Here is a 48,693-nt window from a genome sequence, read left to right as displayed (position 1 = left end):
CGGCCACCACTCCGAAACCGGCGCAAGCTCGGAAGCTGCCCGGCCGGCCATGTCGCCGCTTCCGAGCGCCCGAAGGTCAGCTTCGATGATGTGGTGTTCAATGCCCAAGGCTTCGCACACCGCGCCGGCCGCACGTACTTCCGCCTGCGCGGCACATTGACCATATGCAATCGTGATGGCGACTTCGGGCTTCTTCCAGTACGCGATGGCTATCGAATCCATCCCACCGGATAACAGCAAGGCGGTTCTCATGTTTTCCATGATGTGTGATGCAACGCGGTGACGAAGTCGAAGAAGACTTTGCAGTTCGAACCCTCGACCATTTTCAGGTCTTCCTCAGTTACGGACTGGGCAAGGACGTAAACCGGGAGATTTTTCGCTCTGGCATACCCAACCTCGAAGACAGTGCCCGCATCGAGGCCATCCAGTATCGCGAAGACCCGGTCGCACGAATCAAGCGCAGCCAAGTCCGCAGGGCCTACCACCTCTGCGGGACCAGCGCCGATGTCGTGCACTGGAGAAAACACAGTCAACCCCAGCTCCGTCAGGTAGCGGCGAGCTTCGTCAACGAGCCAGCGCTGCCCAAGGTTGAAGAAGGGGCTTGCCAGGTACACCTTGCCCGGCACCGTTGACGCCGACACGCGCTGAACCCGCGACAACTCGGCAGCTGATGCGGATGACAGTCCCATTGTTTCCGCATACGACGCAACAGCGCGCGAAGCCATTTCTGCTGCATCCTCGGGGCGCTCACGATGTACAGCCCATCGTGCGGCAAACACAGCCGCAAAGACGTCCCCAGAGCCGATGGTCCACACCATCTCGCTACGGTACGCGGGAATCAGCACCGGTTTGGCAGTCCTAGTGTGGACATATGCACCTATCGGGCCTGATTTGACGACCACGACCTCAGCGCCGCTCTGAATCAGCTTGGCGGCTGCTCTCGCGGGGTCGGGCTCATCAGCCATCGCTTCAATTTCACTGCGGTTGCCCACGATGGCAAGATGGTCGGCCTTACTGCCGTTTTCCCAGAACGGGGCTGGGTCAAATGCCGATTGCGGGTCGTAGACACACCACTTGGCATCAACTTTTGCCGACCCCTCCAACATGCCGAACCGCAACACCGCGTCGGCTTGCACTTCGATTGGTTCGAGCATCGGGAGAGACGACAGCGCCGGCCGCAACACGGGCGTCGACATGCAATGCACGTATTCGAACGAAATTCCGGTCTCTGTTGGTGTGGTCACCAGGTCGAAGTTGAAGACCTGCGCTGCCACACGAAACTCGACCTCGGTTTCCTTGCGCGCGTACGTGTACAGCGTCACCTTGTCGACGTGACCGACTATCGCCGTCGCCGCTCGACCACCGGAACCCCAAATCTGGTCCCACGTCGGCCAGAGGCACTGCTCGTGATATACGCCGCCGACTACGGATATCGCCTTCCGCGTCATTTCAGCCTCACCTTGATAGTGCACGTTCCGCCGTGAACACCAAGGACCTCCGCGACATACTGCCGTCCGCCCTGAATGCACTGGATGAACTGCAACATCGAACGCGACGTGATGGAGCCTACGATATTCCCCGTAGCGTCCTGCGCAACAAGGCGAGACGGGTTAGGAATAAAGGCCACATCCAGCACGATTCCCGGTCGAACGCCACGGAGCGCGGCTGGATTAACCGAATTCAGACTAGTGACTTCTTCAATGACGCAAGGGTCGACGCCCCCGCCAACTCCGCCCCCGGCTCCACCCGGGTCCGGCGTTGTTACAGGCGCCTTCGGTTCAGGCCGCCAATCTCCACCACCACCGCCGCCTCCAGACATACAACACCCTCACGATTATGTGTATTAGGGCGTCCAACTGAACAGTTGACACAAAAAGCTCCGACGCCATGTTGGATTCGCTCGAATCCAAGGCGTTAAGTGCGTGTTCGTCAGATGAAAACCCGCTAATGATTCTAATTATTACCGGCCGGTAGTCAACGAAAGTTTCTTTGTGAACATAATGAAAGACAATGCAGACTGTTCGATAATCCGATAGCCGCAGGAAAGCCTCCCGGTTTTATCCGCAGCACCGAATTAACAAAATGTGTAGCGCTGCATTGCAGCATCGCCAGATGCTGATGCACGACGTCAGTGGGCGCTCACGCGGATGTATTCGACAGATTGGACCTTCGCCGAAATCGGTAGCAAGCTGTGGAAGCCGTGACGCGAAGTGCATGACGTATGGCTTGACGGAAGTCGGGAGCAGCTTCGGTCGCGACTATTTGGTTGAGGGAGTGGTGAACGGCGCACGTGCAGCATGCGCCGTGACACGCATGATGGCACGAGGTTGCCTGCGCGAAAAGCCGGAATTCGAAGGGGCACTCGCAAAAAAAGGGGCGCTGGAAAATGCTCCACCACCCGTAGTTCAATAGTTTCTTGTACGCCTTATGCAGCAAGGGTTTGCCGGCGTGAGCAAAGCGTATAAAAAATCGAGTTGGCGGTCGCGTATAAAAATTAATGCATCTCAACAAACACCCCGCCCCAGCCGCTCACTCACTCCATCGCCACCGAATTCGCCAGAATCCACGTTTTTGCGGGCGTCGGATAGGAGCGCATAAACGGCCACCGCCGCCTGAGTTTTTCAGAGGCGGTGAGCGCCGTGCGTCTATCTACAAGGAGCGCATTCGCCAGAGCAGTAAACCGGGTCATCCCCTGCGACGCTTTGGCTACCAATGGAGGCGCTGTGCGTGAGCTGGGCGATGCTGTCGCAGGCTGAATCGCTTTCAGTCCATTGGGCTGAAGCACAGACGAGAACCGCCGACCAGCGAAGGCAGCAAAAGTCCGGCTGAAGAGGCACCTCCTGATTGTTGCCGAGACTGAGAAAACGGAAGCCACCCCAACACTGTGGCCTTCGTTCCGCGGCTGTGACGTTAATCTGGTGCCGTCATATGAGCTATCGGAGCGCATCCATCAATAAATGTCTCAATGGATGCTTCCCAAAATCTCAGCTTATGGCTCCCGCTACAAACATTGTCAAACGTCAATATTCCCTGCCCTCAACGCATTCGACTCGATGAAGGCCCTACGCGGCTCCACATCATCCCCCATGAGCGTTGTGAAAATGCCATCAGCCGCAATAGCATCCTCAATCTGCACACGAAGAAGGCGACGCACGGTCGGATCCATCGTAGTCTCCCAAAGCTGCCCAGGATTCATCTCGCCCAGGCCCTTATAGCGCTGCTTCGAAATATTCCGCTCAGCATCAGCAAGCAACCACTTCATAGCGCTCTTGAAGTCGTTAACAGCCATACTCCGCTCACCACGCTTGATCACTGCCCCACTGCCAATCAACCCTGCAAACGTATTAGCGGTATTAATAAGCTGTTGATAGTCAGCAGTAAGCTGGAAATCCTGATCCAACACAGAGATCTTCTGATTCCCGTGATGAGTGCGAGCAACACGCAGCGAGCGCAGTTCACGCACCGTGTCATACATCGTCGTAACCTTAACCTCAGGCTTCAACGGATCATCGCGCAACTTAGCCTCAAGAGCACGAGCCGAACCCTCAGCCGCCTCTTCCGAGGACAGATCAACAACAACCCCATCCATCACGGCCTCAAGCGCCCCAGCGTCATACAACCGGCTCAGACGATTCACCACAGCCTGCGCCAACAAATAAGCCCGAGCCAACTCCCCAAGCGCATCGCCAGTAATCGGCGTAGCGCCTTCAGAAGCCAACAATTCCGACCCCTGCAACGCCAGCTTCAGGATGTGAGCATTAACCTCAGCCTCATCCTTCAGATACCGCTCGTCCTTGCCAGCCTTAATCTTGAACAACGGCGGCTGCGCGATATAGATATACCCACGCTCGATCATGTCCGGCATCTGACGATAGAAGAACGTCAGCAACAGAGTCCGAATGTGCGCACCATCAACGTCCGCATCGGTCATGATAATAATGCGGTGATACCGCAGCTTATCGAGGTTGTAATCCTCTTTCCCAATGCCACAGCCGAGAGCAGTAATCAGCGTAACAATCTGCTCCGAAGAAAGCAGCTTGTCATACCGTGCCTTCTCGACATTCAGCACCTTGCCGCGCAGCGGCAAAATCGCCTGAAACTTCCGATCACGCCCTTGCTTCGCCGACCCACCTGCCGAGTCACCCTCGACGATATAAATCTCTGACTTCGCCGGATCCTTCTCCTGGCAATCCGCCAACTTCCCAGGCAGACCCACCCCATCCAGCACACCCTTCCGCCGCGTCATCTCCCGCGCCTTCCGAGCCGCATCGCGCGCACGCGCAGCATCGACAATCTTGCTGCAAATAATCTTCGCGTCATTCGGCGTCTCGAGCAGAAACTCTTCAAGCGCCTTGGCCACCACATCTTCAACAGGCGCACGCACTTCCGACGACACCAGCTTGTCCTTCGTCTGCGCGCTGAACTTCGGCTCCGGCACCTTCACCGACAACACGCACGACAACCCTTCGCGCATGTCATCACCCGAAGTCTCGACCTTCGCCTTCTTCGCGACTTCATGATCGTTGATGTACTTGTTCAGCACGCGCGTCATCGCCGCGCGCAACCCGGTCAAGTGCGTGCCGCCATCGCGCTGCGGAATATTGTTCGTGAAGCACAGCACGTTTTCGTTGTAGCTGTCGTTCCACTGCATCGCCACTTCCACGCCGACGCCGTCCTTCTCGCCGCTGATGTGGAAAATATTCGGATGCAGCACGGCCTTGTTCTTGTTGATGTACTCGACAAAGCCCTTCACGCCGCCCACGAACGCGAAATCTTCTTCCTTGCCGGTGCGCTGATCGGTCAGCTTGATCCGCACGCCGTTATTCAGGAACGACAGTTCGCGAATCCGCTTGGCCAGAATGTCGTAGTGATATTCGACATTGCCGAAGATCGTCTCGTCAGCCAGGAAGTGCACTTCGGTGCCGCGGTTTTCGGTGTCGCCAATCAGTTGAATCGGCGAGACAGCCACGCCGTCGATCTCTTCGATCACGCGGTTCTGCGGCACGCCACGATGAAACTCCATGAAGTGCTTCTTGCCGTCGCGGCGAATCGTCAGGCGCAGCCACGCCGACAACGCATTCACGCACGACACACCCACGCCGTGCAAACCGCCGGAAACCTTATAGCTGTTCTGGTCGAACTTGCCGCCGGCATGCAACTCGGTCATCACGATCTCAGCGGCGCTGCGCTTCGGATCGTGCTTGTCGTCCATCTTCAGACCGGTCGGCACGCCGCGGCCGTTGTCGGTGATCGAAATGGAGTTGTCCGCGTGGATGATCACCTGAATGTCGTTGCAATGCCCCGCCAACGCTTCGTCGATGGAGTTGTCCAGCACTTCGAATACGAGGTGATGCAGACCGGTCCCGTCCGATGTATCCCCGATGTACATCCCGGGCCGCTTGCGCACCGCCTCCAGACCTTCGAGGATCTGAATCGAGGATGCGCCGTAGCTGTTGTCGGGTTGCGAATTGTTCGTTTCAGTCATGGATTTTTTCCGGTTCTGCGTTGCTGCAAGGTTGCTGCTCGGGACTTTTCAAAACACCATAAAAACGCCAAAGGGGCGCTGCGCCCCTTGGTGTGTTCTTTGGTTTCTGGACGCGTTAGATGCGCATCGGCATCACGACGTATTTGAATTCGTCGTTCTCGGGAATCGTGATCAACGCGCTGGAGCTGGCGTCGCCCAGGCTCACTTGCAACATGTCGACCTTCAGATTCGCAAGCACGTCGAGCAGATACGTGACGTTGAACCCGATATCGACGCTGTCGCCGTCGTACGCGATTTCCAGTTCTTCCTGCGCCTCTTCCTGATCGGCGTTGGTGGACATGATCTTCAACTGGCCCGGCTCGATGATGCAGCGCACGCCCTTGAATTTGTCCGACGTCAGAATCGCGGCGCGTTGCAGCGAGCGCTGCAACTCTTCACGGCCGATCAAAAACTGATTCTTGTGCGACTTCGGAATCACGCGCTGGAAGTCGGGGAATTTGCCTTCCACCAGCTTCGACACCAGTTCGACCTGGCCGAACGTGAACTTGACCTGCGTGGGCGCGATGTCGATCTTCAGCGTGTCGTCGATGTCTTCCAGCAAACGCTGCAATTCCAGAATCGTCTTGCGCGGAATGATCACTTCCTGACGCGGGAACGAGCCCTCGATCTTCATCGACGAAAACGCGAGGCGGTGGCCGTCCGTTGCGACCGCCATCAGCTGGTCGCCGTCCACCACCAGCAGCATGCCGTTCAGGTAGTAGCGAATGTCTTGCTGGGCCATCGAAAAATGGACCATGCCGAGCAACTGGCGGAACGTTTTCTGGGGAACCACCAGGTTCGCGCCGAAGTCTTTAGCTTGAGCGACGGTCGGGAACTCGTCGGCCGCCAGCGTTTGCAGCGCAAAGCGGCTCTTGCCGGATTGCACGGTCAGGCGCTTGTCGTTCAACGTGAGCGTGACCTGGCCGTCGGGCATCGCGCGCAGGATGTCGAGCAGCTTTCTCGCCGCCACCGTGGTCGCGACCGAATCGCCGCCCACGCCGAAATCGGCGCGCGTGGTGATCTGCAACTCGAGGTCGGTCGACAGGAACGACACGTCCGGGCCGTTCTTGGTAATCAGCAAATTGGCGAGGATCGGCAACGTATGGCGGCGTTCGACGATGCCGCTCACGGTTTGCAGCGGCCTGAGGAGGTTATCGCGTTCGGTCTTGACCAGTTGCATAGAGTTCCTTCGTTGAAATGACGGCCTGCGCGCCTTGCCAGACAGCTTTCTCGCGCGCAGCCGCGACTCCCCGCCGGCGCCACGCAGCGCCTGTCACGGCGTGAATTCCGCCCGCGGCCGCCGGACGGTTAAACCTGTATTGTGCCTGAAAACGGCAGCGCCCCACTAAAATGGGGGCGAGTTCCGAAATAAACAGGTCGATTTTGCCTCTCGCCCTGCTTAACCCTTCAGCGTTTGCTCCAGCACGTGCAGCTCGTGGTTCAGTTGCGCATCCGTGCCGCGCTCGGCGGCGATCTTGCGCACCGCATGCAGCACGGTGGTGTGGTCGCGTCCGCCGAACAACTCGCCGATTTCCGGCAAACTTTTCTGCGTCAGCTCCTTCGCCAGATACATCGCGATCTGCCGCGGCCGCGCGATGTTCGCCGGACGCTTCTTCGAATACATATCCGCCACTTTGATGCTGTAGAAATCGGCGACGGTCTTCTGGATGTTTTCCACCGAAATCTGCCGGTTCTGCACGGTCAGCAGGTCTTTCAGCGCTTCTTTCGTCAGTTCGATCGTGATTTCGCGACCGTGGAACTTCGAGTACGCGAGGATCTTGCGCAGCGCGCCTTCGAGTTCGCGCACGTTCGAACGCAGATGTTTCGCGACGAAAAACGCGACGTCTTCGTTCAGGCTCACGAACTCGGATTGCGCCTTGCGCATCAGAATCGCGACGCGCATTTCCAGCTCGGGCGGCTCGATCGCGACCGTCAGGCCGGAGTCGAAGCGCGAGATCAGGCGATCGTCGATGCCGGAGATTTCCTTCGGATACGTGTCGCTGGTGATGATCACCTGCGCCTTGTTCGCGACCAGCGCCTCGAACGCGTAGAAGAACTCTTCCTGCGTGCGGGATTTGCCGGAGAAGAACTGAATATCGTCGATCAGCAGCAGGTCGAGCGAGTGGTAGTAGCGTTTGAAGTCGTCGAACGCCTTGCGCTGGTAGGCCTTCACCACGTCGGACACGTACTGTTCCGCGTGGATGTAGCGGATCCGCGCGCCGGCCTTGTCCATCAGAAGCTGATTGCCGATTGCGTGGATCAGGTGAGTCTTGCCGAGGCCGACGCCGCCATACAGAAACAGCGGGTTGTACGAGATGCCGGGATTGTCCGCGACCTGGATCGCCGCGGCGCGCGCCAACTGGTTGGCCTTACCGGTCACGAAATTGTCGAAGGTCAGCACCGGGTTCAGCTTCGAACGCTCGTACATCGAGTCGTTTTCTCCGCTGTTCGCGCTCGAACCCGCGCTCTGGCCCGGACGCCACGTGCGACGGGCCGCGGCGGCTTCGTTCGCGTCGAGGCTGGGGAGATCGAGGTCGGCGGAATCGTCCGCGGCGGCCGCCGCCGCGCGGGCGTTCGCGTGGTTTTCCGCGGCCGCGCGCGCATTCGCGTTCAGGTTCGCCATCGCGCCGTTCGCGCTGTTGACGCCGTTCGTGCGCGCGGACTGCGCCGCCTGCACGGCGCCGACAGCCGCGTCCACTGCGGCACCGCCGCCGTGAGAAGCAGCCGGCGAAGAAGACGGCCGCGCCGCAGACGGCGCCGGCGACGCTGCCGCCGGCGCACGCATCCCCGCTTTCGGGTCCAGCACGAATTGCACGTCGACGGGCGCCTGCCAGAAATCGCGGGCCATATCGGCGATGCGCCCGGAGAACTGGCTCTTGACCCAGTCGAGCTTGAAGCGGTTCGGCGCAGCAATGGAAAGCGTGTTCGCAGCGGCGTCGAAGGCGACCGGGGCCAACGGTTTGATCCACGTCACGTACTGCTGCGGCGTAAGCTCACGCTCCAGCAATGCGGAACAGTGTTGCCAGAAATCGTTCATCGAGTTGCTGTCGTTATGATGTGCACGGCGGTTCGCCGCTGCCCCTGTCGCGGATACGCAACAAGGCCCTGAGCAGTCGGGCCGAACCAGGCGCAAAGGCTCCAGGCGCTTGTGCCACAAGGGTTTGCGGGGCAAGCGAGCCGGAGCGGCGTGCAGGATTTTTGGGAAGTAAGGCGAGATTCTAACGCCAAAACGATGCCGAAAGGGAGTTATCCACAGGGACGGATCAACTCGCGAAGTCCGCGCGGATCGCCGCCAAACCTGGCTAAACTATTGACGGCCAAAAGAAAACCGGTTTAAATAGCGGGTTCCGCGAAAACCAATTCTGTAAACCTCCGGCCATTGCCGCTTCAGCGATGATCGTGCGGTTAATTTTCGATCAGTCGATCAAGTGAGAGCAACATGAAACGTACTTACCAACCTTCCGTTACCCGTCGCAAGCGCACCCACGGCTTTCGCGTTCGCATGAAGACCGCAGGTGGCCGCAAGGTCATCAACGCACGTCGCGCGAAGGGCCGCAAGCGCCTCGCCATCTAAGGTTGGCGAGCGGATTGCGCGCTCTGTCTGTGCCAACAGGCGAGACCCGCGGCGAAGCGGGAGCGGCAGGGGCGCCGCAACAGGGCTCGGTTCCGTTGCGAGCGCAAGCCGCCTTCCCCAAAGCCGCAAGGCTACTGAAAACGGATGAATTTTCATCCGTTTTTCGTTTGCGCCCGTGGCGCCGCACCGCGCACTTCGTGGTGTACGGCCGGCCCACCGGCAACGACGCTCGCCTCGGTCTCGTGATCGGCAAGAAATATGCGCCGCGCGCGGCCACGCGTAATCTGGTACGTCGAATCGCACGCGAAGCTTTCCGGCTGCGTCGCGCGGAATTCGGCGGTTGGGATGTGCTGCTGCGTCTGCACACGCGCTTCGACAAGAAAGCTTTGCCGAGCGCGTCGTCGCCCCCGTTGAGGGCGCTGTGCCGCAGCGAGATTGAGGCGCTGCTCGATAAGGCAGCGCGCGAAATTGTCCGTCGCGAGGCGCCGCCCGCGGAAGCGCCCAAGACGGAATGACGCTCAAGTGAGCGCCCGCCATGCAGCCGCCCGGTTCACCGGCGCGGCTTCAGCAGCCCGGCTGCGCGGGTCTCACCCGGTACTCCACGTTGCGCGGCGCCGTCCGGCCGCACCAGCCATGCAAACGGTACTCATCGCTTTATTGCGTTTCTACAAGGTTGCCGTCAGCCCCATGCTCGGCAACCGGTGCCGTTTTTACCCTTCCTGCTCTGATTACGCGCGCGAAGCAATCCAGTATCATGGCGCCGCGCGCGGGACTTATCTCGCCGCCAGGCGTATTTGCCGCTGCCACCCGTTTTCCGCGGGCGGCATCGATCTCGTCCCGCCTCCCACTTCTGAAAAGCGCTGACGCGCCGTTCCATCGACACTGAGACAACGCATGGATATCAAACGCACCGTCCTATGGGTCATCTTTTTCATGTCAGCGGTCATGCTGTTCGACAACTGGCAACGCGACCACGGACGCCCGTCGATGTTCTTCCCGAGCGCCAACCCGACCAAGACCGTCGGTAGCGCCGAACCGGGAACCACGACGCCGGGAACCCAACCCGCCGATTTGCCGGCCACCAACGCAGCAGCGCCGGCCAATGCGCCGGCGGCAGCGCAATCGCAACTGATCAAGTTCAGCACCGACGTTTACAGCGGCGAGATCGACACCCGCGGCGGCACGCTGTCGAAGCTGTCGCTCGTGAAGCAGGGCGACGGCAAGCAGCCGGACCTCGTGATCACGCTGTTCGACCGCACCGCGAACCATACGTATCTGGCGCGCACGGGCCTGCTCGGCGGCGATTTCCCGAACCACAACGACATCTACACGCCGCTGCCTAACCAGCCGCACGATCTGACGGGCGACGAGAAGTCGTACCAGATCAGCTTCGAGTCGCCGGTAAAGGGTGGCGTGAAGGTCATCAAGACCTACACGTTCACACGCGGCAGCTACGTGATCGGTGTGGATACGAAGATCCAGAACGTCGGCACGGCGCCGGTGAGCCCGTCGGTCTACATGGAACTGGTGCGCGACGATACGCCGGTGGAAACGCCGCGCTTCTCGCACACGTTCATCGGCCCGGCTGTGTACACCGATCAGCACCACTTCCAGAAGATGACGTTCAGCGACATCGATAAAAACAAGGAAGACTTCGCGAATTCGGCCGACAACGGCTGGATCGCGATGGTGCAGCATTACTTCGCGTCGGCGTGGATTCCGACGCAAGGTGTGAAGCGCGACATCTACGTCGAGAAGATCGATCCGACGCTGTATCGCGTGGGCGTCAAGCAGCCGGTCGCGGCGATCGCTCCGGGTCAAACCGTCGACGTGTCCGCGCGTCTGTTCGCCGGTCCGGAAGAAGAGCGCATGCTCGAAGGCATCGCGCCGGGTCTGGAACTGGTGAAGGACTACGGCTGGGTCACGATCATCGCGAAGCCGCTGTTCTGGCTGCTCGAAAAGATCCACAGCTATGTCGGCAACTGGGGCTGGGCGATCGTGCTGCTCACGCTGCTGATCAAGGCGGTGTTCTTCCCGCTGTCGGCCGCGAGCTACAAGTCGATGGCGCGCATGAAGGCGATTACGCCGCGCATGCAGGCGCTGCGCGAACGCTTCAAGGGCGATCCGCAGAAGATGAACTCGGCGCTGATGGAGTTGTACAAGACCGAGAAGGTCAATCCGTTCGGCGGCTGTCTCCCGGTCGTGATTCAGATTCCGGTGTTCATCTCGCTGTACTGGGTGCTGCTGTCGTCGGTGGAAATGCGCGGCGCGCCGTGGCTTCTGTGGATTCGCGATCTGTCGCAGCCCGATCCGTTCTATATCCTGCCGGTGCTGATGGCCGTCTCGATGTTCCTGCAAACGCGTCTGAACCCGACGCCGCCGGACCCGGTTCAAGCCAAGATGATGATGTTCATGCCGATCGCGTTCTCGGTCATGTTCTTCTTCTTCCCTTCCGGTCTGGTGCTGTACTACGTGGTGAACAACGTGCTGTCGATCGCGCAGCAGTACTACATCACGCGGATGATGGGTCAGTCGAAGGCGAAAGCGGCCTGATGAAGGCGGCGGCGCAGGCGGGCGATCCGATGTTGAGATTCGTGAGCTAGCGTCCGCGAAGTCGACATAGGCCACGCAACGCGTTGCCGCAAAAAAAGCCGCCCGGTGTGAACCGGGCGGCTTTTTCCATTGGTGCGGTTGATATGTGATTAGCGCGCGGCGCTTACTCCTCGTCGTCCTCACCGTAGAAGCGCACGATCATTTCCTCGACCAGATTCCGGTCTTTTGGCGTCAGCGCCTCGATCTTCGAAGCAAGTTCGATCGTTTCAGGCGACGGCTGATACTGCTGGCTACGCGGCACCGGCCGTTGCCGCGCACCGGGCGAAGGCCCGTAGTGCAACCAATGCACCTCGACCTTAAGCCACTCGGCGAGCGTCTGCAACTTGTCGGACGTTGGAATCGTCGTACCCTTCAACCACTTGTGCGCGGTCTGCGGCGAAACCGGGTGAGCGCCGCGATGCCGAAGATTGAATTGCTCGGCGAGTTTGGTCCCGCCGCGAATCTTCAGCGGCTCCAGGAGGTCCTTCAGCCGTTTGGCGAAGGCAGATTTTTCTTTGACGGTTGGCATGGGCCAGATTGTGCAATTCAGCATCCAACCAGTTGACAACCACTCAAGCTAATGCTTGGCTTATTTGAGATAGATTTTAGCTTGCATGCCGCCCTGAATAAAGGGTCAAGGTGATCGCAGGTTTTTCGATCTTTTCCTTATCTGGCTTGACTTTCCTCAAGGCCATCGTCTTAGTTTGGCCGATCAATTCTTAAGAATGTCGGTAGCACTCCTAGCCCGTTTAAGATAAATCCTAATTTTCACGGATGGCATTGTGGAACCGCCATAGGCCACCCGGCCGAGGGGGCAATCGCAGGCGCCCGCGTTACAATGCGTCGCGCCGTGCGTCCATCAGTGTCCGCCACGCCGCGCTTTCCTTCTCTCCGTTTTTCTGCCGCCCTTTTCCATGCTCTCCACCGATTCCGATCCGATCGTCGCCATTGCCACCGCTCCCGGCCGGGGCGGAATCGGCGTCGTGCGGATTTCGTTCGGGCGCGCTGGCGAAGCCGCCGCGCAACCGTTGATGCAAGCGCTCACGGGTCAGACGCTCGCGCCACGTCACGCGAGTTATGTGCCGTTTCTCGACGGCAACGGCAGCGCACTCGATCGCGGCATCGCGTTGTACTTTCCCGCGCCGCATTCGTACACCGGCGAACACGTGCTCGAACTACAGGGTCACGGCGGCCCGGTCGTGCTGCAACTGGTGCTGCAACGTTGCATCGAGGCCGGGCGCGTTTTTGGTCTGCGGCTTGCCGAGCCTGGTGAATTCACGCGTCGAGCGTTCCTCAACGACAAGCTGGACCTGGCGCAAGCCGAAGCCGTCGCCGATCTGATCGAGGCGAGCACGGAAGCGGCCGCGCGCTCGGCCGGCCGCTCGCTCGACGGCGCGTTTTCGCGCGACATCCACGCGCTCGTCGAAGAAGTGATCACGTTGCGGATGCTGGTCGAAGCGACGCTCGACTTCCCCGAAGAAGAAATCGACTTTCTCGAAGCCGCGGACGCCCGCGGCAAGCTCACGCGCATTCGCGAACGGCTCGCGCATGTGCTTGGCGAGGCGCGTCAAGGGGCGTTGCTGCGCGAGGGCTTGTCGGTGGTGCTCGCGGGGCAGCCGAACGTGGGCAAGTCATCGCTCTTGAATGCGCTGGCCGGCGCGGAGCTGGCGATCGTCACGCCGATCGCCGGCACGACGCGCGACAAGGTCGCCCAGACCATCCAGATCGAAGGCATCCCGCTGCATGTGATCGACACAGCCGGGCTGCGCGATACCGACGACGAGGTCGAAAAAATCGGCATCGCGCGCACGTGGAGTGAAATCGAGCGCGCGGATGTAGTGCTGCATCTGCTCGACTCGCGAACCGGAATGACCACCGAGGACGAACAGATCGCCGGGCGTTTTCCAGGCGGCGTGCCGGTGGTGCGCGTGCTGAACAAGACAGATCTGGCGGGGCTCGCGCCATCGGTGAATTCGCTCGACGCGGATCTCGAGCTGAGCGAAGTGCGGTTGTCGGCGAAACAGGGCGATGGCGTCGCGCTGTTGCGTGGCGAGTTGCTGCGGATCGCCGGCTGGCAGGCGGGCGCCGAGAGCGTGTACCTCGCGCGCGAGCGGCATCTGATCGCACTGCGCGCGGCCGAAGAGCATCTGGCTACCGCCGCCGCGCATGCCGATCAGAACTCGCAAGCGCTGGATCTGTTCGCTGAAGAACTGCGCCTTGCCCAGGATCAGTTGAATTCGATCACCGGTGAGTTCAGTTCCGACGATCTACTCGGCGTGATTTTCAGCCGGTTTTGCATCGGCAAGTAGAACGAGTTCGTTCAATTCCGCAGAAAGTTCGGCTGGCAAAGACCAGGCAAGCGCGTTTCCTTCACCGCGCGCATTCTGATTGTCGCTATCTGCGTACCCAAACCACGCCAGTTCTTTGGTACACAAATCGCACACGGTTTAAAATCCGGGTTGCCCTTGCACCCACGCTTTACCGCTCATGCCCAAACTCGCCGTCCCTCTGACCGAAAGCCAGGTCCGCGCGCTCGAGCCGCGCGCCACCCGTTACTCCGTCGCCGACGGCAACGGTCTCGTCATCGAAGTGATGACCACCGGCAGCAAGATCTGGCGCTTCCGCTATTCGTTGAACGGCAAACGCCAACCGCTCGCAACGATCGGCGACTACCGGATGATCTCGCTGCGCGTCGCCCGCGCGAAAGCGCAGAAGTATGCGGAGATGGTGGCGAGCGGCGTATCGCCGGTCGCCACCGCGCGCCGGGACCGCGGCGCGGAAGCCAAAGCCGACGTGCTGCGCGAGGGCGCCGAGCTCTATCTCGCGACAGAGATGGCCGGCAAGTCCGACGAATACCGCCGCACCACGCGCCGCGCGCTGGACAAGGACGTGCTGCCGGCGATCGGCGGCAAGCGGATCAAAGCCGTGACCGACGAGGACATCCGCACGATCTGCGAGCAGATCAAGAGTCGCGGCTCGCCGAAGATGGCGCTGCACACGCGCAACGTGGTCAAGCGGCTTTACGAATTCCTGATCGCGCGCCAGCTCGCCACGACCAATCCGGCCGAACTCGTGCCGGCGAGGTTCATCGCGACGCCGGACAGCCGCACCCGCGTCCTGGCTCCCGACGAAATCGGCGCGATGCTGCGCTCGATCTACGCATCGAGCATTCGCCGTCCGCTGAAACTGGCATTGCATCTGCTGGTGCTGACGATGGTCCGCAAATCGGAGCTGATCGAAGCGCGCTGGTCCGAGTTCAAGCTGGACGCCGCGCTGTGGAAAATCCCCGCCGGGCGCACGCAGCGGGATCGTGAGCATCGCGTGTATCTGCCGCAGCAGGCGGTTGCGCTGCTGCGCGAGTTACAAGCCTCGCGGGCGAGCGGAAATTATGTGTTCCCCAGCGTCCGGGGCGACGACCGCCCGATCGCGAAAAGCACGCTCAATCAGGCGGTCAAGGCACTCGGGCTGGAAGTCGAGCATTTCGTTCTGCATGATTTTCGGCGTACCGCATCGACTCATCTGCTGGCGATGGGCCAACCCGCCGAGGCAATCGACGACGCACTGGCGCGCGCAGTCAAAGAAAGCCGAAGCACGGCGGCGAACAACCGCGCAGACCAGATCGAGCAGAAACGCACCGTGCTGCAGCTTTGGGCAGATTTTGTCGACGCGCAAATCGACGGAAACCACCACGTCGCAATCGGCTAGATACATCGAACAAAGCCACGGCGCGGGCGTCATCACGCCATTCCCCCTCGCCGTCCGCCAATCTCTTTTAACGACCCTGCTTTCCGCTCATCCATCGCCTAAACTGGAAGACCGACGCGACCTGACACGGAGGCTCCCCATGTCCGAATCATTGATGGCTTATATGCTGGGACCTTTGGTCATGCTGGTGGTCGGCGGGGCGATCTGGGCGATATCCCACACGCGTCACAAGTCGAAGCCGGAGCGCCTCGAGCGCTGGCTCGATACGCACTACGCCGAGTGGCTACACCACAGGCACTGATTCCATCGCGGTGCAGAAACCAAAAAGGCCGTTGCGAATTGCGACGGCCTTTTTGTCTTACCCGCGCGCATCGAACTCAACGATTTTCACGCGCGCCAACCCCAACCTCACCACCCCGGCTGCTGCGGATAACCGTACTGTGCCGGGGGCGGCGCACCGCAGGCGACATACGCACGCTGATACTGGTCATAGCAGTATCCCGGCGGCGGCCCGGCGTACACCGGCGCGGGCTGATACACCGGCTGGGCATACACGGGTTGGGCATAAACCGGCTGCTGGTAAGCCACCACCGGCGCCGGGTTCAATGCCGACGTGACCACCGCACCCAACACCGCGCCGCCGATCAGCGCTCCGACCACATCGCCGCCATTGCCATGAGCGGATGCTTGCCCCGCCACGCTCAGACTCCCGACCATCAACAACGCCACCGCAATCTTTTTCATGTTTCGCTCCCGCCGTTCAGGCATGGAACAGATTGTGGGGGTCGAACGCGGAAATAGATGCTGCAAGTGGTAACCGGTCATTACCGATGTAACGCCGCATCGGATAGCCAGAAGAGCCGGATCCCGCTGTCCCGCCCAAGAGTGAAAACCCTCTGTGAGCCTGCGCACCCCGCCTGATTCCTTTGATCAATGTAAAATTCGCGCTGATAAGCCGTCGGACCAATCCGACGACCCGTAAAGCTTTCCGAGCCCCGCCCCCGCGAATTTTCTGCGGCGGACGGCAAGCATCGAGATCAAGCAAAAAAGTAAGGGGCGTTCGCGTGAAACAATGGACCATCCGGCAACGGATTCTGTGCAGCTTCGGGATCGTGCTGATCGTGATGCTGGCAATGGCGGCCGTCACTTTCGAACAGCTCGGCGGCATCGACCGCGACGCGCGAAGCCAGCAACAGGACTCGATGCCCGGCCTCTACTACGCCACCGCAATGCGCGCGGCCTGGTTCGAAAACTACACCGTCACGCAGCGCCTGATCTACGTGGACACGGACCCCGATTCGGTCAAACGCGACACCGCGCGCCTGTCGGAGACGCAGCAAACCCTGCAGAAGCTCTTCGACGACTACGGCGCGACGATTTTCCGCCAGGTCGACCGCGAGCTTTTCAACGATTTCCGTCAGCAACGCGCGCAGTACGTGCCGATCCAGGCGACGCTGCTCAACACGTTGCCGGGCTCGAAAGACAATGCGGCGCGTATCTTCAACACGCAACTCACGCCGGTCTGGGAAACCGGGCGCCTGTCCGTGCGCAAGCTGGTCGACAACAACAAGGGCTACGCGGACGAAGCGTCCGAAAGCATCCGCCACTCGGTCGACGCCACGCGCATCGTGCTGCTGGTGATGCTGCTGATCGCCGCCTTCGTCGCCGTGCTGGCCGGCTACTGGCTGCTGCGCGCGGTCACCACGCCGATGGCGAAGGTGCTGCAGGTCGTCGACGTGATGCGCACCGGCGATCTCACGCAACGTCTGCACCTGAATCGCGCGGACGAAATCGGCGCGCTCGAAACCGGCTTCAACCGCATGACCGACGAACTCACCGCGCTGGTGGGCCAGGCGCAAAAGTCGGCGGTGCAGGTCACCACGTCGGTGACGGAAATCGCCGCGACGTCGCGCGAACAGCAGGCCACCGCGAACGAAACCGCCGCGACCACCACCGAGATCGGCGCGACGTCACGCGAGATCTTCGCGACCTCGCGCGATCTGCTGCGCACGATGAACGAAGTCTCCGAAGTGGCCGGCGAATCGGCCGCGCTCGCGGGCACCGGCCATGCTGGCCTCGCGCGGATGGAGGACACCATGCGTCTCGTGATGGAAGCCGCCGGCTCCGTCAACGCGAAACTCGCGATCCTCAACGAGAAGGCAAGCAACATCAACCAGGTGGTCGCCACCATCACGAAGGTCGCGGACCAGACCAACCTGCTCTCGCTGAACGCCGCGATCGAAGCGGAAAAAGCCGGCGAATACGGCCGCGGCTTCGCGGTCGTCGCAACGGAAATTCGCCGTCTCGCCGATCAGACCGCGGTGGCCACCTACGACATTGAACAGATGGTCAAGGAAATCCAGTCGGCGGTCGCCGCCGGCGTGATGGGGATGGACAAGTTCTCCGAGGAAGTGCGCCGCGGCATGCTCGACGTGCAGAACGTGGGCGGCCATCTCACGCAGATCATCCAGCAGGTGCAGGCGCTCGCGCCGCGCTTCTCGATGGTCAACGAGGGGATGCAAACGCAGGCCACCGGCGCCGAGCAGATCACCCAGGCGCTGACGCAACTGTCCGAAGCCGCGCAGCAGACCGCGGAATCGTTGCGCCAGTCGACCCAGGCGATCGACGATCTGACGCATGTCGCCAACAGCCTGCGCACCGGCGTGTCGCGCTTCAAGGTGCAAGCCTGACGCCGCGCGGCGGGCTGCCTTCGGGCATCACGACAGCGGCCCGCCCATCAACCGCCCACTCACACGCCCATGCTCTTCATCCTCTTCACGCTCGATAGCGAACGCTACGTGATCGACGCGACGCAGGTGGAGCGCATGAAGTCGCTCGCGCCGCAGTCGCCGCCCAAGCAGATCCCCGGCGCGCCGTCGTGGGTCGCGGGCGTGCTCGATCACGAGGGCGCGCCGCTGCCGGTGATCGATCTGCCGGCGCTCGCGCTCGGCCGGCCTGCCGCGCAACTGATGTCGACGCGCGTGGTGCTGGTGCGTTATCCGATCGCGGGCAGCGTGCGTTTGCTCGCGCTGCTGCTCGAAGACGCAACGCGCACCATTCGTCTGGATGCCGAAGCTTTTCACGACCCCGGCATCGAGATGCCGCACACGCGTTATCTCGGCCCGGTCGCGAGCGACGCGGGCGGTCTCGTGCAATGGATCCGCGTCGAGCATCTGTTGCCGGACGAAGTCAAAGCGCTGCTGTTCCCCGAGGCGCACGCATGAACGCGCATCACGACAACGCACCGCTCTATCGGCGTTTCGCCGAGTTGCTGCATCGGACTATCGGGCTCGATGCGGCATCGCTCGGACATAGCGCGATCGAGCGTGCGGTCGATCTGCGCGCCGCCGCCTGGTGCGCGGACGGCCATGCCGACGCGTCGCTCGCCGACTACTGGGACGCGGCGCAGACGTCGCCCGCCATCGTGCAGGCGCTGGTCGAAACGATCGTAGTGCCGGAAACCTGGTTCTATCGCGACGCCGACGCGTTCCGCGCACTCGCCCGGCTCGCGCAGGAGCGACTGGATCAACGCGGCACGGCGCTGCCGGTGCGCATTCTGAGCCTGCCCTGTTCGACCGGCGAAGAGCCGTACACGATCGCGATGAGCCTGCTCGACGCGGGCATCGATCCCGCGCATTGGCGTATCGACGCGATGGATATCAGCGAGCGGGCACTCGCGCACGCGCGGCGCGCGGTGTATGGCCGCAACTCGTTTCGCGGCAATGCGTTCCCGTTTCGCGACGCGCATTTCACGCGTAGCGAAGACGGCTGGCGGCTCGCGCCGCGCATCGTCGACACGGTGCGGTTTGCTCAGGTCAATCTGATGCAGCTCGATGCGGCGGCGCTCGGCGTCTACGATTTCGTGTTCTGTCGCAACGTGCTGATCTACTTCGATCGCGACGCGCAGCACAGTGCGTTGCAGTCGCTCGATAGCGTGCTCGCCGAAAACGGCATGTTGTTCGTCGGTCCGTCGGAGACCGGATTGTTGATGCGCCACGGAATGCAGTCCGCGAAAATCCCGCTGGCGTTCGCGTTTTACCGTGCCGAGCCGGGCAACGCGCTTGCCGGCACCTGGCCTACCGCGCCGCTCGCCGATGCCGCTGCGCTCGCGATGACGCATGCGCCGGTTCCCGCGCTCGCGCCGTTGCAGGTGTTCGCGGCACGGCCTTTTGCGTGGCCGGATCCGGTCTCGCGTGAGCCGCTCGACGCAAGCGCTTCAACGCGCCTGAATCTCACCAAGGAAACGTCGCGCGACGGTAACGCACCGCAAGCGCCGAAGCCGTTCACCATCGCCTCGACGCCAACCAACCTCCCCGCCAGCGCCGCGCTCGACACGCTGCAAGCCGCACACGCACTCGCCGACGCAGGCCGTTTAAGCGAAGCCGCCGCCGCGCTCACCGCGTACCTCGAACAGCACGCGCCGCACGCCGACGCGTTCTATCTGCTCGGCGTACTGGCCGACGCAAGCGGCGAAACGAATCGCGCGCGCGGCCACTATCGCAAGGCGCTCTACCTCGACCCGCAGCACGCGGAAGCGCTCGCGCATCTCGCCACGCTGCTCGAACTCGAAGGCGATCGCGGCGGTGCGCGTCTTTTGAAGCAACGCGCGTCGCGCGCACAGGGAGCGCAACGTGATTGACTACCACGACACATCCACCGTGGCGTTCGACGATTGCTGGAATCGCATCGGCGTACGCGGCGATTCGTCGTGCGAGCGACTGGTCGAATATGTGCGCTGCCTGAATTGCCCGGTGTTCGAAGCAGGCGCGGCCAAACTGTTGAAGCGCCCGATCCCGCTCGTGGATCTTGCGCAGCATGAAGCCCGCACGCCGCAAGCGTATCAACACCAACATCGACACGACCCGCAAGGCGCGACCGAATCGTTCCTGATCTTCCGCATCGGCGACGAATGGCTCGCGCTGCCCACGGCCATTTTCAAGCGCATCGTGCAGACGCGGCCGATCCACAGCGTGCCGCATCGGCAGCATCGCGCGGTGTTGGGCGTTGTGAACGTGCAGGGCGAATTGCTGGTGTGCCTGTCGCTCGCGCATCTGCTCGGATTCGAATCGGACAGCGCCGCACGCGACGACAAAGCGCGCCACGAGATGCCCCGTTTGCTGGTGATCTCGCGCGCCGAGGAGCACGCGGTGTTTCCGGTGGACCAGGTCGACGGCGTGCATCGGATCGCCGTCGGCAGTTTTCGCGCGCCGCCCGCGACACTCTCGCAAGCCGCCGCCGCGCATACGCGCGCGGTCGCGCCGTGGCGCGGCATCAGCGTGGGCCTGCTCGACGCCGACGCGCTCTTCGACACCTTGAACCGGAGTCTCGGATGACGGACGACCCGCGCCGCCCGTCGCTGATCGACCTCTTCCACGAAGAGGCCCGCACCCAGGCACGCGTGCTCAACGACGGCCTGCTCGCGCTCGACCGCGCGCCGCGCGACGCCGCCGCGCTCGAAGCCTGCATGCGCGCCGCGCATTCGCTGAAGGGCGCGGCGCGCATCGTCGGCGTGCAGGTGGGCGTCGAACTGGCGCACGCAATGGAAGATTGCTTCGTCGCCGCGCAGGAGGGCCGCGCGCTGCTCAACGCCGCGTGGATCGACGAGTTGTTGCGCGGCGTGGATATCGTCGCGCGCATCGGCAATGACGAGGACGAATCGGCGGCGGATGCGGTGAGCGCTTGCGTGACGTCTTTGCAGGCGCATAGGGCCGGTGTCGTGCCGCATCGCGCGAACGTTTCTGCGCCCACGTCGGTCATGGTGAGCGAAACGTCGATGGCCGCGCCGGAAGCGGACCCGGACGAAGCGTTCAATCTGCTCGCACGAGCATTGCGCGCCGAAGCCACGCCGGCCGCTCCCGCGTTGGCCACCCCACCCGCGTTTCCGGCCCCGGCTGCATCGAACGAAGCCACCAGCACCGAGCCCGGCCGCATGCTGCGCGTACGCGCGGACAACCTCGACCGCCTGCTGTCCTTATCGGGCGAATCGCTGGTCGAATCGCGCTGGCTCAAGCCGTTCGCCCAATCGATGCTGCGCATCAAACGCGTGCAACGCGACGGCACCCGCGCGCTCGATCAGTTGCACGAAACGCTCGCCGACCTGAAGCTCGATCCGCTCGCGCACGCGGCGCTCGAAGAACTGCGCCGCCTCACCGCCGAATCGCAGCATCTGCTGGCCGAGCGTCTCGCCGATCTGGAAAGCTTCGACCGTCGCTCGACGCATCTGTCGCAACAGCTTTACGACGCCGCGCTGCAATGCCGGATGCGTCCGTTCGGCGACGGCACGAGCGGCCTCGCGCGGATGGCACGCGACGTCGCGCGCTCGCTCGGCAAGAAGGTGCGCCTGCAACTGGTCGGCGAATCGACGCAAGTGGACCGCGACATCCTCGATCTGCTCGAAGCGCCGCTCGGCCACATGCTGCGCAACGCGCTCGACCACGGGATCGAAGCGCCGGCCGTGCGCGCCGCGCGCGGCAAACCCGAGGAAGGCACGCTCACGCTCGACGCGCGTCACACCGCGGGCGCGCTGCTGATCTCCGTTTCCGACGACGGCGCCGGCATCGACGTCGAAGCGCTGCGCGCGTCGATCGTGCGCAAGAAGCTGACGAGCGAGGAAACCGCCGCGCAGTTGTCCGAGGCCGAACTGCTCGAATTCCTGCTGCTGCCCGGCTTCTCGCTGCGCGATCAGGTCACCGAGGTTTCGGGCCGCGGCGTCGGGCTCGACGCGGTGCACGACATGGTCAAACGCGTGCGCGGCACGGTGCGCATCACGCACGAAGCCGGCTTCGGCACGCGGGTGCAATTGCAGTTGCCGCTCACGCTCTCGGTGATCCGCAGCCTGCTCGTCGAGATCGCCGGCGAGCCGTATGCGGTGCCGCTCGCGCATGTGAACCGCACGCTGCACGTGAGCCGCGCGGACATCGAATTGCTGGAAGGCCATCAACACATCGCATTCGACGGCCGCCGCATCGGCGTGGTGACCGCGCATCAGATTCTCGAAACCGCGGCGTCAACGAATCAGACCGACACCGTCAGCATGATCGTGATCGGCGACGGCGCGCAGACTTACGGCGTCGTAGTCGACCGTTTTCTCGGCGAGCGGATGCTGGTGGTGCAACCGCTCGACCCGCGTCTGGGCAAGATCAGAAACATCACCGCCGGCGCGCTGATGGAAAACGGCGATCCGGTGCTGATCGCCGATGTCGACGACTGGCTGCGCTCGGTCGAAAAGCTCGTCGCGGGCGGCGATCTGCAACACGCGCAGCGCGGCGCGGCGCAAACCGCGCAACGCGCGACGCGCCGCGTGCTGGTGGTCGACGATTCGCTCACCGTGCGCGAACTCGAACGCAAGCTGCTGGCCACGCGCGGTTACGACGTGACGATCGCCGTCGACGGAATGGACGGCTGGAACGCCGTGCGCGGCGAACGCTTCGACCTCGTCATCACCGATATCGACATGCCGCGTATGGACGGCATCGAACTCGTCACGCTGATCAAGCGCGACCCGCAGTTGCAGTCGCTGCCGGTGATGATCGTGTCGTACAAGGATCGTGAGGAAGACCGCCGCGCGGGGCTGAACGCGGGCGCGGATTACTATCTGGCGAAAGGCAGTTTTCACGACGAGGCACTGCTCGATGCAGTGCGTGATTTGATCGGTGAAGCTTACGGCTAACACCTACGGATAAAACGATGAAGATCGGAATCGTCAATGACATGCCGCTCGCCGTCGAGGCGTTGCGCCGGGCGCTCGCGGCGCGCCTCGACTACGACGTGCTGTGGGTCGCGCAGGACGGCCAGCAGGCGGTCGATTTCTGCGCCGCGCAGCGGCCCGATATCGTGCTGATGGATCTGGTGATGCCGAACGTGGACGGCATCGAAGCCACGCGCCGCATCATGGCGCGCGCACCGTGCGCGATCCTGATCGTGACGGTGGACGTCGGCGCGAACGCGTGGCGCGTGTACGAAGCGATGGGCGCGGGCGCGCTCGACGCCGTGGACACACCGTCGCTGAACGGTCCGGACGCGCACAAGAGCATCGCGACGCTGATCGCGAAGATCGACCGCATCGCCGCGCTGGTGAAGGAACGCAATGCGCCGGGCGCGGCGGCGGCGGCAGCACCGTCGAATCCGACGAGCCGCGACACGCCGTTGGTCGCGATCGGCGCATCGGCGGGCGGCCCCGCTGCCTTGGCGACGCTGCTCGCCGGTTTGCCGAAGGATTTCGCCGCCGCCGTGGTGATCGTGCAGCACGTGGACGCCGCGTTCGCCACCGGGATGGCCGACTGGCTGAACCAGCAGTCGGCGGTGCCGGTGCGGATCGCGAAGGAAGGCGACCGGCCGCAACCGGGCGTCGTGCTGCTCGCCGCAACGGACGATCACCTGCACCTGAAGTTGCCCAACGTACTGGGCTACACGCCGGTGCCGACCGAAACGCCGTATCGGCCTTCCGTCGACGTGTTCTTTCAGAGCGTGGTGGCGCGCTGGCCGGCGCGCGCGCTCGGCGTGCTGCTGACCGGCATGGGCCGCGACGGCGCAATCGGTCTCAAGGCGATGCGCACCAAGGGCTATCACACGATCGCGCAGGACGAAGCGACCAGCGCGGTGTACGGGATGCCGAAAGCGGCGGCCGCGCTCGACGCCGCTGCGGCCATCCTGCCGTTGCCGAAGATCGCCGCGGCGATAGCGGCAGCAGTCGCGCGATGAACGCATATCGACTCGACCTCGGCCGTTTCGGATCTTTGAACATTTTTTCTGGCTGACCAACATGGACACTCGCAAACCGCATCAGGACGACGCCGCGCAGGACTTCGCCGAAGTCGACGCGAATGCGCACGCGCACGCGGTGGACGCGCCCAATCACGCGATCGACGACGCACTCGCGCGCATCCTCGGCCATCCGCCGGCGGCGGAGTGTCCGATCATGGTGCTGCTGGTCGACGATCAGGCGATCATCGCCGAGGCGATTCGCCAGGCGCTGGCCGGCGAGTCGAGCGTCGACTTTCACTACTGCGCGTCGCCGGAAGAAGCGGTGCGCGTGGCCGAGGAAACCCGGCCAACCGTGATCCTGCAAGACCTCGTGATGCCGGGCACCGACGGTCTGACGCTCGTGCGCCAGTACCGGCAGAATCCGGCCACGCGCGACATTCCGATCATCGTGCTGTCCACCAAGGAGGAGCCGCTCGTGAAAAGCGCGGCCTTCTCCGCCGGCGCGAACGACTACCTGGTCAAGCTGCCCGATCGCATCGAGTTGCTCGCGCGGATTCGCTATCACTCGCGCTCGTACCTGAACCTGCTGCAACGCGACGAGGCCTATCAGGCGCTGCGCCAATCGCAGCAGCAGTTGCTCGCGACCAATCTGGAATTGCAGCGGCTCACGCATTCGGACGGTTTGACGGGTCTGTCGAATCGCCGTTATCTCGATCAGTATCTGGCCGCCGAATGGCGCCGCGCGACACGCGACAACACCGCGCTCGGCTTTCTGATGATCGACGTGGATAACTTCAAGGCCTACAACGACACCTACGGGCACGTCGCCGGCGACGAAGTGCTCAAGCGCGTCGCGCAGACCGTCGAATCCTGTCTCGGACGCTCGCCCGATCTCGCGGCGCGCTTCGGCGGCGAAGAGTTCGGGGTGGTGCTGCCGGGCACGTCGTCGGGCGGTTTGCGTTTGCTCGCCGAAAAGATTCGCCTCGCCATCGAAGGGCTCGGCATTCCGCATACGGGGTCGGCGAGCGGCGTCGTGACGATCAGCATCGGCGCGGCGGCTATCGTGCCCGCCGCGGCCGAGCCGGTCACGAAGCTGATCGAAACAGCGGACGTCGGCCTGTATCAGGCCAAGCGTGATGGGAAGAATCAGGTGGCCGTGAGCGGCTGACGCTCAGCATTGCCACGAAGCCGCGTTGAGCGGCTTGTCGCCGCGATACTTTTTGCGCGCGTCGGCCAGCACGCCGGCTTCGATTGCGCGCTCGTCCACCAGCGCTTTCAGCGCCGCGATTACGATCGCCGTGCGATCCACTTCGAAGAACTCGCGTAACGCCTGCCGCGTGTCGCTGCGGCCGAAGCCGTCGGTGCCGAGCGTCACATAGCGGCGCGGCACGTACGCCCGGATCAGTTCGGGCAGCGCGCGGACGTAGTCGGTCGCGGCGATAACGGGACCTTGCGACGTCGAGAGTGCGTTCGTCACATACGGCGCGGCTGTCGATTCGCCATACCGCTCGAGCCGTTCCGCCGCCATCCCGTCGCGCTGCAATTCGGTGAAACTCGTCACGCTCCACACGGCGGCTTCGATCTGCCAGTCGTCCTTCAACATCTGCTGCGCGGCGATCACTTCGCCGAGAATCGCGCCCGCACCGAGCAGCTGAACCGAGGCTTGCGTTTGAGCGGCTAACGGATAAATCCCCTTGAGAATTCCTTCCCGCAGCGCCTGCACATCGCCGCCGGGCACTGAGGGCTGCGCGTAGTTCTCGTTCATCACCGTCACGTAATAGAACACGTCGCGCTGCTGTTCGACCATCTCACGCATTCCTTCGTCGACGATCGCGGCCACTTCATATGCAAACGCCGGATCGTACGCGCGGCAGTTCGGAATCGTCGACGCCGCCAGATGGCTCGTGCCGTCCTGATGCTGCAAGCCCTCGCCGCCTAACGTCGTCTTGCCCGACGTCGCGCCGATCAGAAATCCGCGCGCGCGCTGGTCGGCCGCCGCCCAGATCAGATCGCCGATGCGCTGGAAGCCGAACATCGAGTAGTAGATGTAGAACGGCAGCATCGGCAGGTCGTGCACGCTGTATGAGGTCGCCGCCGCGATCCACGACGACACCGCGCCCGCTTCCGAAATGCCTTCTTCGAGAATCTGGCCTTTCGTGTCCTCGCGGTAGTACAGCATCGAACCGAGATCTTCCGGCTCGTACAGTTGCCCAAGCGGCGAATAGATGCCGACCTGGCGGAACATGTTCGCCATGCCGAACGTGCGGGCTTCGTCCGCGACGATCGGCACCACGCGCGAGCCGATTGCGGCGTCCTTCAGGAGCGCGGTGAGCATGCGCACCAGCGCCATCGTCGTGGACATCTCGCGGCCGTTCGAATCCAGCGCGAATTGCCCCCAGGAGGACATCGGCGGCACGATCAGCCCCGTCGATGCGACTCTCCGCCTTCTGGGCAGATAGCCTCCCAAAGCAGCCCGGCGCGCGTGCAGGTATTGCATCTCCGGGCTGTCCTCCGCTGGTTTGTAGAACTTCACCTGTTCGACGTCCTCGTCCGTGAGCGGCAGGTGAAAGCGGTCGCGAAACGTCTTGAGGTCGTCGAAGCCGAGTTTCTTCTGCTGATGCGTGGTCATGCGGCCCTGGCCCGAGGTGCCCATGCCGAAGCCCTTCATCGTTTTCGCGAGGATCACCGTCGGCTGGCCGCGATGCGCGAGTGCCTTCGCATACGCCGCGTGCAGTTTGCGCACGTCGTGGCCGCCGCGGCGCAGACGGTCGATGTCATCGTCGCTCAATTGGGCGGCCAGCGCCGCGAGTTCGGGGTTCTGGCCGAAGAAACGCTCGCGGTTGTATGCGCCGTCGTTCGCCGAGAAGGTCTGGAACTGGCCGTCGACGGTTTGCGCGAACGCGCGCAGCAACGCGCCGCTGCGATCGCGCGAGAACAGCGCGTCCCAGTCCGAGCCCCAGATCACCTTGATCACGTTCCAGCCGGCGCCGATGAAATGCGCTTCCAGTTCGTCGATGATGCGGCCGTTACTGCGCACCGGACCGTCGAGACGTTGCAGATTGCAGTTGATCACGAACACCAGGTTGTCGAGCCCTTCGCGTGCGGCCAGCGACAACGCGCCGGTCGATTCCGGCTCGTCCATCTCGCCGTCGCCGAAGAAACCCCACACCTTGCGGTCATCGGTTTGCGCGAGGCCGCGGTTCGCGAGATAGCGCATGAAGCGCGCTTGATAAATCGCATTGATCGGGCCGATGCCCATCGAGCCGGTCGGGAATTGCCAGAAATCCGGCATCAACCACGGATGCGGATACGAACAAAGCCCAGGGCCGCCGATCTCGCGGCGGTAGTGCTGCAGGTTTTCTTCCGACAGAAAGCCTTCGAGAAAAGCCCGCGCGTACACGCCCGGCGACGAATGCGGCTGGAAGTACACGAGGTCGCCCGTGCCCGCGTCGCCGCCCGGCGCCGCGGCGCGAAAGAAATGGTTGAAGCCGACCTCGAACAGATCCGCCGCCGACGCATAGCTCGCGATATGGCCGCCGAGTTCGCCATACGCCTGGTTCGCGCGGACCACCATCGCCAGTGCGTTCCAGCGCAGCGCGGCGGCGAGACGCTCTTCGAGTTCGAGATTGCCCGGATAGCGCGGCTGCTCGTCGAACGCGATCGTGTTCTGGTACGGCGTGACGTTGGTGCGAGCCGATTCGACGCCCAGCGACAGCGCATGACTCGCGAGGCGATCGAACAGAAACTGCGCGCGGTCGCGGCCGACATGCGCGACCACCGCGTCGAGCGCCTCCAGCCACTCGGCGGTTTCCTGCGGATCGGCATCCTCACGCTCCGCATCGTGTGCACGCTGTGCATGCAAAGACTGCAACTGCTCGCTACCGCTGGACAAATCCGTCATGGCACCACTCCCGCATCCACGCGTTCGGCTCAAGATCGAGTGAGTCCATGGTACCCATCTGCCCACAAAATGAGCGTCTCATTTGCCTGCGATCGCGGTTCCGGATAGGCTAGTTATTCCGAATTTCGTCCTTACCATGGAATATTTCTACTATGTCCGCCCCACCTCGCAGGCTCGACCGTATCGACATCGGCATCCTGAGCCAGTTGCAGCAGAACGCGCGCATCACCAATGCGGATCTCGCGGCCTCGGTGAATCTGTCGCCGACGCCCTGCTTCAACCGGGTCCGCGCGCTCGAAAAACTCGGGCTGTTCAAGCAGCAGGTCACGCTGCTGAATCCGGAGCCGCTGGGGCTGCGGATCAACGTGTTCATTCAGGTGAGTCTGGAAAAGCAGGTGGAAGACGCGCTGCTGCGTTTCGAGCAGGCGATTGCCGAGCGCCCCGAGGTGATGGAGTGCTATCTGATGACGGGCGACGCGGATTATCTGCTGCGCGTGGTGATGCCGGACATGCAGACGCTGGAGCGCTTCATCGTCGATCATCTGACGAAGATTCCGGGCATCTCGAACATCCGCTCGAGCTTCGCGCTCAAGCAGGTGCGCTATAAGACGGCGCTGCCGCTGCCGTCGTCGGGATTGACGCTGGTCGATCCCGACGACGTGGCGACGGACTGGCGTTAGCGGGTTGGCGCGAACGGGCTGACGTTAAATCAGGCCGCCGCCCTTCAAGCCGCCGAGTAACGCGCGGCCGGCGCGCTGCGCGACAGGTTCGGCCCCAGATGCTGGCGCGCGGTGTTGAAGCGCTCCCAGTCGGCCGCCTCGGGCAGCGACGGAATCGTCACCAGTTCACCGCGGTCGAGCCCGACGAGTGCTGCGTCCACCATGTCCTCCGCGCTCATCACGATCTGCGACGGCAGATGCTCGACCGGCAGACCCGCGCGGTCCCAGAACGCCGTGCTGGTAGCGCCCGGCAGCACCGCCTGCAACTGCACGCCTTTGCCGCCCACTTCGTGATGCAGCGACTGCGTGAGGTTCAGCACGTATGCCTTGGTGCCGCTGTAGGTGCCGTTCAGCATCTCCGGCGCAAGCGCGACGACCGACGAAATATTGATCACGATGCCGCTGCCCCGTTCGACGAAGCCCGGCACGGCAGCCGCCGTCAACCGGGTCAACGCGGTCACGTTCAGCTCGATCATGCTTTCGAGTGAGTCGACGTTCGAGTCGATCAGCGGCTTGGTCGCGCCGACGCCGGCATTATTGACCAGCATCGTGATGCCGCGATCGCTGCGCAGGCGTTCCTCGATGCGCCGCTGGTCGGCTTTTGCGGTCAGATCCGCGGCGATGGTGTCGATATGCCGGCCGGTTGCCGCGCGAAGACTTTCGGCGAGTTCGTTCAGACGCTTGACGTCGCGCGCCACCAGAATCAGGTCGTAACCGCGCCGCGCGAGACGGTCCGCGTAGACCGCGCCGATGCCCGACGATGCGCCCGTGATCAATGCCGTGCCCTTGTTTGCTTGCGTTGCCATGTGAAGCTCTCCTTGCGGGTTCGGCGCGCCGCGCCTGAACCCTGATCGATGAATGGGAAAACCGGAACCTTTGCCGCCGCTATGCCCTGCCGTGCGTTGTTGAGCGGGCATGGCGGTGTTGACGAATGAAGTCTAGGCGCGTAGTCTCGCGTCACAAATGTCGTATTTACCTCGTTTTCGGACATCGCTATGAAACGTATCGGCGTGGTGGTTTTTCCGGGCTTCCAGATCCTCGACATGATCGCGGTGTCGGTCTTCGAACTGGCGAATCTGCAGTTGGGGCACGCCGCTTACACGGTGGAGGTCATTTCGGAGCACGGCGGCCTCGTGCGCAGCTCGGCTGGCGTCGAAGTCGCGACGCAGGCTTTCGGCGATCCGGCTTACGACACCGTCGTGGTGACCGGCGCGATGCAGATCGAGCCGTCGTCGGCGGGCTTGCTGGCGTTTCTGAACGACGCGCTGGCCGCATCGCGCCGCACCGCCAGCATATGCACCGGTGCATTCGTGCTCGCGGAAGCGGGCATTCTCGACGGGCGGCATGCGACCACTCACTGGCACTACGCGCGCGAGCTCCGGCAAAGTTTTCCCAGGACGCACGTGGACGAAGACCGCATTTTTATCGTCGACGGCTCGGTGTGGACTTCCGCCGGCATGACCGCATGCATCGATCTGTGCCTCGCGCTGGTCGAAAACGATCTTGGCGTAGAGATTTCGCGGGCGATTGCGAAGAAGCTCGTCGTGTATCACCGGCGCACCGGCGGCCAGTCGCAGTTTTCGGCAATGCTCGAGCTGGAGCCGAAATCGGATCGCATCCAGGACGCGCTGTCGTATGCGAAAAGCCATTTGCGCGAACCGTTGACGGTCGAACAACTCGCCGACGTCGCGCATCTCAGCCCGCGCCAGTTCAGCCGTGCGTTTCGCGACGAGACGCGGCAGTCGCCGGCCAAAGCAATCGAAGCGCTGCGCGTGGAGGCGGCGCGCGAGATGCTCGAGGCCGGCCGTCATTCGATGGAAGCCGTCGCCGAAGAAACCGGCTTTGCCGACACCGAACGGATGCGTCGCGCGTTTCTGCGCGCATTCGGCCAGCCGCCGCAGGCGATCAAACGCGCGGCGCGTGCGCTGTAGCACCGCGCTGTAACAGATGTGGGAGACAATGTCCGGGAACGCCGTGAAGTCCCGGCGACCATTCCCCGATTTCGCATCGATTCGCACCGGTTCATGCCGGCAACCAGTAAGGACGCGTGATGAGCTACGACACCAGCAATCCATTCGCGAGGATTCTGCGCGGCGAACTACCCTGCATCAAAGTGGCGGAAACCGATGCCGCCCTCGCCTTCATGGACCTGATGCCGCAAGCCGACGGTCACGTGCTCGTCGTGCCGAAGGAAGCGGCGGCGGAGATTTTCGAATTGTCGGATGCGTCCGTGATCGCGTGCATGCGGATGACGCAAAAGCTCGCGATCGCGTTGCGCGCCACGCTGAAACCGGACGGCATGTTCATCGGACAATTCAACGGCAGCGCGGCGGGACAAACAGTGCCGCACGTGCATTTTCACGTGATTCCGCGCTGGGAAGGCGAGCCGCTGCGGTTGCACGCACGCGAGGTCGCCGATGCGGATGCGCTCGAAGCGCTGGCAAAAAGGATTCGCGCGCATTGGCGCGCGGATTGAGTTGCTTTGACGCTGTGGTTCTCAGGCACGCGGCTGCTTCACGCGGCGTGTCTTTTGGGATGCTTTGAGTCCTTTTGGGTCCCTTCGATGCGAGCTTAAACATCGTGCCGTCGGCGGCGCAGCGGATGCCGCCAGTCGATGCGACGCGGCTTCGCATGCAGCGGACGCAGATCGTGCAGATGGCGATGTTCCTGCCACAATTCGTCGGAGAAAAGAAAAGCGACGATCAGTAGCGGAATCACCAGAAAGGCGCCCAGAATCAGTTGCTCGATCACGGTAACCTCCGATCGCAAGAACCTCATTTCATTGTAGAGCACCGTGCGTACCACACCGTACCGCGCCGCTCATAAACGCATCGCCATCCGCGTGCGACAACGCGACACGCGCCCTCGCCCAACCCGCGCCGCGCGTTGCTGTTTGCAAAAACCGCCTGGCTGGGCGGCGCTCGTTGCAAGAACTCCCCGCTTGCGGCTCGGACTAACAAGGCACACGCAGGAACACGCGACGGATGCGCACTCCCGTCGCGCGCATTCCAATCAATAATTCTCAAGGGGAATCCAATGACGATCGAACGCAGCAGCGAACTCACTTTGCGCCCGCTCGAACGAACCGATCTGCGCTTCGTTCATGAGGTGAACAACAACGCGAAAATCATGCGGTACTGGTTCGAAGAGCCGTACGAAACCTTCTCCGAACTGACCCAGCTTTATGACCAGCACGTGCACGATCTGCGCGAACGGCGCTTCGTCGCGATCGACAACGAAGGGCAAACCGTCGGCGTGGTCGAGCTGATCGAGCTGGACTACATCCACCGCCGCGGCGAGTTTCAGATCATCATCGCGCCGCATGCACAGGGGCGCGGCTATGCCACGCTCGCCACGCAACTCGCAATCGACTACGCATTTTCGGTGCTGAATCTGCGCAAGGTCTATCTGATCGTCGACAAGTCGAATACGTCGGCGATTCACGTCTACGAAAAATGCGGCTTTCGACATGAGGCCGAACTGATCGAGGAGTTTTTCGGTAACGGCAGTTATCACAATGCGTTGCGCATGTGCCTGTTCCAGTCTGAGTTCTTCGAAAACCAACGGCGCAATAATTGACGGCGGCGTCGCCCGCAAGTGCCGGCTCGTCGAGCTGGCACCTTTTATCTTCTGCATCTACACCGTTATTTCGTGATTTTTCTTTGGTCGGCTGAATGACTTTGTGTGCAACGCACCAAGCGCGCGGATTAATTGTATTAAATCGCTTAAATCACGCTACTCGTTTACTCCAATACAGGCCGCAAAGCTTTACTGGTTAAAGCAGTACGAGCCGCCGGTCGTTTAGTTATCCGTCGCAATTCTGCTGATCGATACCATTGCTTAAGGTTTAAGCATCTGCGTGATGGCCTGTGACAATTCGCCACTGTTGCGACCGCACACAAGATGTGCTTGTCGTTCTGTCGCGTTCTCCTAAAGTGCAAGATGCGGGTTCCACCTTAAAGTTAAATACATAGCTAACCTGAGTATTCACCCGCGCTGGAGGAAAACATGAAAACGCGAATCGCCCTTCTTTTCGCCATTGCGGGTTTGGCTGCCGCTTCTGTTCAGGCGCAAGACGTCGTGATCAAGCCGCAGCAAATGATCCAGTTCAAGGCCAATGCATACGGCTGTTTGTCGAAGGATAAACTCGACGCCGTCGATCAGCATGCACAAGCCGGCGAACAGCAAAAGATGCAGGAATTCTTCTCCGGTTATCAATGTGTTTCCACGCCGGAAAATTCGAATTTCCGCGTGGTGCGCGTGGTCGGGCATGACGTGGAGTTCGTCAATTCCGGCAATAGCGATACGCAAGGCCTCTGGGCCAACGATCGTTTCATCAAGCAGTAGTTCATGCATTAAGGCGGTTCGTTTCGGCAACGTGCCGGAGCAGGTCGTGCATGTTAAAAACTTCTGACTTTAAAAGTTAGAAGCAGTGAAACTGCGAGATAAATTCGGCTGGGCATTCAAAATGCCCGGCCGTTTTTCATTTGTGTGTCGAAGAAGGCTCCGGGGGATTATCGAGCTGCACATGTTCTCGCAAATGAGACAGATTGGACACGGAGGGTCATGGACTATCCGGCGATCCAACCGCGCTGCGGCAACACGGCCTGTCGGGTTTCGCCTGACAAAAGTGACGCCTGTGTACCAACAATACGGCCGTCGCGCCCCTCTTATCGATCGATTTACCGTACAGGATCGATACATTCGGTATCATCACGCGCCAGTTGCCCTTGCTTTGTCCAATGCGCTTCGAAGCCTGGAAGCCTTGCGGGCAGGTGCACCAAGGTAGCCAACGCGTCTTTCGCGGCAACCGTGGCTCGATAAATGCTTCGCTCCTTGCATCAGCAGCCGCTCATCGGCGCGCAAGGAGTCAGCGATGTACAACCAACACCGTAAGCGGCAACGCGCCGTCGACGACTCTTTTTCCGTTCGCTCCGGTGGAGCGAGCGTCTGGTATAGCAACGGCATGGCTCTCAAATCGACGATTTACAAGGCGGAACTCCAGATCGCCGACATGGACCGGCACTATTACGCCGACCATTCGCTGACGATCGCCCGGCATCCGTCGGAAACCGACGAGCGGATGATGGTCCGCGTCGCGGCATTCGCGCTGTTTGCACAGGAACGTCTCGAGTTTTGCAAAGGTTTGTCGGATGTCGACGAACCCGACCTGTGGCAGAAGGATCTGACCGGCGCGATCGAAACCTGGATCGAAGTCGGCCAGCCGGACGAACGGCGCATCGCGAAAGCCAGCGGCCGCTCGAACGAAGTGGTCGTGATCGCGTATGGCGGCCGCACGTCGGACATCTGGTGGCAGGGCGTGAAGAACAAGGTCGAACGCATGCGCAATGTGACCGTGTGGTCGCTCGGCGAAGATGTCGCCGCGGCGCTCGGCTCGTTCGCCGAACGCACGATGCGTCTGCAATGCACCGTGCAGGACGGCGAGGCATGGCTCGGCAGCGCCAACGCGGATGCGGTGAAAATCGAGTGGACGGTGTTGAAGGCGCCGGCGAACGCCTGAAAAATAACGGCGGAGGCGGGCGCGTTAGCGTCAGAAAACCCGCGCTGCTTCCGGCGGCCCCTTGAGTTCGACCATGTTGCCCTCCGGATCGAACAGATACAGCGACGGTCCGAAACCGTCCGCGCCGTAGCGCTGCGCCGGCTCGCCCACCTGCGTGCCATGTTCTGCCAGATGCGCCTTCAGCGCGCCGGCGTCGAACGGCTCGATGCGCAGACACACGTGGTCCATGTTCCTGCCCGTGCCGGGCACGCCATTCTCGACATGGTCGAGTTTTGCGCCGACCTGCAACAGGTCGATCAGCGAGCGCCCCGCGCGCAACTGTGTCAAACCGAGATCGCGCTGTTCTTTCTCCAGGCTGCAGCCGAGCACGTCGCAGTAGAAACGCGTCATCTGCTCGACGTTCGTCGCCCGAATCACCACATGATCGATTTCGCGGATGTGAATTTTCATCTCGAACGCCCCTTGGCCGGTTCGCGGAACCACAGAATAGCCAGTGTAGGAGAAAGGGCCGCGCGGCGAGAATCGGCGTTTTCGAGCGGCCGTAACGGACGGCTCACGAATGGATGGACGAAAAAAAGCCCGCTCTATGTGGAGCGGGCTGAATCCATATCAGGAGGAGACATGGAGGAGACAAGTACTAATATACACATGGGGTTGGTGCGACGCAATAACTTTTTAAGGGAAAACCCGATATCGTGCCAAATTGACGCAGTTTGAGGCAAAACAGGCGTCTGACGGGGCTTCCGCCTGTAGGCCGGGTGTCGGGAAGCGCCAAAAGAAGCGCTGAGGCAAGCAGCCGGCCCGACGCAATGACAGAGCAAGAACCGGAGCGTAGTGTGTCGGCTTGCGGCCTAAATTGGTGAGCATCGACAACGCCTTTCCGGGACCATCATGAACCGCACCGACATCACGTCCACACCCGCAGAAGCCGACGGCTGGACCACCGAAGCAGAACGCTGGAATGCCGTCACCCGCCGCGATCCGCAGGCCGACGGCACGTTCTTCTACGCGGTCAAAACGACCGGCGTGTTCTGCCGCCCGTCGTGCGCGTCGCGCCAGCCGCGCCGCGAAAACGTCGCGTTCTTCGTCGATGCAAACGCCGCGCGCGCCGCCGGCTTTCGCGATTGCAAGCGCTGTCAGCCGGGCGGCCTGCCGCGCGAACTGGAGATCGTCAACCGCGCGTGCGCCGCGCTGGACGCCGATCCGCAGCAACGCCTCACGCTCGCGCAATTGAGCGACGCCGTGCACGTCAGCCCGTTCCATTTGCAGCGTCTGTTCAAGCGCGTGGTGGGCGTGTCGCCGCGCCAGTACCAGGCGGCGCAGCGGGGCGCGGCATTGCGCGACGCGTTGCAGAAGGGCGCGGACGTGACCCGCGCGACGATGGACGCCGGCTTCGGCTCACCCTCGCGGATGTACGACAGCGCGTCGGCGGAACTGGGCATGGCGCCGTCCGCGTTTCGCCGTAAAGGCGCGGGGCTCACCGTGCGCTATGCGAGCGCGCCGACGTCGCTCGGCTTCGTACTGATCGCCGCGACCGACAAAGGCATCTGCAAGATCGGTTTCGGCGACGATGCCGCGCTGCTCGTCGACGAACTGCGCAGCGAGTTCGCCAACGCCGAACTACTCGAAGACGCCGCGCCGCTTGCGCCGTTCCTCGCGCAGATCGATGCTTATTTGCGCGGCACGCGGCAAGACTTCGATCTGCCGCTGGACATCGCCTCGACGGCGTTCCGTCAGCGCGTGTGGGATGCGCTGCGGCGCATTCCGTACGGCGAGACGCGCAGTTATTCCGACATCGCCGAAGCAGTCGGCGCGCCTCGCGCGGTGCGCGCGGTCGCGAGCGCCTGCGCGACGAACCCGGTCGCGCTGGCGATTCCGTGTCATCGCGTGGTGCAAAAGGGCGGCGCGCTGGCGGGCTATCGTTGGGGTTTGCCGCGCAAGGCCGCGCTGCTCGACAACGAGGCGCAGCACGCGGCCGAAGCGTCATCGGACCAACCGGCTCGCGGCACAGCGGCCCGCGCCGGAACCCCCTCTAATCTGGACCACGCCGCGTGAGCACGCTCGACGAACTCGTTACGCTCGAATTGCCTTTCAAACCGCCATTCGACTGGCCGCGCCTGCTGCGCTTCTTCGGCGGACGCGCGACGCCCGGCGTGGAAGCGGTGGAAGACGGCGCGTACCGCCGCGCGATCGATTGGGCGGGCGACAGCGGCACGCTCAGCGTGCGGCTGCATCCGCGCAAACGCTGCGTGGTCGCAAGCATCGAAGGTCCCGCGAGCCGCCACGCCGAAGCGCTCGCCGCGCCGATCGCGCGCATGTTCGATCTGCGCGCCGATCCGAAAAAAATCGGCGCCGGGCTCGCGGCCGATCCGTGGCTCGCGCCGCTGATCGAAGCGGTGCCCGGTTTGCGCGTGCCGGGCGCATGGTCGGGCTTCGAACTGGTCGTGCGCGCGATCGTCGGCCAGCAGGTCAGCGTGAAAGCGGCGACGACGATCATCGGCCGGCTCGTACAGCGCGCGGGCGAGCGCATCGAAGGTCATCCGCATGAGAACACCGCGTGGCGTTTTCCGACGCCCGCCGCGCTCGCCGCGGTAGACCTGGACAAGATCGGCATGCCGGGTAAACGCGTAGCCGCGTTGCAAGGTTTCGCGCATGCGGTCGCTTCCGGCGACGTGCCCGTCGACAGCAGCACCGTCGACGCCGGCAGCCTGCGCGCCGCGTTGCTCGCATTGCCCGGCATCGGGCCGTGGACCGTCGAGTATGTCGCGATGCGCGCGTGGCGTGACGCCGATGCGTGGCCGGCGTGGGACCTCGTGCTGATGCAATCGATCTGCGCACGCGATCCGTCGCTCGTGCGGCCCGCCCAGCAGCGCGCTCGCACCGACGCATGGCGGCCGTGGCGTGCGTATGCGGCGATGCATCTGTGGAACGAGGTCGCGGACCGGGCAGGGGCGGCGCGCGGCGGTTGACGGCTAGCGGGCCGGCCCGTCGGCGTGAGTTCATCCCACGTGGAAACGCGGATCGCGGGAAACACACGTAACGGACAGATTCGGGCACACACACGGTGCGCGGATTCATCTTCCAAAAAGGTGCCACGAGCCACGCCGGGAGGGCGCCAGAAGCGCGCCGAAGCCGCCTCAAGCAGGCGTCGTGGCGAGATGTTAAAGTGCCCGCTACCGAAAATTCCGCCGAACGTTGTCAACCGCGCAGTGCTGCTGGCCAGCAGCGCAGCGGCACATGGCGGCCGACAACGCCCGACTCGCATCAATGCCAAACACAACACCCTCCCGCACGACCGACGCGTTCTCGCACCGCCTGTCCGTGCTGACCTCCGGCCCCGAGCGCGACGCGCTGATACGCGGCCTGCGCGGCATCGAAAGGGAAAGCCTGCGCGTGTCGCACGAAGGGCAGCTCGCCTTGACGCCGCATCCGCGCGCGCTGGGTTCGGCGCTCACGCATCCGTCGCTCACCACCGACTATTCCGAAGCGCTGCTCGAACTGATCACGCCGGCCGAAAATGACGTTGCGCTCACGCTCGAAAAGCTCGATACGTTGCATCGTTTCGTCTACGCACAACTCGATGGCGAAATCCTCTGGAACAACTCGATGCCGGGCCTGCTGCCCGACACGGATGAAGGCATTCCGATCGCGGATTACGGCAGCTCGAATATCGGCAAACTGAAGTACGTCTATCGAATCGGTCTGGCGCTGCGTTACGGCCGCACGATGCAGTGCATCGCGGGCATCCATTACAACTATTCGCTGAACGAAGAAGTGTGGCGTGCGTTGCACGCGGACCAGCAGTCCTCCGCGAATGCGGTCGATTTCCAGTCAGAACGTTACCTCGCGCTGATCCGCAATTTCCGCCGCACCAACTGGCTGCTGATGTATCTGTTCGGCGCGTCGCCGGCGCTGGACCGGCGTTTCCTGCGCGGGCGCAAACACACGCTCGAAACCTTCGACGCCGACACGCTGTACCGTCCGTACGCGACCAGTTTGCGTATGAGCGATCTCGGCTATTCGAACACCACCGCGCAGGCCGAACTGCATGCCGACTACGACACGCTGCCGGGTTACCTCGACGCGCTCGCGAAAGCGGTGAGCCAGCCGTATCCCGCGTATGAAGCGATCGGCACGCAGCGCGACGGCGAGTGGGTACAGATCAACACGAACGTGCTGCAGATCGAAAACGAGTTCTATTCGACGATCCGTCCGAAGCGCGTCACGCATCCGGGCGAGCGTCCGCTGCATGCGCTGGCCGCACGCGGCGTGCAATACGTCGAAGTGCGCTGTATGGATATCGATCCGTTCGAACCGACCGGCATTTCGCTCGAAACCTCGCGCTTTCTCGATGCCTACCTGCTGGTCTGCGCACTCGACGACAGCGCGACGTTGCCGCCGGACGCGTACGCCGAAGCCAATCAGAATTTCGGTCGCGTCACGCTGGAAGGGCGCAAGCCCGGTCTCGAATTGACGCGCGACGGCAAGACCGTGGCAATGACCGATTGGGCGGAAGAACTGCTCGTGAAAATCGATGCAGCCGCGGCGGCACTCGACGCATTGCACGGCGGCGACGCGCACGCCCGCGCGGTGACCGTGCAGCGCGCGAAGCTGGCAGACCCGTCGCTGACGCCGTCCGCGCGCGTGTTGCAAACCATGCGTAACAAGCAGCAGAGTTTCCTCGCGTTCGGCCTCGAACAAAGCGAAGCGCACGCGGCTCATTTCCGCGCGCGCCCGCTCGATCCTGCGCAAGCGAAGGAATTTGCAGAGCTCGCCGAGCAATCGCTGGCGGAACAGGTCACGCTCGAACGCGACGAAGTCGGTTCTTTCGACGCATTCGTCGCGGCATACCGTGCGTATACGTTGAACCGCTTCAGCGTCTAAGCCTTCGATCGCTGCTGCTGTGTACTGAACTGTCGTCAGTGAATGGTTGGCTTATGGAGTTTTGTCGAACTCCATGCCGCGCTCTCCGCAACGGAACTCATATCGGTTTGCGGCACGCTTGTTTGCACGTATGAAACGCCGCGTGCGGAGCGTGGTCCAAATTTTGCGGCTGTTTAAACAAACGTCCGCAATCGGAGGAGTCGATATGCTGAAGAAGAATCTGATAATCGCGCTGAGCGTGGCAGCGGTAGCGGGGTGTTCGTCACAAGGTCAGGTCAATCCCGACGTGATGCAGATCGCGACCACGCCTTTGACGTGCTCGAGCAAAGCCGAGTGCGACGTGTGGTGGCAACGCGCGCAGACATGGGTCACCACCCATTCGAAATACAAGATCGAGTCAACTACCGACACCTTGATCCAGACCGCGGGTCCCGACGGCGGCAAACGCGCGCTGGCCTATCAGATCACACGAACCCCGAACCCCGACGGCACCGCGACCATTGGCTTCGCCGCGCACTGTGACGGCTCGATGGGTTGCAAGCCGAACCCCTGGGAAGCGGGCGCCGACTTCAAGGAATACGTGCGAGGCGCAGCGGCCAGCGCGCCGCAAAATGGCGCGAAGCCGGCTCAAGCGGCACCGTCGGCGCTGCATCCGGATTCGACGCAGGGACAATCGATGCCGTCGTCCTCTACCGGCGAGCCGGTCACGCAGTGATCGGGCACACCGTAACGCAACACAACGAACATCGCGGCCGGGGCGCGGATGTGGGCGCCCCGGCACAAAAACCGCTCGCCTGACGCGCCGCCTCAATGTCCGTCAATGTCCCATTGAAGGTCCCACGCCCTTACGCGGTTTCGTGACCCAGACCAGCACGGCGAGCACCAGAAACGCCGCGCAGGAGATCCGGAAGAAATCGTTGGTGGCCATCATGTACGCCTGCGCCGTCACGATCTGATTCAACTGCGCGGTCAGCGAATCGCCGGACAACCCGAGGCCGCCCAGCGCATTGGTGTAGCTGGTGGTGTTCGCAGAGTAGACGTTCACCGAATCGGTCAGCATCGCGTGATGGCGGATCGTGTCGTTTTCCCAGTACGTCGTGCTGATCGCCGTGCCGATCGCGCCCGACAAGGTCCGAAAGAAGTTCGACAAGCCCGACGCGCTGGCAAGCCGCTCATCCGAGACACTGGACAGCGTGATCGTCGTCATCGGCACGAAGAAGCAGGCCACGCCGATACCTTGTACGAGTCGCGGCCAGATCACGTGGTTGAAGGGCACGTCGAGCGTGAACGTCGAGTTCCAGAACGACACGAACGCAAACACGATGAACGCAAAACTCGCCACGACACGCAGGTTCAGCCGATGCATGTTCCTGCCGATCATCGGCGACAGGAACAGCGCGAGAATGCCGACCGGCGCGGTGGCGAGGCCCGCGAGCCCGGCGGTGTAGCCCATCACCGTCTGCAGCCAGAGCGGGAAGATCACCACCGAGCCGAAGAAGGCCATGAAGCCGAACGAAATGATCACCACGCCGAGCGCGAAATTGCGGTCCTTGAACAGCGAGAGATCGACCACGGGCTCCTTCTCGGTCATCTCCCACACCAGCATGAACGCGATCGAAATGACCGCGATGATCGCCAGCGTCACGATGAACGTCGAGTTGAACCAGTCGCGGTCTTTGCCGAGATCGAGCACCATCTGCAGGCACGACACGCCGATCACGAGCAGCGCTAGGCCGATTGCGTCGATACGTTGCCGGGTGATCTTCGTTTCGCGGCCGCGCAGCAGCAGGAACGCGCAGACCGCCGAAAACAGGCCGATCGGCACGTTGATGTAGAAGATCCACGGCCATGTGTAGTTGTCGGTGATATAGCCGCCCATCACAGGCCCGAAGATCGGCGCGCAGATCACGGTCATCGCCCATAGACCGAGCGCGAGCCCGCGCTTTTCCGGCGGATAGGAGCGCATCAGAATGGTTTGCGACAGCGGGACCATCGGTCCGGACACGAGTCCTTGCACGAGCCGGAACGCGATCAGCGATTCGAAGTTCTGCGCGAACCCGCACAGCGCCGACGCAATCGTGAAAAGCAGCACGGACAGCGTGAACAGCCGCACTTCGCCGACGCGCCGTGCGAGCCAGCCCGTCAACGGCACGGCGATCGCCGAGGCCACCGAATACGACGAGATCACCCACGTGCCCTGGCTGGTCGCCACGCCAAGGCTACCGGAAATGGTCGGCACGGCAACGTTCGCAATCGACGTGTCCAGCACCTCCATGAACGTGCCGAGCGCGAGTCCGACGGTCAGCAAGGCCAGCGCAGCGCCCTTGAAAGGAGCGGGTTCTGCGGCGGGTAGGGCAGCGGCGGAAGCCGTGGCAGCCATGTGTATTCTCCTCAACCCAATCGGGAAAGCTTGTCGCGGCAGCTTTATCACGCGCACCAATGAGCACGCTTCTATGCCGGATCATTCTCTGCCCAGACAGATAACTACGAACAATGACGCTTTAGAAAGCGCCTTCTGGTTACGGCTTGCCGCGTTTGGGCGGCGTCGCTTCAGGTGATTCTTCCGACGGTTTCGTAGACGGCTCGAACCCACACCCCGCGCTCGATCCGCCGCCGATGCCGTTGGCAATAAACCGCGCCAGCAGGTCGAGCAAGGTAGCGTGGTCCGCTGCCGAAAATCCCCGCAACTGCTCGTTCAGCACCGCCGCGCCGAGCGCGGGCAACTGCCGCGCGGCCTCATGGCCCTGCGGCGTCAATTCCAGCTTGACCATCCGGCGGTCGGCATCGCTGCGCGTACGGACGATAAAGCCTTTCTTTTCAAGACGATCCAGCAAGCGCGTCATCGACCCGCTGTCGTACGACATCACGCGCGACAACTCGAACGGCGTGCTCGCCCGATGCGCGGACAGCATCAGAATCACGCCGATCTGCTGAGCCGTCAGGCCCAGCGGCTTGACCGCGCGATCCGTCCGTTCGACCAGCACGTTGCGCGCTTTCGTCAGGTAATAGCCAAGACTCGATTCCAGCTGAATCTTGTCTGCGTCATAGGGACCGTCAGTCATCGTGTAGTGGGCACATCATCTGAAGACGAATTTTAGCTGTCTGTTTAGCTGCCTCGGCAGACAAGTCAAATCCTGTTTCTCGTAGCGTGAACGCGGAAAAACAACATCGCGGCACGTCACGAAGCGAAGTATCTTGAAATTTGATTGCATAGTCAATATTATTACAGGCAACGAGTTACGCGCGATCCGCGCCACCCGAGACCATGTTCTGACCGATTTGCAGCGCGCCGCGGGCGTGGCGCGCACGAAGGATTCTCCCGATGCTGTACCTCAAAAACACCCTTGGCGGCCTGAGCCGCTCCCTCACTGATTCCGCGCTGAGCAGCTTTCAAGGCCCGCACCGCTGGTGGAAACTCGCGCTGTTCGCGGTGCTGTTCGTACTGCCCGGCGGTTCGGTGGGCGTCGCGGTGTTGGCCTGGGTCGAGCATCGTCGGGGGCAGAAGAAGGGCGCCACGAACGCCGCTGCGGCACAGGCGCTCCGCCCGGTAGCGGCGGCGGCAGTCGCTAGCGGCAGTGCGACGACGACCCCCGCGGCACTTGCCACGGGAGCCCCGAGCACCACGGGCGCTTGCCAGGCACGCGGCGACGCGCCTTGCCGTGCTGCCGCAGGAAAACTGGCCCGGCAGACTCCGTCGGCGGATTCGCGGGTTTAGGTTTTTGACGTGACGGTGCGCCACGCACCGCCCGTAACAGCGCGTAACCTTCCCGACACCCCAAGTAACACACCTGCTTCCCACCTGGCATTACCCTTTCGGATTTCCGTGCCCAATGGGCCCACGCCGGGCCCAAGCGATCCCCAGGCGGGCTCATACGCTAACATGCCGGCAGAGCCATGATCTCGCCCGGCCGACAGTGCCGCCATCGCGCGCACTGCGGCGTCCAGAAGGAATCCATTGCATGCAGTCTGATCGAATCTCGCGCGCGCGGATGCTTGCGCCCCGCGCGCTGACTATCGCGGTAACCGCGGCCCTCGCCGGGATGCTGGCCGCTTGCGCGGTCGGCCCTGATTATCAGCGGCCCGCCGCCGAGGTCCCTGCGTCGTACAAGGAAGCCGCGCCCGGCTGGAAAGTCGCCCAGCCGGCCGATCAGCACGACCGCGGCGACTGGTGGACGATTTACCAGGACCCGCAACTCAACGCGCTCGAAGACAAGCTGAACTCCGCGAACCAGACCATTGCGCAATTCGCCGCGGCCTATCGCCAGGCGCGTGCGCTGGTCGGCGAGGCGCGTGCGGCGTACTTCCCGACCGTCGGCGCAAGCCTCGGCGCCACCCGTTCTGGCAACGGCGCGGGCTCCACGTCAACGGGCACCACGAGCCGCTCCGGCGTGCGCAACAACTTCACCGCGCAACTCGACGCCAGTTGGGAACCCGACCTGTGGGGCTCGGTCACCCGCTCGGTCAATTCGCAGAAGGCCGGCCAGCAGGGCGCCGCCGCCGATCTCGCGAACGCGCGGCTCTCCGCCCAGGCCACGCTCGCGCAAACCTACTTCTCGCTGCGCGCGCTCGACGCCACCCAGAAGCTGCTCGACGACACCGTCGCCGCTTACCAGCGCTCGCTGCAACTCACGCAGAACCAGTATGCGGCCGGCGTCGCCGCCCGCTCGGACGTGATCCAGGCGCAGACGCAACTGCAATCGGCGCAAGCGTCCGCGATCGACAACGGCGTGCAGCGCGCGCAGGACGAACACGCGATCGCCGTGCTCGTCGGCGAACCGGCTTCGAGCTTCTCGATTCCGCCGATGCCGCTCGCCGCCACGCCGCCCGCGGTGCCCGCGCAAATGCCGTCGGCGCTGCTCGAACGGCGTCCGGATATCGCGTCGGCGGAGCGCAAGGCCGCGGCCGCCAACGAACAGATCGGCGTCGCGATCGCGGCATTTTTTCCGTCGCTGACGCTGTCGGCGAGCGGCGGCTTCGAAAATTCGGTGTTCTCGCAACTGCTGACGGCGCCGTCGCGCTTCTGGACGCTCGGCCCGCAACTCGCCGCGACGATCTTCGACGCCGGCCTGCGTCAGGCGAAAACCGATGCCGCGCGTGCCGCGTACGATCAGAACGTCGCGAATTATCGGCAAACGGTGCTGGCCGCGTTTCAGGACGTCGAGGACAACCTCGCGTCGCAGCGGATCCTCGAACAGGAAGTCGTCGTGCAGCAACAGGCGGTGGCGTCGGCGCGCCAGGCGCTGGATATCGTCACCAACGAGTACAAGGCCGGCACCGTCGGTTACGTCAACGTGTTGACCGCGCAAACCACCGCGTTCCTCGCCGATCAGAAACTGCAGACGATCGCAGGCCAGCGGATGGTGTCGTCGGTGGGTCTGGTAAAGGCGCTCGGCGGCGGCTGGGACGCGTCGCAAATGAACCGCGAAACCGGCGAGGTGGCGGCGCCCGCGCCGTTGCCGGCAGCGTCGGCGGTGCCCGTTGCGCAAAATTCGGCGCAGCAGGCGCGCAGCGACTGAGTCCGTTCTATCCGGAAAGCACAAACTGAAAGAGGCATGATCGCGCGTGGCGACCATGCCTCTTTTCCATTCCGGTTGATCTGATCTATTGCACCTGATGCACCTGATGCCGGCAACACAGGGTCAATGCGCGAAGGTCAGCGCCACCGTATCCGGTCCGCTCGGTCGGCCCAGCAGATTCAGCAAACCCGCGAGGTTGTCGCGCGCCTGGGGCGCAGCACTGGCGGTGCCGTGAAACGACGTCGACGCCGCCGACACCGTGCCGCTACCGGTCAACATCAGCGGCCCCTTGAGGGTCGTCAGATCCAGCGTCGACGAAACACCCTGCGCCTGAAACAGCAGCCGGTACGAGCCGAGCGGCTTGACCAGCGAGACGCGCGAACTGACGTCGTTGAGCGTCATCGTCATCTGGCCGAACGCTTCCTGGTTGAAGCTGCGCCAATCGGACCACGCGAGCCGTACGTCGCCTTGCAGATCGAGCGTGTTGAACGGCGCGCCGAGTCCGCTCAGCAGCGAAACCGGCACGCTGATCGCGCCGGCCGTCACGGTCGCGGTGCGCGGCGTCGCGTCGACGGTGATCGGCTCCGGCATCGCTTCGCTATGCCGCATGGTCATGCGCAGGCGGCCCGTAAAAAGCGGCCACAACGACGTGCGCCATTCGATGCGCCCAGGCAGCAACGTGGCCGCGCTCATATCCGAACCCGCCGCGAGCATCAGCGTGGCGGAGCCGTGCCACAACGAGCCGGCCGGGTCGACGAGATTGACGTGGCCGTTCGTTTGTCTCGCGAACTGCGGCGTGATCCAGGCGGCCGGCAACAGCGTCAGGATCACGGCGAAACTCGCCAGCACGGCGACCGCGATCCACGGTAGCGCGACGCGCAGGCGCCGCATCCAGTAAGTCATGCGAGATCCCGTGAAAGCGCGCTCATTTGGCAGTCGACGGCTGCAACGATGCCGTCAGATCGACCTGCCCGTCGTCCTTGAGCGCGGTGACGTGCGCCTCGGCGACCTGCACCTTGAACTGCTTGCGCGCATCGTCGACCCATTGGGTCCAGGCCGGGAACGACGTGTTCTTCATCTGCACCTGCACGGCGTTGCCGATCACCTGCACCTGCGTCGCGGCGAGACCGTGGTCGGTGAGCGACGCGCTCAGCGCGTCTTTCAGCGCGGCGCCGGTCGGCGCGACGCCTTGCGAGGCCACCGACAACTGCCGCGCTTCGTTCGCCTGCGAGGTCATCTGCGCGAGTTGCCGCTGCAGGCTCGGCAGCGATTCACGCAGATGCGAGCGGCCTTCCTGCGCGGGCGCCCACAGCACCGACCATGCGATCACGATCGCCAGCACACCGCCGCCCCATGCGAGCAGCGTTTTTTCGCGCTCGGTGCGCTGGTCCCAGAATCCAGCCCAGGTTTGGGCGAGTTCAGCTTTCATTGTCCGTTCCTGATGGTCCACTTGCCGGTGTTGCTGTCGATCGCGCCGCTCAAACCGCTGCGCGCGAGACGTTTGGCGAAATCGGGATCGACTTTGACTTCGGGCTTGAAGGTCAGGTCGAGACGCCGGTCCTGATAGTCGAGCGCGGCAATGCCGTTCACCGGAATGGGCGCGAGCGCGCGAGCGACGCCATCGGCAAGCGACAGAAAATCGTCCGGCGACAATTCGCCCGCCGCCACGCGCAATTGCTGCAACTGGCGCGACATCTGATCGGGCGCGTCGAGCACGACGGTCGTCTTCGGGAAGGTATTGAGCAGCAGCTCGGTCATCTGCGCGCTGATCGCGTCGCGTTGGCGCGCGAGCATCATCCACTGGATGTTCGCGCCGATCAGTGCGATCACCAGCGCGCCGACCGCCAGCACGACCGGCAGACGCAGCCGCCGCAGCGTCGCGCGATCGAGCCGCCACGGCTGCGATGCGAATTCGAACTGGCAGAGATCGAAGCGGCACGCGAGCGCGCGCCGCGCGAGCTGCTCGAACGGCAGCGGGCTCGCGCCGTGCACGTAGGAGGCCAGCTTCGCCGGGCCCGTGGCGGCGAGGCGCGGCTCGTTGCCCGGCACTTCGGTCAGCATGTACAACGAAACGGGCGCTGCGCCTGCGAGCGCGGCGAGCGTCGCGTTGACGGCGTTCGCCGGCACCGCGAGCCCTTCGCCTTGCGCACCGCGCGCGAGCGCGAGTTCGACGCGCGGCACGCCGCTTTCGAGCGTGCTTTCGATGGCGCTCTCCAGCAGCAGCGTGGGCGCGGTCGGGACGACAGCGCCGAGCACCGCGGCCACCATCGGCACCACGGCCGCGAGGTCCGGCGCCAGCACCGGCGCAATGCCCGGCAGCGAGGTCGCGACGCTCGCCGAGCCGACGGTAAGCGGCTCACCGGCGTTGACCATTTCCGCGACTTCGACGGGCGTATCGAGCGGGGCGCCTTGCGGCAGGCAGCGCGTGACGGGCACCGCGCGCACGCTGCGGTGTCCGGCGCTCTGGAAGGCTTCGCAGATGAAGCGGAACCAGCCGCGATCGACAATCGCGAGCAACTGCTTGCCGCCTGCGAGCGGTTGCGGGTCGACGGCGATATGGCAGGTTTGCGGGTCCTGGATCAGTTGATCCTCGACCACGTTCGGCAACGCCTGGCGCAGTCGCGGGCCGCGCAACGGCGGCAGCGTGGCGGGCATCATCAGCAGGTCGCGGGCAGAGACCATCAGGATGGTGGTCGACGCGCGCGGCAGCAGCGCGAGCGCCGAACGGCCCACGCGTTGGGTGCGGCCCGATTTGTCGAGCAACAGGAACGGCAGTTCCGGCAGTTGCCATTCCTGCGACGGCACCGCCGGATCACGCGGCGGCAGTAGGACGATCAGCGTGCTCAAAGGCCACTCTCTCTGGGAAAGGCGTTGTTCATAGTTGGTCTTGTACCCGCACGATACGCGTAGTGTGAGTCAAAGCGTCGCGATAGACGAGTGTCGTGCGGTCCACTTCGGCGCGTTCGTGCTGCACGCGACCGTGGATCAGAAAGTAGCTCGTGTTGACGTCCATCTGGCTGGGGTCGATTGCGGCCGCTGGCGCACCCGTGGCGCTCAACGCGAGTTGCACGTCGCCCGCGTTGCGGAAGAACACGGTCTGCCGGCGCGCGACGAGGGACTGTGCGGCGGACAGGTTCAAGCCCGGCACGATGGCCGCGATCACTTCGGCGGACGCCGTATTCATGTTGACTGCCGAGATTGTCGGCAGCACGGTGACGAAGGGGCGCAGGCGCGCGACCATTTCCGGCGTGTAGCCGGGCACGTCGAGGAGCGAATCGACGCTGATGAATTGCAGCGGCGCGACGTCTGAATTGTTGTCGCCGTCTTCCAGACCGGGCGTATTGGTGAAGCTGCCGCCGGTGCCGCCACCCTGCACGGGCGCGATGGGTGCCGAGGCGGCGGCACCGGCCGTGACCGTCTGAAAACGCGTTGCCGATTGCGCGAGGCTTGCGCGGAGCTGGACCGCGGTGCTTTGCGCCAGTTGGCTGTTCACACCGAGGGAGACGAGCAGGCGCTGATAGGCTCCGATCTGCGAGAGGTTCAGTTGCATGACGCCGGGGGCGGGGTTCGAAACCAGATTACGGAGATTGAATTTGGCTTGCGCGTCTTCGATCGAACCGGATAGATAGGTTTCCTGACCTTGTTCTGCTCGGACCTCGCCGATCTGTCCGAGGAAATCCGACAGCCGGGTTTTGGCGATTGGGACTCCCCAAAGGCCGCCCAGATACGTGATGCCGGCGGAGGTGTCTCCTTCGGAGCGGAGGATCAGGCGAGTCCAGTCCAAGGCGCCTCGCGCGACCCATTGTGCCTGGGAGAGCAGGCGTTGGTTTTCTATTCTTCGGATCTGGATTTGCTGGCGCCAGAGCATGCCCGAGACCAGTATCGCGGATAGCGCGACTACTAATAAGGCGCTGATTATGGCTGCGCCTTGTTGCGGTTTTGCCTGCCGGTGGCTGGGGTTTTTTTGGTTTACCTGCGGTGGCTGGCTTTCTTTTCTTTGTGGTCTATTTGCGTTGCCCCTGTGCGGGGCGGCACTTACTTTCTTTGCCGCGGC

General features: G+C 63.0%; 43 protein-coding genes. 26 read left to right on the top strand and 17 right to left on the bottom strand.

What is annotated here, in order from left to right; genetic code table 11:
- The 5 genes from PQQ51_RS30520 to dnaA all read right to left on the bottom strand — a co-directional run.
- On the bottom strand, positions 1–252 hold a 252-nt coding region (locus PQQ51_RS30520; protein ID WP_408500921.1), incomplete at its 3' end, for a 7-cyano-7-deazaguanine synthase.
- Positions 249–1,472, bottom strand: a complete 1,224-nt coding sequence (locus tag PQQ51_RS30515) for a PfkB family carbohydrate kinase (RefSeq protein WP_408500920.1) — start codon at positions 1,470–1,472, stop codon at positions 249–251. The genes PQQ51_RS30515 and PQQ51_RS30520, both read right to left, overlap by 4 nt.
- Positions 1,473–3,013: 1,541 nt before the next feature.
- Positions 3,014–5,485 (bottom strand): DNA topoisomerase (ATP-hydrolyzing) subunit B, encoded by a 2,472-nt coding sequence (gyrB, locus tag PQQ51_RS30510; RefSeq protein WP_408500919.1) that lies wholly within the window; start codon positions 5,483–5,485, stop codon positions 3,014–3,016.
- A gap of 115 nt (positions 5,486–5,600) precedes the next feature.
- Positions 5,601–6,704: a DNA polymerase III subunit beta gene (dnaN, locus tag PQQ51_RS30505; RefSeq protein ID WP_408500918.1), complete on the bottom strand. Its 1,104-nt coding sequence runs from the start codon at positions 6,702–6,704 to the stop codon at positions 5,601–5,603.
- Between the two features lie 219 nt (positions 6,705–6,923).
- Positions 6,924–8,561 (bottom strand): chromosomal replication initiator protein DnaA, encoded by a 1,638-nt coding sequence (dnaA, locus tag PQQ51_RS30500; RefSeq protein WP_408500917.1) that lies wholly within the window; start codon positions 8,559–8,561, stop codon positions 6,924–6,926.
- A 402-nt stretch (positions 8,562–8,963) separates the two neighbouring features.
- Here dnaA and rpmH point away from each other — a divergent pair, with 402 nt between their 5' ends.
- From rpmH to yidC, 4 genes are all read left to right on the top strand, one after another.
- A complete protein-coding gene (rpmH, locus tag PQQ51_RS30495; RefSeq protein ID WP_004198824.1) occupies positions 8,964–9,098 on the top strand; it encodes a 50S ribosomal protein L34 in 135 nt (44 codons plus the stop codon).
- Between the two features lie 14 nt (positions 9,099–9,112).
- Entirely contained in the window at positions 9,113–9,613 is a 501-nt protein-coding gene (locus PQQ51_RS30490) for a ribonuclease P protein component (RefSeq protein ID WP_408500916.1), read from the top strand.
- A gap of 118 nt (positions 9,614–9,731) precedes the next feature.
- On the top strand, positions 9,732–9,962 hold the full coding sequence (yidD, locus tag PQQ51_RS30485; protein WP_007180115.1) for a membrane protein insertion efficiency factor YidD: 231 nt from the start codon (positions 9,732–9,734) through the stop codon (positions 9,960–9,962).
- 30 nt (positions 9,963–9,992) lie between these two features.
- Entirely contained in the window at positions 9,993–11,651 is a 1,659-nt protein-coding gene (gene yidC / locus PQQ51_RS30480) for a membrane protein insertase YidC (protein WP_408500915.1), read from the top strand.
- A 163-nt stretch (positions 11,652–11,814) separates the two neighbouring features.
- Here yidC and PQQ51_RS30475 read toward each other — a convergent pair whose 3' ends face one another.
- On the bottom strand, positions 11,815–12,219 hold the full coding sequence (locus PQQ51_RS30475; protein ID WP_408500914.1) for an XRE family transcriptional regulator: 405 nt from the start codon (positions 12,217–12,219) through the stop codon (positions 11,815–11,817).
- 385 nt (positions 12,220–12,604) lie between these two features.
- On the opposite strand from PQQ51_RS30475, the gene mnmE reads away from it, so the two are divergent.
- From mnmE to PQQ51_RS30460, 3 genes are all read left to right on the top strand, one after another.
- Positions 12,605–13,999, top strand: coding sequence for a tRNA uridine-5-carboxymethylaminomethyl(34) synthesis GTPase MnmE (gene mnmE / locus PQQ51_RS30470; protein ID WP_408500913.1), 1,395 nt, complete (start codon positions 12,605–12,607; stop codon positions 13,997–13,999).
- A 178-nt stretch (positions 14,000–14,177) separates the two neighbouring features.
- The gene (locus tag PQQ51_RS30465) at positions 14,178–15,395 is read left to right on the top strand and encodes a tyrosine-type recombinase/integrase (protein WP_408500912.1); all 1,218 of its coding nucleotides are present in this window, start codon (positions 14,178–14,180) and stop codon (positions 15,393–15,395) included.
- A 139-nt stretch (positions 15,396–15,534) separates the two neighbouring features.
- The gene (locus PQQ51_RS30460; protein WP_408500911.1) at positions 15,535–15,696 is read left to right on the top strand and encodes a hypothetical protein; all 162 of its coding nucleotides are present in this window, start codon (positions 15,535–15,537) and stop codon (positions 15,694–15,696) included.
- Between the two features lie 107 nt (positions 15,697–15,803).
- Here the strand turns inward: PQQ51_RS30460 and PQQ51_RS30455 are convergent, their stop codons facing one another.
- Positions 15,804–16,139 (bottom strand): ecotin precursor, encoded by a 336-nt coding sequence (locus tag PQQ51_RS30455; RefSeq protein WP_408500910.1) that lies wholly within the window; start codon positions 16,137–16,139, stop codon positions 15,804–15,806.
- A 320-nt stretch (positions 16,140–16,459) separates the two neighbouring features.
- On the opposite strand from PQQ51_RS30455, the gene PQQ51_RS30450 reads away from it, so the two are divergent.
- The 7 genes from PQQ51_RS30450 to PQQ51_RS30420 all read left to right on the top strand — a co-directional run bounded on the left by PQQ51_RS30450 (position 16,460) and on the right by PQQ51_RS30420 (position 25,266).
- The gene (locus PQQ51_RS30450; RefSeq protein ID WP_408500909.1) at positions 16,460–18,085 is read left to right on the top strand and encodes a methyl-accepting chemotaxis protein; all 1,626 of its coding nucleotides are present in this window, start codon (positions 16,460–16,462) and stop codon (positions 18,083–18,085) included.
- A gap of 69 nt (positions 18,086–18,154) precedes the next feature.
- Complete coding sequence (locus PQQ51_RS30445) at positions 18,155–18,619, top strand: chemotaxis protein CheW (RefSeq protein ID WP_408500908.1); 465 nt, start codon at positions 18,155–18,157, stop codon at positions 18,617–18,619.
- Positions 18,616–20,034: a CheR family methyltransferase gene (locus tag PQQ51_RS30440; RefSeq protein WP_408500907.1), complete on the top strand. Its 1,419-nt coding sequence runs from the start codon at positions 18,616–18,618 to the stop codon at positions 20,032–20,034. Before PQQ51_RS30445 ends, PQQ51_RS30440 begins: the two co-directional genes overlap by 4 nt.
- Positions 20,027–20,728 (top strand): chemotaxis protein CheW, encoded by a 702-nt coding sequence (locus tag PQQ51_RS30435; RefSeq protein ID WP_408500906.1) that lies wholly within the window; start codon positions 20,027–20,029, stop codon positions 20,726–20,728. The genes PQQ51_RS30440 and PQQ51_RS30435 overlap by 8 nt, the downstream gene beginning before the upstream one ends.
- Positions 20,725–23,064 carry a hybrid sensor histidine kinase/response regulator gene (locus tag PQQ51_RS30430; RefSeq protein WP_408500905.1) on the top strand — a complete coding sequence of 780 codons (2,340 nt, stop codon included), beginning with the start codon at positions 20,725–20,727 and terminating at the stop codon, positions 23,062–23,064. Before PQQ51_RS30435 ends, PQQ51_RS30430 begins: the two co-directional genes overlap by 4 nt.
- Before the next feature lie 17 nt (positions 23,065–23,081).
- The gene (gene cheB / locus PQQ51_RS30425; RefSeq protein WP_408500904.1) at positions 23,082–24,095 is read left to right on the top strand and encodes a chemotaxis response regulator protein-glutamate methylesterase; all 1,014 of its coding nucleotides are present in this window, start codon (positions 23,082–23,084) and stop codon (positions 24,093–24,095) included.
- A 61-nt stretch (positions 24,096–24,156) separates the two neighbouring features.
- The gene (locus PQQ51_RS30420) at positions 24,157–25,266 is read left to right on the top strand and encodes a diguanylate cyclase (RefSeq protein WP_408500903.1); all 1,110 of its coding nucleotides are present in this window, start codon (positions 24,157–24,159) and stop codon (positions 25,264–25,266) included.
- Between the two features lie 3 nt (positions 25,267–25,269).
- On the opposite strand, the gene mdeB is transcribed toward PQQ51_RS30420, so the two are convergent.
- On the bottom strand, positions 25,270–27,999 hold the full coding sequence (mdeB, locus tag PQQ51_RS30415) for an alpha-ketoglutarate dehydrogenase (RefSeq protein WP_408500902.1): 2,730 nt from the start codon (positions 27,997–27,999) through the stop codon (positions 25,270–25,272).
- Positions 28,000–28,151: 152 nt separating this feature from the next.
- Between mdeB and PQQ51_RS30410 the strand changes: the two genes are divergently transcribed.
- A complete protein-coding gene (locus PQQ51_RS30410; RefSeq protein WP_408500901.1) occupies positions 28,152–28,679 on the top strand; it encodes an Lrp/AsnC family transcriptional regulator in 528 nt (175 codons plus the stop codon).
- A 44-nt stretch (positions 28,680–28,723) separates the two neighbouring features.
- Here the strand turns inward: PQQ51_RS30410 and PQQ51_RS30405 are convergent, their stop codons facing one another.
- Positions 28,724–29,524 carry an SDR family NAD(P)-dependent oxidoreductase gene (locus PQQ51_RS30405; protein ID WP_408500900.1) on the bottom strand — a complete coding sequence of 267 codons (801 nt, stop codon included), beginning with the start codon at positions 29,522–29,524 and terminating at the stop codon, positions 28,724–28,726.
- Between the two features lie 189 nt (positions 29,525–29,713).
- On the opposite strand from PQQ51_RS30405, the gene PQQ51_RS30400 reads away from it, so the two are divergent.
- Both PQQ51_RS30400 and PQQ51_RS30395 read left to right on the top strand, forming a co-directional pair.
- Positions 29,714–30,649 (top strand): GlxA family transcriptional regulator, encoded by a 936-nt coding sequence (locus tag PQQ51_RS30400; RefSeq protein WP_408500899.1) that lies wholly within the window; start codon positions 29,714–29,716, stop codon positions 30,647–30,649.
- Between the two features lie 119 nt (positions 30,650–30,768).
- Complete coding sequence (locus PQQ51_RS30395) at positions 30,769–31,194, top strand: HIT family protein (RefSeq protein ID WP_408500898.1); 426 nt, start codon at positions 30,769–30,771, stop codon at positions 31,192–31,194.
- A 95-nt stretch (positions 31,195–31,289) separates the two neighbouring features.
- Here PQQ51_RS30395 and PQQ51_RS30390 read toward each other — a convergent pair whose 3' ends face one another.
- Positions 31,290–31,469, bottom strand: coding sequence for a hypothetical protein (locus PQQ51_RS30390; protein WP_408500897.1), 180 nt, complete (start codon positions 31,467–31,469; stop codon positions 31,290–31,292).
- Positions 31,470–31,754: 285 nt separating this feature from the next.
- Between PQQ51_RS30390 and speG the strand changes: the two genes are divergently transcribed.
- The 3 genes from speG (at position 31,755) to PQQ51_RS30375 (ending at position 34,239) form a co-directional block, all read left to right on the top strand.
- Positions 31,755–32,297, top strand: a complete 543-nt coding sequence (gene speG, locus PQQ51_RS30385) for a spermidine N1-acetyltransferase (RefSeq protein ID WP_408500896.1) — start codon at positions 31,755–31,757, stop codon at positions 32,295–32,297.
- A gap of 429 nt (positions 32,298–32,726) precedes the next feature.
- Entirely contained in the window at positions 32,727–33,065 is a 339-nt protein-coding gene (sap1, locus tag PQQ51_RS30380) for a surface attachment protein Sap1 (RefSeq protein WP_408500895.1), read from the top strand.
- A 619-nt stretch (positions 33,066–33,684) separates the two neighbouring features.
- Positions 33,685–34,239, top strand: a complete 555-nt coding sequence (locus PQQ51_RS30375) for a YaeQ family protein (RefSeq protein WP_408500922.1) — start codon at positions 33,685–33,687, stop codon at positions 34,237–34,239.
- A gap of 30 nt (positions 34,240–34,269) precedes the next feature.
- Here PQQ51_RS30375 and PQQ51_RS30370 read toward each other — a convergent pair whose 3' ends face one another.
- Positions 34,270–34,689, bottom strand: coding sequence for a VOC family protein (locus PQQ51_RS30370; RefSeq protein WP_408500894.1), 420 nt, complete (start codon positions 34,687–34,689; stop codon positions 34,270–34,272).
- Between the two features lie 441 nt (positions 34,690–35,130).
- Here PQQ51_RS30370 and ada point away from each other — a divergent pair, with 441 nt between their 5' ends.
- The 4 genes from ada to PQQ51_RS30350 all read left to right on the top strand — a co-directional run bounded on the left by ada (position 35,131) and on the right by PQQ51_RS30350 (position 39,838).
- Complete coding sequence (gene ada / locus PQQ51_RS30365) at positions 35,131–36,294, top strand: bifunctional DNA-binding transcriptional regulator/O6-methylguanine-DNA methyltransferase Ada (protein WP_408500893.1); 1,164 nt, start codon at positions 35,131–35,133, stop codon at positions 36,292–36,294.
- Positions 36,291–37,208 carry a DNA-3-methyladenine glycosylase family protein gene (locus tag PQQ51_RS30360; protein ID WP_408500892.1) on the top strand — a complete coding sequence of 306 codons (918 nt, stop codon included), beginning with the start codon at positions 36,291–36,293 and terminating at the stop codon, positions 37,206–37,208. The genes ada and PQQ51_RS30360 overlap by 4 nt, the downstream gene beginning before the upstream one ends.
- A 298-nt stretch (positions 37,209–37,506) precedes the next feature.
- Entirely contained in the window at positions 37,507–39,123 is a 1,617-nt protein-coding gene (gshA, locus tag PQQ51_RS30355; protein ID WP_408500891.1) for a glutamate--cysteine ligase, read from the top strand.
- Positions 39,124–39,328: 205 nt separating this feature from the next.
- The gene (locus PQQ51_RS30350) at positions 39,329–39,838 is read left to right on the top strand and encodes a hypothetical protein (RefSeq protein WP_408500890.1); all 510 of its coding nucleotides are present in this window, start codon (positions 39,329–39,331) and stop codon (positions 39,836–39,838) included.
- Between the two features lie 102 nt (positions 39,839–39,940).
- On the opposite strand, the gene PQQ51_RS30345 is transcribed toward PQQ51_RS30350, so the two are convergent.
- Positions 39,941–41,503 (bottom strand): DHA2 family efflux MFS transporter permease subunit, encoded by a 1,563-nt coding sequence (locus tag PQQ51_RS30345; protein ID WP_408500889.1) that lies wholly within the window; start codon positions 41,501–41,503, stop codon positions 39,941–39,943.
- 139 nt (positions 41,504–41,642) lie between these two features.
- Positions 41,643–42,185 (bottom strand): MarR family winged helix-turn-helix transcriptional regulator, encoded by a 543-nt coding sequence (locus PQQ51_RS30340; protein WP_408500888.1) that lies wholly within the window; start codon positions 42,183–42,185, stop codon positions 41,643–41,645.
- A 260-nt stretch (positions 42,186–42,445) separates the two neighbouring features.
- On the opposite strand from PQQ51_RS30340, the gene PQQ51_RS30335 reads away from it, so the two are divergent.
- Entirely contained in the window at positions 42,446–42,838 is a 393-nt protein-coding gene (locus PQQ51_RS30335) for a hypothetical protein (protein ID WP_408500887.1), read from the top strand.
- Positions 42,839–43,082: 244 nt separating this feature from the next.
- Positions 43,083–44,639: an efflux transporter outer membrane subunit gene (locus PQQ51_RS30330; RefSeq protein ID WP_408500886.1), complete on the top strand. Its 1,557-nt coding sequence runs from the start codon at positions 43,083–43,085 to the stop codon at positions 44,637–44,639.
- A 123-nt stretch (positions 44,640–44,762) separates the two neighbouring features.
- Here PQQ51_RS30330 and gspN read toward each other — a convergent pair whose 3' ends face one another.
- From gspN to gspK, 4 genes are all read right to left on the bottom strand, one after another.
- A complete protein-coding gene (gene gspN / locus PQQ51_RS30325) occupies positions 44,763–45,542 on the bottom strand; it encodes a type II secretion system protein N (RefSeq protein WP_408500885.1) in 780 nt (259 codons plus the stop codon).
- Positions 45,543–45,564: 22 nt separating this feature from the next.
- Complete coding sequence (locus PQQ51_RS30320; protein ID WP_408500884.1) at positions 45,565–46,068, bottom strand: type II secretion system protein M; 504 nt, start codon at positions 46,066–46,068, stop codon at positions 45,565–45,567.
- A complete protein-coding gene (gene gspL / locus PQQ51_RS30315) occupies positions 46,065–47,486 on the bottom strand; it encodes a type II secretion system protein GspL (protein WP_408500883.1) in 1,422 nt (473 codons plus the stop codon). The genes PQQ51_RS30320 and gspL overlap by 4 nt, the downstream gene beginning before the upstream one ends.
- 28 nt (positions 47,487–47,514) lie before the next feature.
- Positions 47,515–48,693 (bottom strand): type II secretion system minor pseudopilin GspK (gene gspK, locus PQQ51_RS30310; RefSeq protein ID WP_408500882.1); only part of this gene is annotated, 1,179 nt, incomplete at its 5' end.

Origin of the sequence: Paraburkholderia xenovorans, assembly GCF_046030735.1 — a bacterium.
GTDB classification, from domain to species: domain Bacteria; phylum Pseudomonadota; class Gammaproteobacteria; order Burkholderiales; family Burkholderiaceae; genus Paraburkholderia; species Paraburkholderia xenovorans_A.
Note: the sequence above shows the minus strand (reverse complement) of the source record. Positions and strands in the feature narration are given on the sequence as shown.

What these genes read in the sequence shown, in the direction of transcription:
- mdeB (WP_408500902.1), bottom strand. Translation starts at nt 27,999, where the DNA reads ATGACGGATTTGTCCAGCGGTAGCGAGCAGTTGCAGTCTTTGCATGCA.
- sap1 (WP_408500895.1), top strand. Translation starts at nt 32,727, where the DNA reads ATGAAAACGCGAATCGCCCTTCTTTTCGCCATTGCGGGTTTGGCTGCC.
- PQQ51_RS30395 (WP_408500898.1), top strand. Translation starts at nt 30,769, where the DNA reads ATGAGCTACGACACCAGCAATCCATTCGCGAGGATTCTGCGCGGCGAA.
- PQQ51_RS30350 (WP_408500890.1), top strand. Translation starts at nt 39,329, where the DNA reads ATGCTGAAGAAGAATCTGATAATCGCGCTGAGCGTGGCAGCGGTAGCG.
- dnaA (WP_408500917.1), bottom strand. Translation starts at nt 8,561, where the DNA reads ATGAACGATTTCTGGCAACACTGTTCCGCATTGCTGGAGCGTGAGCTT.
- gspN (WP_408500885.1), bottom strand. Translation starts at nt 45,542, where the DNA reads ATGACTTACTGGATGCGGCGCCTGCGCGTCGCGCTACCGTGGATCGCG.
- cheB (WP_408500904.1), top strand. Translation starts at nt 23,082, where the DNA reads ATGAAGATCGGAATCGTCAATGACATGCCGCTCGCCGTCGAGGCGTTG.
- PQQ51_RS30420 (WP_408500903.1), top strand. Translation starts at nt 24,157, where the DNA reads ATGGACACTCGCAAACCGCATCAGGACGACGCCGCGCAGGACTTCGCC.
- PQQ51_RS30345 (WP_408500889.1), bottom strand. Translation starts at nt 41,503, where the DNA reads ATGGCTGCCACGGCTTCCGCCGCTGCCCTACCCGCCGCAGAACCCGCT.
- PQQ51_RS30440 (WP_408500907.1), top strand. Translation starts at nt 18,616, where the DNA reads ATGAACGCGCATCACGACAACGCACCGCTCTATCGGCGTTTCGCCGAG.
- rpmH (WP_004198824.1), top strand. Translation starts at nt 8,964, where the DNA reads ATGAAACGTACTTACCAACCTTCCGTTACCCGTCGCAAGCGCACCCAC.
- PQQ51_RS30405 (WP_408500900.1), bottom strand. Translation starts at nt 29,524, where the DNA reads ATGGCAACGCAAGCAAACAAGGGCACGGCATTGATCACGGGCGCATCG.
- mnmE (WP_408500913.1), top strand. Translation starts at nt 12,605, where the DNA reads ATGCTCTCCACCGATTCCGATCCGATCGTCGCCATTGCCACCGCTCCC.
- speG (WP_408500896.1), top strand. Translation starts at nt 31,755, where the DNA reads ATGACGATCGAACGCAGCAGCGAACTCACTTTGCGCCCGCTCGAACGA.
- gshA (WP_408500891.1), top strand. Translation starts at nt 37,507, where the DNA reads ATGCCAAACACAACACCCTCCCGCACGACCGACGCGTTCTCGCACCGC.
- PQQ51_RS30445 (WP_408500908.1), top strand. Translation starts at nt 18,155, where the DNA reads ATGCTCTTCATCCTCTTCACGCTCGATAGCGAACGCTACGTGATCGAC.
- ada (WP_408500893.1), top strand. Translation starts at nt 35,131, where the DNA reads ATGAACCGCACCGACATCACGTCCACACCCGCAGAAGCCGACGGCTGG.
- yidC (WP_408500915.1), top strand. Translation starts at nt 9,993, where the DNA reads ATGGATATCAAACGCACCGTCCTATGGGTCATCTTTTTCATGTCAGCG.
- PQQ51_RS30465 (WP_408500912.1), top strand. Translation starts at nt 14,178, where the DNA reads ATGCCCAAACTCGCCGTCCCTCTGACCGAAAGCCAGGTCCGCGCGCTC.
- PQQ51_RS30430 (WP_408500905.1), top strand. Translation starts at nt 20,725, where the DNA reads ATGACGGACGACCCGCGCCGCCCGTCGCTGATCGACCTCTTCCACGAA.
- PQQ51_RS30330 (WP_408500886.1), top strand. Translation starts at nt 43,083, where the DNA reads ATGCAGTCTGATCGAATCTCGCGCGCGCGGATGCTTGCGCCCCGCGCG.
- PQQ51_RS30400 (WP_408500899.1), top strand. Translation starts at nt 29,714, where the DNA reads ATGAAACGTATCGGCGTGGTGGTTTTTCCGGGCTTCCAGATCCTCGAC.
- yidD (WP_007180115.1), top strand. Translation starts at nt 9,732, where the DNA reads ATGCAAACGGTACTCATCGCTTTATTGCGTTTCTACAAGGTTGCCGTC.
- PQQ51_RS30340 (WP_408500888.1), bottom strand. Translation starts at nt 42,185, where the DNA reads ATGACTGACGGTCCCTATGACGCAGACAAGATTCAGCTGGAATCGAGT.
- dnaN (WP_408500918.1), bottom strand. Translation starts at nt 6,704, where the DNA reads ATGCAACTGGTCAAGACCGAACGCGATAACCTCCTCAGGCCGCTGCAA.
- PQQ51_RS30455 (WP_408500910.1), bottom strand. Translation starts at nt 16,139, where the DNA reads ATGAAAAAGATTGCGGTGGCGTTGTTGATGGTCGGGAGTCTGAGCGTG.
- PQQ51_RS30410 (WP_408500901.1), top strand. Translation starts at nt 28,152, where the DNA reads ATGTCCGCCCCACCTCGCAGGCTCGACCGTATCGACATCGGCATCCTG.
- PQQ51_RS30375 (WP_408500922.1), top strand. Translation starts at nt 33,685, where the DNA reads ATGGCTCTCAAATCGACGATTTACAAGGCGGAACTCCAGATCGCCGAC.
- PQQ51_RS30335 (WP_408500887.1), top strand. Translation starts at nt 42,446, where the DNA reads ATGCTGTACCTCAAAAACACCCTTGGCGGCCTGAGCCGCTCCCTCACT.
- gyrB (WP_408500919.1), bottom strand. Translation starts at nt 5,485, where the DNA reads ATGACTGAAACGAACAATTCGCAACCCGACAACAGCTACGGCGCATCC.
- PQQ51_RS30475 (WP_408500914.1), bottom strand. Translation starts at nt 12,219, where the DNA reads ATGCCAACCGTCAAAGAAAAATCTGCCTTCGCCAAACGGCTGAAGGAC.
- PQQ51_RS30460 (WP_408500911.1), top strand. Translation starts at nt 15,535, where the DNA reads ATGTCCGAATCATTGATGGCTTATATGCTGGGACCTTTGGTCATGCTG.
- PQQ51_RS30320 (WP_408500884.1), bottom strand. Translation starts at nt 46,068, where the DNA reads ATGAAAGCTGAACTCGCCCAAACCTGGGCTGGATTCTGGGACCAGCGC.
- PQQ51_RS30370 (WP_408500894.1), bottom strand. Translation starts at nt 34,689, where the DNA reads ATGAAAATTCACATCCGCGAAATCGATCATGTGGTGATTCGGGCGACG.